The 57,671-nt window shown below is 39.0% G+C and carries 48 protein-coding genes (1 of these 48 only partly in view); 27 read left to right on the forward strand and 21 right to left on the reverse strand.

What is annotated here, in order from left to right:
• From A8B79_RS13760 to A8B79_RS13810, 11 genes are all read left to right on the forward strand, one after another.
• A protein-coding gene (locus A8B79_RS13760) for a 6-bladed beta-propeller (RefSeq protein ID WP_066223768.1) crosses the window boundary here: on the forward strand, positions 1-893 show its 3' portion. 235 nt of this gene lie to the left of the window's left edge; 893 of the gene's 1,128 nt are visible here — the last part of the coding sequence; its start codon lies beyond the left edge, outside the window; the stop codon is at positions 891-893.
• A gap of 121 nt (positions 894-1,014) precedes the next feature.
• Positions 1,015-2,223 (forward strand): acyl-CoA dehydrogenase, encoded by a 1,209-nt coding sequence (locus A8B79_RS13765; protein WP_066223770.1) that lies wholly within the window; start codon positions 1,015-1,017, stop codon positions 2,221-2,223.
• Between the two features lie 225 nt (positions 2,224-2,448).
• The gene (locus A8B79_RS13770; RefSeq protein WP_066223772.1) at positions 2,449-2,985 is read left to right on the forward strand and encodes a peroxiredoxin-like family protein; all 537 of its coding nucleotides are present in this window, start codon (positions 2,449-2,451) and stop codon (positions 2,983-2,985) included.
• Positions 2,986-3,022: 37 nt separating this feature from the next.
• Positions 3,023-3,340, forward strand: a complete 318-nt coding sequence (locus A8B79_RS13775) for an antibiotic biosynthesis monooxygenase family protein (protein ID WP_066223774.1) — start codon at positions 3,023-3,025, stop codon at positions 3,338-3,340.
• A gap of 636 nt (positions 3,341-3,976) precedes the next feature.
• Entirely contained in the window at positions 3,977-4,546 is a 570-nt protein-coding gene (locus A8B79_RS13780; protein ID WP_066223776.1) for a uracil-DNA glycosylase family protein, read from the forward strand.
• A 73-nt stretch (positions 4,547-4,619) separates the two neighbouring features.
• Positions 4,620-5,771, forward strand: a complete 1,152-nt coding sequence (locus tag A8B79_RS13785; RefSeq protein WP_066223778.1) for a cytochrome-c peroxidase — start codon at positions 4,620-4,622, stop codon at positions 5,769-5,771.
• A 106-nt stretch (positions 5,772-5,877) separates the two neighbouring features.
• A complete protein-coding gene (locus tag A8B79_RS13790) occupies positions 5,878-6,384 on the forward strand; it encodes a DinB family protein (RefSeq protein WP_066223780.1) in 507 nt (168 codons plus the stop codon).
• Positions 6,385-6,455: 71 nt separating this feature from the next.
• Complete coding sequence (locus tag A8B79_RS13795) at positions 6,456-7,400, forward strand: alpha/beta hydrolase family protein (protein ID WP_066223781.1); 945 nt, start codon at positions 6,456-6,458, stop codon at positions 7,398-7,400.
• 120 nt (positions 7,401-7,520) lie between these two features.
• Positions 7,521-8,039: a GNAT family N-acetyltransferase gene (locus A8B79_RS13800; RefSeq protein WP_201118620.1), complete on the forward strand. Its 519-nt coding sequence runs from the start codon at positions 7,521-7,523 to the stop codon at positions 8,037-8,039.
• A 28-nt stretch (positions 8,040-8,067) separates the two neighbouring features.
• Positions 8,068-8,967 carry a carbon-nitrogen hydrolase family protein gene (locus A8B79_RS13805; protein ID WP_066223782.1) on the forward strand — a complete coding sequence of 300 codons (900 nt, stop codon included), beginning with the start codon at positions 8,068-8,070 and terminating at the stop codon, positions 8,965-8,967.
• Positions 8,968-8,979: 12 nt separating this feature from the next.
• Positions 8,980-9,906, forward strand: coding sequence for a 2-hydroxyacid dehydrogenase (locus A8B79_RS13810; protein ID WP_066223785.1), 927 nt, complete (start codon positions 8,980-8,982; stop codon positions 9,904-9,906).
• Here the strand turns inward: A8B79_RS13810 and crcB are convergent.
• The 3 genes from crcB to ppc all read right to left on the reverse strand — a co-directional run bounded on the left by crcB (position 9,903) and on the right by ppc (position 14,244).
• Complete coding sequence (crcB, locus tag A8B79_RS13815; protein WP_082894192.1) at positions 9,903-10,295, reverse strand: fluoride efflux transporter CrcB; 393 nt, start codon at positions 10,293-10,295, stop codon at positions 9,903-9,905. The two genes, A8B79_RS13810 and crcB, sit on opposite strands and share 4 nt — an antisense overlap.
• On the reverse strand, positions 10,296-11,372 hold the full coding sequence (locus A8B79_RS13820) for a branched-chain amino acid aminotransferase (protein WP_235603742.1): 1,077 nt from the start codon (positions 11,370-11,372) through the stop codon (positions 10,296-10,298). It abuts the gene before it with no gap.
• Between the two features lie 76 nt (positions 11,373-11,448).
• Positions 11,449-14,244 carry a phosphoenolpyruvate carboxylase gene (gene ppc, locus A8B79_RS13825; protein ID WP_066223789.1) on the reverse strand — a complete coding sequence of 932 codons (2,796 nt, stop codon included), beginning with the start codon at positions 14,242-14,244 and terminating at the stop codon, positions 11,449-11,451.
• An 86-nt stretch (positions 14,245-14,330) separates the two neighbouring features.
• On the opposite strand from ppc, the gene A8B79_RS13830 reads away from it, so the two are divergent.
• Complete coding sequence (locus A8B79_RS13830) at positions 14,331-14,915, forward strand: DNA-3-methyladenine glycosylase I (RefSeq protein WP_066223792.1); 585 nt, start codon at positions 14,331-14,333, stop codon at positions 14,913-14,915.
• 47 nt (positions 14,916-14,962) lie between these two features.
• Here the strand turns inward: A8B79_RS13830 and A8B79_RS13835 are convergent, their stop codons facing one another.
• The gene (locus tag A8B79_RS13835; RefSeq protein ID WP_066223793.1) at positions 14,963-16,384 is read right to left on the reverse strand and encodes an MBL fold metallo-hydrolase; all 1,422 of its coding nucleotides are present in this window, start codon (positions 16,382-16,384) and stop codon (positions 14,963-14,965) included.
• 169 nt (positions 16,385-16,553) lie between these two features.
• Here A8B79_RS13835 and A8B79_RS13840 point away from each other — a divergent pair, with 169 nt between their 5' ends.
• The 3 genes from A8B79_RS13840 to A8B79_RS13850 all read left to right on the forward strand — a co-directional run bounded on the left by A8B79_RS13840 (position 16,554) and on the right by A8B79_RS13850 (position 20,791).
• Entirely contained in the window at positions 16,554-18,062 is a 1,509-nt protein-coding gene (locus tag A8B79_RS13840; RefSeq protein WP_066223795.1) for a M16 family metallopeptidase, read from the forward strand.
• 35 nt (positions 18,063-18,097) lie between these two features.
• Entirely contained in the window at positions 18,098-20,161 is a 2,064-nt protein-coding gene (locus A8B79_RS13845) for a M16 family metallopeptidase (RefSeq protein ID WP_161485176.1), read from the forward strand.
• 99 nt (positions 20,162-20,260) lie between these two features.
• Complete coding sequence (locus tag A8B79_RS13850; RefSeq protein ID WP_066223799.1) at positions 20,261-20,791, forward strand: DinB family protein; 531 nt, start codon at positions 20,261-20,263, stop codon at positions 20,789-20,791.
• 2 nt (positions 20,792-20,793) lie between these two features.
• Here the strand turns inward: A8B79_RS13850 and A8B79_RS13855 are convergent, their stop codons facing one another.
• From A8B79_RS13855 to A8B79_RS13865, 3 genes are all read right to left on the reverse strand, one after another.
• Positions 20,794-21,798: a glycosyltransferase family protein gene (locus A8B79_RS13855; RefSeq protein ID WP_066223801.1), complete on the reverse strand. Its 1,005-nt coding sequence runs from the start codon at positions 21,796-21,798 to the stop codon at positions 20,794-20,796.
• The gene (locus A8B79_RS13860; RefSeq protein WP_066223803.1) at positions 21,795-22,610 is read right to left on the reverse strand and encodes a UDP-2,3-diacylglucosamine diphosphatase; all 816 of its coding nucleotides are present in this window, start codon (positions 22,608-22,610) and stop codon (positions 21,795-21,797) included. The genes A8B79_RS13855 and A8B79_RS13860 overlap by 4 nt, the downstream gene beginning before the upstream one ends.
• Positions 22,611-23,515: 905 nt before the next feature.
• Complete coding sequence (locus A8B79_RS13865; RefSeq protein WP_066223805.1) at positions 23,516-23,722, reverse strand: hypothetical protein; 207 nt, start codon at positions 23,720-23,722, stop codon at positions 23,516-23,518.
• Positions 23,723-23,731: 9 nt separating this feature from the next.
• Here A8B79_RS13865 and A8B79_RS13870 point away from each other — a divergent pair, with 9 nt between their 5' ends.
• Positions 23,732-24,187: an OsmC family protein gene (locus A8B79_RS13870; protein WP_066223807.1), complete on the forward strand. Its 456-nt coding sequence runs from the start codon at positions 23,732-23,734 to the stop codon at positions 24,185-24,187.
• Between the two features lie 5 nt (positions 24,188-24,192).
• Here A8B79_RS13870 and A8B79_RS13875 read toward each other — a convergent pair whose 3' ends face one another.
• Positions 24,193-24,738: a hypothetical protein gene (locus A8B79_RS13875; protein ID WP_066223809.1), complete on the reverse strand. Its 546-nt coding sequence runs from the start codon at positions 24,736-24,738 to the stop codon at positions 24,193-24,195.
• A gap of 77 nt (positions 24,739-24,815) precedes the next feature.
• On the opposite strand from A8B79_RS13875, the gene A8B79_RS13880 reads away from it, so the two are divergent.
• The gene (locus A8B79_RS13880; RefSeq protein WP_066223810.1) at positions 24,816-25,433 is read left to right on the forward strand and encodes an L-threonylcarbamoyladenylate synthase; all 618 of its coding nucleotides are present in this window, start codon (positions 24,816-24,818) and stop codon (positions 25,431-25,433) included.
• Between the two features lie 119 nt (positions 25,434-25,552).
• On the opposite strand, the gene A8B79_RS13885 is transcribed toward A8B79_RS13880, so the two are convergent.
• The 3 genes from A8B79_RS13885 to gcvP form a co-directional block, all read right to left on the reverse strand.
• Positions 25,553-26,512, reverse strand: a complete 960-nt coding sequence (locus A8B79_RS13885) for a TolB family protein (protein WP_066223812.1) — start codon at positions 26,510-26,512, stop codon at positions 25,553-25,555.
• A 176-nt stretch (positions 26,513-26,688) separates the two neighbouring features.
• Complete coding sequence (locus A8B79_RS13890; RefSeq protein WP_066223814.1) at positions 26,689-27,990, reverse strand: M20/M25/M40 family metallo-hydrolase; 1,302 nt, start codon at positions 27,988-27,990, stop codon at positions 26,689-26,691.
• Positions 27,991-28,034: 44 nt separating this feature from the next.
• Positions 28,035-30,932, reverse strand: coding sequence for an aminomethyl-transferring glycine dehydrogenase (gene gcvP, locus A8B79_RS13895; protein ID WP_066223815.1), 2,898 nt, complete (start codon positions 30,930-30,932; stop codon positions 28,035-28,037).
• A 216-nt stretch (positions 30,933-31,148) separates the two neighbouring features.
• On the opposite strand from gcvP, the gene A8B79_RS13900 reads away from it, so the two are divergent.
• From A8B79_RS13900 to A8B79_RS13910, 3 genes are all read left to right on the forward strand, one after another.
• Positions 31,149-33,140, forward strand: a complete 1,992-nt coding sequence (locus A8B79_RS13900; RefSeq protein WP_066223818.1) for a hypothetical protein — start codon at positions 31,149-31,151, stop codon at positions 33,138-33,140.
• A 13-nt stretch (positions 33,141-33,153) separates the two neighbouring features.
• Positions 33,154-35,166 (forward strand): Ig-like domain-containing protein, encoded by a 2,013-nt coding sequence (locus A8B79_RS13905; protein ID WP_066223819.1) that lies wholly within the window; start codon positions 33,154-33,156, stop codon positions 35,164-35,166.
• A 73-nt stretch (positions 35,167-35,239) separates the two neighbouring features.
• On the forward strand, positions 35,240-36,490 hold the full coding sequence (locus A8B79_RS13910) for a YncE family protein (protein WP_153038447.1): 1,251 nt from the start codon (positions 35,240-35,242) through the stop codon (positions 36,488-36,490).
• Positions 36,491-36,556: 66 nt separating this feature from the next.
• Here A8B79_RS13910 and A8B79_RS13915 read toward each other — a convergent pair whose 3' ends face one another.
• Positions 36,557-37,276, reverse strand: a complete 720-nt coding sequence (locus tag A8B79_RS13915; RefSeq protein WP_066223821.1) for a hypothetical protein — start codon at positions 37,274-37,276, stop codon at positions 36,557-36,559.
• 156 nt (positions 37,277-37,432) lie between these two features.
• On the opposite strand from A8B79_RS13915, the gene A8B79_RS13920 reads away from it, so the two are divergent.
• A complete protein-coding gene (locus A8B79_RS13920) occupies positions 37,433-38,257 on the forward strand; it encodes a ZIP family metal transporter (RefSeq protein ID WP_066223823.1) in 825 nt (274 codons plus the stop codon).
• On the opposite strand, the gene arsN2 is transcribed toward A8B79_RS13920, so the two are convergent.
• Genes arsN2 through A8B79_RS13940 form a run of 4 tightly spaced genes read right to left on the reverse strand, consistent with a single transcriptional unit; the run spans position 38,249 to position 41,903 of the window.
• A complete protein-coding gene (gene arsN2, locus A8B79_RS13925) occupies positions 38,249-38,692 on the reverse strand; it encodes an arsenic resistance N-acetyltransferase ArsN2 (protein WP_066223825.1) in 444 nt (147 codons plus the stop codon). The genes A8B79_RS13920 and arsN2 overlap by 9 nt on opposite strands.
• Positions 38,676-40,133 carry a PH domain-containing protein gene (locus A8B79_RS13930; RefSeq protein ID WP_066223826.1) on the reverse strand — a complete coding sequence of 486 codons (1,458 nt, stop codon included), beginning with the start codon at positions 40,131-40,133 and terminating at the stop codon, positions 38,676-38,678. Before A8B79_RS13930 ends, arsN2 begins: the two co-directional genes overlap by 17 nt.
• The gene (locus A8B79_RS13935; protein ID WP_066223828.1) at positions 40,126-40,611 is read right to left on the reverse strand and encodes a PH domain-containing protein; all 486 of its coding nucleotides are present in this window, start codon (positions 40,609-40,611) and stop codon (positions 40,126-40,128) included. The genes A8B79_RS13930 and A8B79_RS13935 overlap by 8 nt, the downstream gene beginning before the upstream one ends.
• Complete coding sequence (locus A8B79_RS13940; RefSeq protein ID WP_066223830.1) at positions 40,611-41,903, reverse strand: MFS transporter; 1,293 nt, start codon at positions 41,901-41,903, stop codon at positions 40,611-40,613. Before A8B79_RS13940 ends, A8B79_RS13935 begins: the two co-directional genes overlap by 1 nt.
• 181 nt (positions 41,904-42,084) lie before the next feature.
• Here A8B79_RS13940 and A8B79_RS13945 point away from each other — a divergent pair, with 181 nt between their 5' ends.
• Complete coding sequence (locus A8B79_RS13945; protein WP_066223832.1) at positions 42,085-43,566, forward strand: sodium/proline symporter; 1,482 nt, start codon at positions 42,085-42,087, stop codon at positions 43,564-43,566.
• 22 nt (positions 43,567-43,588) lie between these two features.
• On the opposite strand, the gene A8B79_RS13950 is transcribed toward A8B79_RS13945, so the two are convergent.
• Both A8B79_RS13950 and A8B79_RS13955 read right to left on the reverse strand, forming a co-directional pair.
• On the reverse strand, positions 43,589-44,284 hold the full coding sequence (locus A8B79_RS13950; protein ID WP_066223835.1) for a response regulator transcription factor: 696 nt from the start codon (positions 44,282-44,284) through the stop codon (positions 43,589-43,591).
• Positions 44,277-46,181, reverse strand: a complete 1,905-nt coding sequence (locus tag A8B79_RS13955) for a sensor histidine kinase (RefSeq protein WP_066223837.1) — start codon at positions 46,179-46,181, stop codon at positions 44,277-44,279. Before A8B79_RS13955 ends, A8B79_RS13950 begins: the two co-directional genes overlap by 8 nt.
• 143 nt (positions 46,182-46,324) lie before the next feature.
• On the opposite strand from A8B79_RS13955, the gene A8B79_RS13960 reads away from it, so the two are divergent.
• From A8B79_RS13960 to A8B79_RS13980, 5 genes are all read left to right on the forward strand, one after another.
• Positions 46,325-47,047: a hypothetical protein gene (locus A8B79_RS13960; RefSeq protein WP_066223839.1), complete on the forward strand. Its 723-nt coding sequence runs from the start codon at positions 46,325-46,327 to the stop codon at positions 47,045-47,047.
• Entirely contained in the window at positions 47,040-48,539 is a 1,500-nt protein-coding gene (locus A8B79_RS13965; protein ID WP_066223841.1) for an NEW3 domain-containing protein, read from the forward strand. Before A8B79_RS13960 ends, A8B79_RS13965 begins: the two co-directional genes overlap by 8 nt.
• Before the next feature lie 120 nt (positions 48,540-48,659).
• Positions 48,660-49,451: an ABC transporter ATP-binding protein gene (locus tag A8B79_RS13970; protein WP_066224097.1), complete on the forward strand. Its 792-nt coding sequence runs from the start codon at positions 48,660-48,662 to the stop codon at positions 49,449-49,451.
• A gap of 65 nt (positions 49,452-49,516) precedes the next feature.
• Positions 49,517-50,932, forward strand: a complete 1,416-nt coding sequence (locus A8B79_RS13975; RefSeq protein ID WP_066223843.1) for an ABC transporter permease — start codon at positions 49,517-49,519, stop codon at positions 50,930-50,932.
• A 24-nt stretch (positions 50,933-50,956) separates the two neighbouring features.
• On the forward strand, positions 50,957-52,423 hold the full coding sequence (locus tag A8B79_RS13980; protein WP_066223844.1) for an ABC transporter permease subunit: 1,467 nt from the start codon (positions 50,957-50,959) through the stop codon (positions 52,421-52,423).
• Positions 52,424-52,451: 28 nt separating this feature from the next.
• Here the strand turns inward: A8B79_RS13980 and A8B79_RS13985 are convergent, their stop codons facing one another.
• The 3 genes from A8B79_RS13985 to ettA all read right to left on the reverse strand — a co-directional run bounded on the left by A8B79_RS13985 (position 52,452) and on the right by ettA (position 57,535).
• Positions 52,452-53,948, reverse strand: coding sequence for an esterase/lipase family protein (locus tag A8B79_RS13985; RefSeq protein ID WP_066223846.1), 1,497 nt, complete (start codon positions 53,946-53,948; stop codon positions 52,452-52,454).
• A gap of 157 nt (positions 53,949-54,105) precedes the next feature.
• Positions 54,106-55,791 carry a hypothetical protein gene (locus tag A8B79_RS13990; RefSeq protein ID WP_066223848.1) on the reverse strand — a complete coding sequence of 562 codons (1,686 nt, stop codon included), beginning with the start codon at positions 55,789-55,791 and terminating at the stop codon, positions 54,106-54,108.
• A gap of 100 nt (positions 55,792-55,891) precedes the next feature.
• Positions 55,892-57,535, reverse strand: coding sequence for an energy-dependent translational throttle protein EttA (gene ettA, locus A8B79_RS13995; RefSeq protein ID WP_066223850.1), 1,644 nt, complete (start codon positions 57,533-57,535; stop codon positions 55,892-55,894).
• Positions 57,536-57,671 lie beyond the last annotated feature (136 nt).

Consider the following 57,671-nt stretch of genomic DNA (forward strand, 5'->3'; position numbering starts at 1 on the left):
ATGTACTTGATGATCGGTTATCAAAACTAATTTCCTTTGACAAAAATGGAAAAGTAAGGTGGGCAACCGGTTCGAAAGGTCGGGGTCCCGGTGATTTTGAAAATGCCTGGAATATGATATGGGATGGAAAACTGACGATTTATATCTCCAATATTGCTCGTTCTCGTATTGATCTTTTTAATTTAAATGGAGAATTCCTGAAAACCTTAAGTGTCAATAATGAAAAATTGAAAGGAGTTAACATTCATGGATTTATGGAAAACAAAATGGTTGTAAGCAGAAGTATATCCGGCTCATTTGCAAAAGAATTCTTTTTCATTAATCCTGATAATCCCGATAGTATTTCATCCTCTTTTATTGTTGATTTAACTGGCGAGCTGAATATTCCACAAGGAATGAGTTGGTTTTCTAATGTTTCCATTTTGGAAGATCAAATGGTTGTAGCAGGTATATCTGAATATTCCTACTCCTTTTATAACATTGACAGCACTAAAACTAAAAAACTAACCAGAGATTTTGACAAAATAATGAGAGCAGGTTTCTTTCAAAATGATAATGGGAGGGCAATTGGAAGTATGGGTGGGTTGAATCCAATTCTAAAAGCAGGAAATGAATTTTATATAGCAACAGCTGCCTGGCCAACTAATATTGATGACCCGGACCAGTATATGAAAGACATGAATTCAGGCAAAAATATCAGAGCAGAATTTCGAAATACAACTGATATTTATGATCAGAATTTTCAACTTTTGTATTCAATTGAGTCAGATGAATTTATAAATCAAGAACTGGGATTAATCTCTCACTCTGATTCAGAGGGATTTGTATATTCAATAAATTTCTCCCCCTACCCTCATGTAAAAAAGTTTAAGCTTTCTAAAGCTGAATATTGAAACCTTTGACAGCCAAATTAAAAAAGACGCTTTCCTGAAGAAATAATTATAAATGTTGAATTATGAGTTTTAAATTATGGCGAAAATAAAGTCATAATTTAAAACTCAGTCTTTACGCTTCATGGCAAAGAACCTATTCAATATCGACGACGCACTTCTTTTTGAATCCGAATTGAACGAAGAAGATCGTTTGATCATGGAAACTGCCCGGGATTACGCTCAAAGTAAATTAGAACCCCGCGCACTCAAAGGAAATACCGAAGAATATTTTGATCGCGAAATCGCCAAAGAAATGGGCGAGATGGGTTTACTCGGTGTTACCATTCCTGAAGAATACGGCGGCTCTGACGCCAGCTACACCGCTTATGGATTAATTGCTCGTGAAGTGGAACGAGTAGATTCCGGTTATCGCTCTTTCATGAGTGTGCAATCTTCTTTGGTGATGTATCCGATCTCTACTTTTGGTACTGAAGACCAGAAACAACGATTTTTACCTAAGCTGGCTTCCGGAGAGATCATTGGTTGCTTTGGTCTTACTGAGCCCGATCATGGCTCAGATCCCGGATCTATGGTTACCACTGCTGTTAAAACAGATGGTGGCTGGATCATGAACGGTGCAAAGATGTGGATCACAAATTCTCCTATTGCTGATGTGGCCGTTGTTTGGGCAAAAGCTAAAGAGAATAAAGATGATGAAGGCGTTATTCGTGGATTCTTAGTTGAAAAAGGAATGGAAGGATTTTCAGCACCACACACCAAATTCAAAATGAGTTTACGCGCTTCTGAAACCGGTGAGTTGGTTTTTGATGATGTGTTCATCCCTGAAGAAAATGTATTCCCGGATATCAAAGGATTGAAAGGTCCGTTCATGTGTCTGAATTCTGCACGCTACGGAATTGCCTGGGGAACCATTGGCGCCGCTGAATTTTGTTACCAACGAGCTCGTCAATATACTTTAGATCGCAAGCAGTTTGGAAAACCATTGGCTGCCAACCAGTTGATCCAAACCAAGCTGGCAAATATGCTCACAGATATAACCAATATGCAGATGTTGGCTTTCCGTTTGGGCAAGCTTAAAGATGAAGGCAGAGATCATCCTTCCATGACATCACTTGCTAAACGAAATAACTGTGGCAGAGCCTTAGAGATTGCACGCATTTCTCGCGATATGCACGGCGGAAACGGAATCGTTGGTGATTACCGAGTGATCCATCATGTAATGAATCTGGAATCCGTGAACACCTATGAAGGTACTTACGATATCCATGGTTTGATTCTGGGAAGAGAGATTACCGGGATTCAGTCATTTACTCCAAAGGGAAATGAATGATAAAAGTTATTAGTTAATCGTGAGCAGTTATTCAACTCTTTGGTAATTAAAGCAATTTTCCTCCTTTCTAAGCTCTGCTTGGGAAGGCCAAATGGGAGCTCCTGCTCCCATTAACAATTTTAGCCATTAGAATTCTTTTGGATTATAGTTTTAAGTCATTCGAAACTATACATGGTTAGGTTTGTTTAAGTAAATAGTTAATGTGAATTAATTTTTTTACTGATTATGAAAACTTTAACCCCAAGAACTCAAACTCCAGATCTAAGTTTCCCACTTACAAATGGTGATACATGGAATCTCAGTGAACAAGATCCCAAATCTTTCACCATGGTTGTTTTCTACAGAGGTTTGCATTGCCCTGTTTGTAAAGGATATACTCAATCTTTAAACAAGCTAGTTGATGATTTTAAGGAACGCGGAGTTGAAACCGTAACTGTGAGCATGGATTCTGAAAAAAGAGCTAGAACTTCTGTTCAAGAATGGGAAGTTGATCAGCTTAAAGTCGGATATGACCTCTCAGAAGAACAAGCAAGTAATTGGGGCTTATATCTTTCAAATGCCATAAATGATAATGAGCCGGAGCTTTTTTCAGAACCGGGATTATTTTTAATACGCCCAGATGGTGAACTCTATTATTCGGCTATTAACTCTATGCCATTTGGTCGCCCTGTTTTTAAAGATATGCTTAGGGCAATAGACTTTATTCAAGAGAACGATTATCCTGCCCGTGGTGAAGTGAATGCAATGGAATTACAAGATTAAGCTTTTGGCTTATTCAAATACCTAAATATATAAGAAGATGATTGCCCGAATCTGGCATGGCTGGACAACTCCCGAAAATGCGGATGCCTATTACAAAGTTCTTACCGAGCAGGTAATTCCTCAGATTGAAGGTTATAAGATGGAAGGCTATCGAAAGATCGAGGTTTTACGGCGAGAGCATTCTGATGAAACTGAATTCATCACCATAATGTACTTCGACTCTTTGGAACACATCAAACAGTTTGTTGGTGAAGATTACGAAGTCGCTCATGTTCCCGAAGTAGCTCAAAAAGTGTTGAAGCGCTGGGATGAACGATCTCAGCACTATGAAGTGACGGATAGTTTTAGGTATTGAGTTGGCTCTAGCATTAATGGTTTTAATGTGAATTGTTCAAAAAAACATATGCCCTTAGTATTTAAGACGGAAAAGAGAACATGATCCGGACGCGTCTGCAAAGCAGGAATAATCCTTTCAGGTGAAGAGTGTACTAACTTTCTAAGAATGAACGAAGACCTTTAGGATTATTCAGCGCAGGATCAGTGAACCCGTCTTAAATACTTCGGCTTGATCTTTTGCTACTTTTGTATCAAGACAAAAGTAGGTATCCTTGTGCTAAGTTAAACCTTTTTATAGGGTTCTGTTGTCTGGCTCTGTGTACTTTTGTACCGCTACTGAGCTTCCTCAGTACAGGCGCCAGTACCAAAAGCTCCCGACAAGAATTATTGGTGCGAACTCCATTACATCGACTAATCATTACAAAAGGTCTTCGGTCATATGATACATATTCACAAATCAGCCTGAATGTAATGATTGCTCCTCCGGAGCCGTCGATTTCATTACGTTCTTGGCTCGCCAATAATTCTAAAGGTCGGTGTAGGTGTAAGGTTTTGCTTACCAAAAATGAAAATCTTTATCCAGTCGGAATAAAAGCCATTTCTTAAGATCCTGAAACACGTTCAGGATGACCTGTTTATTTTTATATATTCTTTCATGCAAAAACTCCTTCAGGAAATACGAGCTTGTTCTGTATGCGAGAAAGATCTCCCTCTTGGTCCGCGTCCAATAGTTGCCGCATCTCCGACCAGTAAAATTGCTGTAATTGGTCAGGCTCCCGGAACAGCTGTTCATGAATCCGGAATTCCATGGGACGATCCCAGTGGCAGAAGACTCAGAGAATGGATGGGAATTACGGATGAAGTCTTTTACGACCCTAAGAATCTGGCGATCATTCCAATGGGATTTTGTTATCCGGGCAAAGGAAAATCAGGTGACCTCCCTCCCCGGCCTGAATGTGCTCCGCTTTGGCACAAACCTCTGTTCGATTCCATCAAAGAAATAAAGCTTACCCTTCTGATCGGACAGTATGCTCAGAAATATTATCTGCAGAATAATATGAAAGGAACACTCACCGAAACCGTTCGTAATTATGATGAATACTTGCCTGAGTTTATGCCTCTGCCCCATCCTTCTCCGCGAAATAATATCTGGTTAAAGAAAAATGAATGGTTTGAAAGGGATCTTGTCCCAAAACTGAAATCCATTATTTCTTCCGCACTTTAGTTTTTTAAGAACTCTTAGGGGTACTCCATATTTAGTGTGTATTACGGGAAACATTCTCTCTAAATACGTTGCTATGAAAAAATATTCCCTGATCATTGTCTCTTCTATTTTTATACTCGCAGCCTGCGAAGAACTTGATTCATCCAAAGAAGAAATCGTTGATACTATCGAACTCAGCGAATATCTGAATCTTCCCGCTTCCGCTTATAATTATTCTGATATTGACGTACCTGATTTTTTCGATTTGCAACCAAATACCGAACAGGATAATACTCCCAATGATAATGGAGTGACTGATTGGGGAGCTACTTTAGGTCGTGTTCTTTTTTATGATAAGATTCTTTCATCCAACAATATGATCTCATGTTCTTCTTGTCATTTGCAGGAATCCGGTTTCTCTGATCCGGATCAATTCAGTGCCGGTTTTGAAGGTGGGCTAACCGGGAGAAATTCAATGGGAATTTCCAATGCCATGTATTATGAAAACGGTCACTTCTTTTGGGACGAACGAGCTGCTACACTGGAAGAGCAAGTTTTGATACCCATTCAGGATGAAGTTGAAATGGGACTCACTTTAACAGAACTCGTTTCTAAAGTAGAACAACAAGCCTACTATCCGGTTTTATTTGAACAGGTTTATGGAGATGATGAAGTTACTCCTGATCGAATTTCTAAGGCCCTTGCTCAATTTGTTCGTTCAATTGTTTCGTATCAATCAAAATACGATGTGGGCAGAGCTCAGGTAAATAATCCGGATCAGGATTTTCCAAACTATTCAGATCTCGAAAATCTGGGTAAAGATATCTTTTTTGGTGGACGTGGGGATTGCGCTCAATGCCATACTTCTGATCTTTTTGTGGGTGATGAAGCCAGAAATAATGGATTAGATGCCGTACTCACTGATCTGGGTCTTGGAGCTGTAACAGGGAATGCAAATGATAACGGGAAATTCAAAGTGGGTTCGTTGCGCAACATCGAACTAACAGCACCATATATGCATGATGGAAGGTTTGAAACCTTGGAAGAAGTTGTTGAACATTACAATTCAGGCATTCAAGCCAACGCGACTTTAGATAACAGACTTGAACAACAAAATTCCAATAATCCCAGAAGATTGAATCTTACAAATCAGGAAAAAGAAGCTTTAGTAGCTTTTATGAAAACATTAACGGATCAGGAACTTATTTCTGATGAAAAATACAGCTCCCCTTTTAAAGAGAACTAGAGAGATAGAAGTTTCCCACAAGCATAGGTGATCATTGGAAAATGGTTGCCTATTTTTTTTGTTGTTATTTACTTAATCTTGCTAACAAAATTTAAAAAAGAAGAGCATGAATTTAGTTGAAGAGTACCAATCAAATACTGAGACTTTCATCAAATTTATTGAAAACATTTCAGATGATATTTTTAATAAAAAACCTGATAAGAATACTTGGTCAGCAGCAGAAAACGTAGAGCATATCATTCGTTCAGAATTTGGGACTTCACGTTTATTTAATGCTTCAACAGAAAAAGATCCTTCAAGAAACACGGAAAGAAATATTCAGAAAATAAGATCTCAGTTCCGGGATCGAACCAAAAAATTGCAGGCTTTTGGGGTTGTTCTCCCAACGAACAGTGATAAGGATAAAAACGAGTTACTTGAGAAATTTAAAACTTCAAGATCTCAGGTTGTTGAACTCATAAAAGTTCAGGATCCGGATGAAATCTGTACCCGCTTCGAACATCCTCTCTTTGGTTTTATGACGAGAAGAGAATGGATTCACTTTAACATAGTTCATACAAACAGACACATTGATCAGATCAAAGAATTGGTTGTGAATTTTAGCAAAATATAGATTTCCAAATTTTTAATTTCCTTTTTATCCGTTATCCTTAGCTATTACGTTGTAGAAATAAAAAATAACTAATGAGATTCTTTTCGGTACTTCTGGCAGTAATTGTCCTTAATCCTATTCATTCTATTGCACAGGATTTACTTCGTACCAATATTACATTTGAAAGTGGTAGATTTACAATTCATGGAGAATTACTTTTACCTCAAAAAGCTGACAGTATTCCTATGATTATCTTTCTGGTTGGCTCCGGGGAAAACTCTTCTCATCGAACTATCTACAAAGATTTTGTAGAACAAAATCTGGAAGCGCTTTTTATAAAAGAAGGTTACGGTATTTTATATTTTGACAAACGAGGAGTTGGTGATTCTGAAGGTAAATGGCACCGGTCTAACATCTATGACCGGGCTGATGACACCAAAGCAGCCATTGATTATCTGAAAACCATCAATAACGTTGATGCTTCCCGTATCGGGGTTATCGGGCACAGTCAAGGCGGATGGGTTGCTCAGGTGGTTGGGTCGCTTTACAGAGACGATGTGAAAGCAATAGCATCGATAGCAGGTCCGGTTTTTGATGCTGAACTTCATCTCACTAATATTTATAACAGCGAATTTTTATGCGAAGGAGAAACCAAAGAAAAAGCCTTTGAAAAAGCCTCAAAAAAAGCTCAATCAGATATTAATTGGGTTTCTGTCTTTCCACTAAAAAAAGCGTGGCGACAGTTGAAGGAAATTGCAGATTTTGATCCTTCAAACGATCTTAAAAGAATAACTGATCCGGCACTATTTGTTTTCCCGTCTAACGACCATATGGTTTATCCGGGTTGGGCTCTTACTACACTAAATGAAACATTTCCTGAAGGTATTCCTGATAACTTCTCCCTCTCTGTTATACCGGGTGCTAATCATGATCTCAAAAATGTAGGGATGTGTTCTTCAAAAGAAGAGGCTAACGAAGCAATGTACTCCGACTATTTTCAGACCACTTTTAAATCCTGGGTTCTGAATCATCTGTAATCTTTGTATTCGGTCTGACTTCAAAGAAACTACCTCATACTCATTCGGAACTGCTTTTCCCTAATCTTATACTGATTATTATAAACTGCTAAGTATATTATATTTAATAAGAGAAGGGTTATGATTAACGTAGAAATAAGAGAAGAAAATGCTTCAGACTATGAAGCAGTAAGAACCGTATTACTTAATGCGTTTGAGAGTTCTGATGAAGCTGATCTGGTTGATAGAATTAGATCCAGTAAATTCTATATCCCTGAACTTTCATTAGTTGCTGTTCACAAGAAAAAGATAGTTGGTCATATTCTGTTTTCTGAAATTGAAATTCGATCAACCAAAAATACTTCTAAGACATTAGCATTAGCACCTGTTTCTGTAATTCAACAACTTCAGGGAAATGGTATTGGTGCAAAACTTATAATGAATGGGCTGGAAAAAGCTACTGATCTGGGATTCGATTCTGTGATCTTGCTTGGCCATTCTGATTATTACCCCCGCTTTGGTTTTGAGCCTGCTTCAACCTGGGAAATAAAGCCTCCTTTTGATGTTCCCCCGGAGAATTTTATGGGAATTGAACTTGTGCCTAAAGGTTTGGATAAAAAGAAGGGAATTGTGCAATATCCATCCGTTTGGCAGCTATAAGTATGTAATCATTTTCATACATTCTGGTATGAAAAACCCAACAGTATCCGTAGTTCAAGCTACACCGGTCCTTTTCGATCTAGAAAATTCTATCAGCAAAGTTGAATATTGGACTGAAAAGGCATCTAAAGAAAATCCAGATCTTGTTTTATTTCCGGAGGCTTTTCTTCCCGGCTATCCAAGAGGATTAACGTTTGGGACCAAAGTCGGAGACCGAAGTGCTTCAGGTAGAGAAACATGGCTCAGGTTTTGGGAAAATTCTTTGTCAGTTCCGGGAGCTTATGTTTCTGATCTATCCGGGATTGCTAAAAAGTATAATACATGGCTTGTTATTGGAGTAGTTGAAAAAGGAGATTCGGGTTCGCTTTATTGCTCTGTATTGTATTTCAATAATGAAGGAACGTTAGTTGGCAAGCACCAAAAACTTAAACCCACTGCTGCAGAACGTATTATTTGGGGTGAAGGTGATGGCTCTGATCTAGAAGTCTACAAAAGTGACTTTGGAAAAATAAGCGGACTTATTTGTTGGGAAAATTATATGCCACTTGCCCGCACATTCCTTTATGAACAAGGAGTGCAAATTTATTTAGCGCCTACCGCTGATCAAAGAGGCAACTGGCAGCATTCTCTTAAACATATAGCAGTTGAGGGAAGATGCTTTGTTTTGGGTTGCAATCAATATGTTAAGAAGAAAGATTATCCCGATCTTCCGGGAGAGGATATTTCTGAATTTGATGAGATCATGTGTAAAGGCGGAAGTGTTATTGTTGATCCCCTAGGAAATACAATTACAGGTCCTTTGTGGGATCAAGAAGGGATCCTGACTGCAGAACTTGACATGAACCTGATCACCAAAGCGAAACTAGATTTTGATGCAGTAGGACATTACGCCCGAAATGATGTATTTAAACTAAACAAACTAAATTAGTCTCAAAACTGAATGTCACTATTACTTATAGCACCAAACAGGGACTTAAAACAGCTCTCAGAAGAACTTCAAAATATCGATCCCAACCTTGAGGTCGATATTTGGCCGAAGGTAAAAAATAAAGACAGAGTTACCTTTGCTGTTGCCTGGAATCATCCTAAAAACGTGCTTGGGAATTATCCGAATCTGAAAGCAGTATCCTCACTAGGAGCCGGAGTCAATCATTTGTTGAATGATGAAAGTTTATCAGAAGAAATCAAATTCGCCCGGTTGATCACACCTTCATTAAAAAGTGAAATGGCTGAGTATGTACTTCAGGCGGTATTGGCTTATCGACAGCATACTACTCGCTACACAGATCAAAAAAGAGAAGCATTTTGGGATAAGCATAAGTTGATTCCTAAAGAAGACTCTGTAATTGGAATTCTGGGCTTGGGAGAAATGGGGCTTTCTATTGCTGACCTTCTCATATTAAATGGATATAAAGTTAACGGATGGTCCAGATCAAAAAAGGACGTTGAAGGCATTACTTCATTTAGTGAGAATGAATTGGGTGATTTTCTAAATTCCTCCAACATTCTTATTTGCGCGCTCCCCCTCACAGATAAGACTCATAGCATCCTGGATCTGGAGCTATTTAAAAAACTAAAAGAACCGGGATATTTAATTAACGTTGGGCGCGGACAGCACTTGATAGAAGAAGATCTTATTTATGCAATCGACACGGGAGTTTTAGCCGGAGCATGGCTGGATGTATTTGAAGAAGAGCCTTTACCGTCTAATCATCTTTTCTGGAACCGACCTAAGATAATGATTACTCCGCACATTGCCGCCGTTACAGCTCCCAAAGAAGCCGCTGAACAAATTATTGAAAATTATAAGAGAAGCTTATCAGGAATGGAAATGGTTAATTCTGTAGAAAAAGAAAAAGGGTATTAAAAGATCATTTTTACCAGAGAGTAACCGAGCCAAACGAAAAGCAGACCGAGTAAAATCTGACCACCAGCGTTTGCCAAGCCAAGTAATACTTCACCTTCTTTAAACAACAGAAATGAGTCGTTGGCAAAAGTAGAAAATGTAGTAAAACCTCCCAATATCCCGACAAATATAAAGAGGCGAAGTTCTTCATTTCCCCAGTTTTTTACAGCAAATAATGCCAGCAAAAAACCGATCAATAAGCACCCTATCATATTTGCAAAGTAAGTGCCGTACGGAAATTCAGAAGCCGGAAATCTGGACTGAACAATTTCAGAAATAATATATCTGGATGAAGCACCTAGAAATCCACCTGCTCCGACCATACATATTTTAAAGAGATCGATCTGCACTTAGACTTTTACAGTATGAATCCAGTTATGTCTGTCTTCGATTCTTCCATATTGGATTCCGGTGATCTCGTCATAAAGACTTTTTGCAAATTCACCGATTGAATCAATACCAAAATCGATCTTTCTCCCTTGATGATGAATCAAACCTACCGGAGATATTACAGCAGCTGTACCTGAGCCAAAAACTTCTTTTAAAGTTCCGTTTTCAGAAGCTTCAAATACTTCATCAATAGTGATTCTTCTCTCTTCAACATTGTAGCCCCATTCTTCTGCCAGAGAAGTAACAGAACGTCTTGTTATCCCGCCTAAAATAGAACCGGTAAGCTTTGGAGTGACCAAAGTGTTTCCGATCAGGAAGTGAATATTCATGGTCCCTACTTCTTCTACATACTTGTGTTCTTTAGCGTCGAGCCAAAGTACCTGAGTATATCCGTCTTCTTTAGCTTTTTTAGCCGGAAGGAAGCTTGCTGCATAATTACCTGCGGTCTTCACATCTCCTGTACCACCTACAACAGCTCTTACATATTCATTCGTAGTTGTTAAGGAAACCGGATTGAAACCCTCTTCATAATATGCACCTACCGGCGAAGTAATTATATAATAGCTGAATTTTGTGGAAGATCTGGCGGCCAAAAGATCATCTGATGCAAATACAAAAGGTCTTATATACAATGCTGATTGGTCCTGTGTAGGTACAAACCTGTGATCTAACTTTATGAGTTCTTCTAAAGCAGTTATAAACGTCTCATAATCCGTTTCAGGGATACCCATTCTTCTGGATGAGTAGTTCATTCTTTCAAAATGATCTTTGGGTCTGTATATGTTTATAGTGTCTTCATCCACATAAAAAGCCTTCATTCCTTCAAAAATAGCCTGACCATAATGAAGAGTGTTCAATGCCGGGCTAATTTGAACGGGCCCATAAGGTCTTATTAAAGGCTGACCCCAGGAACCTTTTTCATACTCCATAACAAACATATGATCAGAAAACTTTTTTCCGAACACGAGATTATCGAAATCGATCTCATGTATCTTGCTGTTTTCGTTAGGTATAATATTTATTTTTTCAGGGGTCATTATATCATTCATAGTTCATACAAAATAAAAGCTTTCTTGTTAAGGTAAAGTAGAATTACTGTAAATTTTTATTTCTTTACCCGGTACTCTGCATTGCTGAAGCTATTCCGTTTATATTCAGAAATATTACTTCGGTCAACTCATTCTTTTCTTGTTCACTTTCAGCATTTCTCCATCTTTTTAATAATTCCACCTGCAAAAAATTGAGTGGATAAGTGAACGGGTTTCTAAACTTGATCGACTTCTGTATAACGGGGTTATGGTCTAAAAAGTTCTGGATTTTTGCAATTTGAGTAATACTTTCTTTTGCACTTTCATACTCTTTTGCAATTTGATCGTGAAACTTTTGCTCATCTTTGTTATAAATTTCAGCAGTTTTTAAATGAGTTCTTGCCAATTCTCGTTGACTATTATCAAGTACTGTTCTGAAAAACACCCAATCATTAAACCATTTTTTGAAAATTTTATCATTTTCATCTGAACCTGCTAACATTGTTTTCAATGCTTCTCCGATCCCAAACCATCCGGGAATGTTATATCGAACCTGTGTCCATGCAAAGCCCCATGGAATTGCTCTTAGGTTATCGAAAACCATTTTCCCTGAACCTCCTCTTGAGACAGGTCTGGAAGCAATCGGCAACTTTCCAATGTGCTCTATAGGCGTGATGGAAGAGTACCAGTCCCAAAACAGATCATCATCAATTAATGATCGGTATTTTTGCATACTCAGCTGAGAGAGTTCTTCCATTAGTTTCTTTTCTGAGGAACCTTCTAAATAGCCTGTTTCTGTTTTTTGTGCTTTAGTAACATGAATCATTGCATGAACAATCTGCTCTAAATGTCGATGTGCAATTTCCGGTAATGAATACCTGAATGATAAAACTTCACCCTGTTCCGTAAATCTGATTTTACCATTGTTACTTACTGCAGGCATGGCCAGAATTGCTTTGTTAGATTGCCCGCCACCTCTTCCAATAGTTCCACCACGACCATGGAACAACCTGAAATCCACATTGAATTTTCTACATACACTTCCAAGATCAAACTGGGCTTTATCCAATGCCCAGTTGGCCATCCAGTAACCACCGTCTTTATTGCTGTCAGAATATCCCAGCATTATTTCCTGAAAGTTACCCCTTGCTTCTATTTGCTTAGCAAATACTTCATCTTCAAACATCTGTGCCATTAATTGGCTACTGGCTTCCAGATCTTCTATAGTCTCAAAAAGCGGTATAATATCCAGATCGGTTTGAATCTTTCCATTAGAATAGCTCCACAATCCTATTTCTTTGGCAAGGATCAATACTTCCAGCATATCACTAACTCCATGAGTCATGCTTATGATGTACCCTCCGAAAGAGTCTATATCTAAAAGCAACATATCCTTAATCTCTTCAAATACAGAAAGTACTTTTTCTGCCACTTCAGAGCGCTCGCTCTTAAAAGTGCTCAAAGGTCTGGGATTCTTTAGTTCTTTAGACAGCAGCTCAATTTTTTCTTCCTCTGTCAGTGAAGAGTAAGTTTTATGTACACCGGCTTTAGAAAAAAGCTCTTCTACAGTTTCTTCATGGAGTTTACTATGCTGGCGAACATCCAGTGCATTCAGGTGGAAGCCGAAAGTCAATGCACGGTCAATCAGATTCCTTAACTTTCCCTGTTCTGCGAGCTCCTCTAAGTCAGATTCGATCAAGCTGTTTTTTATCAGCATCAGATCGTTTATAAAGCCTTTTGCATTATAGTCTTCAGCAACTTTCAGTACCTGAGGTTTTTCAGCATTAAGAACTTCGATCTGTTTTTGAACCTTTTGCATCATGTGTGTCACTTTCCTGCGGTAGGGTTCTCTTTGATATCTTCTTTCATATACATCAGGAAGTGGATTTACCATCTCCTCTTCTTTGAGAGAAGCTTTCAGTTCTTCAGAAATTGAAATTTCCTTGTAAGAAATACTCAGATACCTTCTCAAAAGGTTAAGTTCTTCCATGTATTTTGTAAGTACGGTGCGCCGTTGCTCTAAAATAGTTTCCCAAGTCACTGAAGAAGTAACATTTGGGTTCCCATCTCTGTCGCTGCCGATCCACGAACGATATTTCAAAATATTAGGAAGGTCAGTGCTTTTACCGTAATAAGTTTCTAAAGCTATGCGGATGTCATTATACACGGTTGGAATGGCATCCCAAATGGTCGTCGTGAAGTAATACATTCCATTTTCTACCTCATCCTCTACCGACATTCTTTCTGCCCGTACTTCATCCGTTAATTGAAGCAAACGGAGTTGATTTCCAATATCCTTCTTTAGCAGTTTGGTTTCATCAGCAGTAAGAACATCATGCCCTAACTTGTTGATCATGGAAGTTATCTGATGCTGCTTGGTTAAAATACTTCTTCTCTGAGCCTCTGTAGGATGAGCGGTTATGGTCGGCTGAATATCAATTTGCTCTAATACGTCAATAACTTCATCAAAAGAATATCCATCTTTTTTCAAAGAGTATATAGCCTCGGCAATGCTTTCATTTCTCGGATGTTCTTCTGTTTCTTCAAATTCACGCTCTCTGTTTATTCTGCTTATCTCATGTTGCTCCAGAGAATTCACCAAATGAAAGAACGTTGTATACATCCTTAAAACTTCCTTAGTATCACCCAAACTAAGATTTGAAGCATAGTTCTCAATCTCATCTTGAGCTTTAGAGTCATTATCTTCTAATGCTGATTTTGCCAATACCGGTAATTTCCCGAGATTTTTCACAAATTCTTCTCCGAATTGATCTAAAGCCAATTCTTCCAGAAATGCTGTAAGCATATTAATTTGTCTTGCCAGGTTTTCGTTGATCCCGCTTTCTTCAGCCAGTTTCTGTACAGTATCTTTCCAGTGCATTAAATTCCGTTTGATTTTTGTGAGTGAGTTTGAGTACTCTAAAATAACTAATAATTCTTGAAGCTTTTAGGTTCAAATAAAATTATATGAATAATAAAAAAAGATGTGAGTGGGCAACGGGACAATTCAAGGAATATGTAACCTATCATGATGAGGAATGGGGTGTTCCTGTCCATGATGACCGAACACATTTTGAGTTTTTGATACTGGAAGGAGCTCAGGCCGGCCTAAGTTGGGCAACGGTTCTCAAAAAAAGAGAAGGGTACCGAAAATCCTTTGCAGGTTTTGATCCTGAAAAAGTAGCTTTGTTTGATGAAGAGAAAATTCAGGAATTGCTTCAATTTGAAGGAATTATCAGAAATAAACTAAAAGTAAGAAGTGCGGTAACCAACGCTCAAAAATTCCTTGAGGTTCAGAAAGAGTTCGGCAGCTTCGATAATTACATCTGGCAATTTGTTGACGGAAAACCCATCGTTAATAATTGGAAAAATATGAGTGAAGTCCCGGCTACTTCTCCGGAATCAGACGCCTTAAGTAAAGACTTAAAAAAGCGTGGATTTAAATTTGTGGGCAGCACGATTATGTACGCTCATATGCAAGCTTGCGGATTGGTGAATGATCATACTGTAGATTGTTTTTGCAGAAAGAGAGAATTTGGAATAAGTAAATAGGGGAATTAGGAATAGCTTTTAGACGCTTATTCCTAATTCAATCATTCTTAATTCTTAATTCCTTTCCCCTCAAGCCACGGATCAACTGCATCATTGATATACTGAACTACAAATCCTTCTTTCTCCAATAGCGCAGAAGCTGCTGCTGCTCTGGCTCCTGATTTACAATGCACTAAAACGGGTTTATCAGTCGGAATCTCTTCTAAACGATCCACTAGCCTTGTATGGGAAATGTTTAAAGCTTGTGGATGGTGTCCTTCATCAAATTCTGATTTCTTTCTGACGTCCAACAAATTATACTCATCTGAAGGCATTAACTCATCTACTTTTTCAAAATTGATAGTTTCAGTAGAAAATAATGTACCGCTCTGATTTTTAAATTCTTCAAGATGTTCCGGTGTTGCATATCCTTTTATGTTATCCAAACCTATTCTTATTAAGTCAGTAACAGCTTCATCGATTTTATTTTCATCAATGATCAAATAAATATCTTCGTCATCAGAGACATACGATCCGACTATAGTATTAAATGTTTTGTTGAAAGGTGCGTACAAAGCACCCTGAATATGACCATTCATAAAAGCCATCCTGTCCGGTCTTGTATCCACAATAACAGCGCTGGATGTACGTGTTGCCCCGATCATACTTTGGATGCTTTTCTTTTCCGGAACAGGAACCTCTCCTAAGATCTTTGGCCCTTTCTTGTTATCTCTTTTCATTCTTGCGAAATATAACGGAGGTTCAGGCTGCCCATCCAAAATGTAATCCACAAAATCCTTTTCTGAGATTGCTGCTTTTATGGAACCATTGAATCTCTGTTCATAACCAACAGTAGATTCAGGAACAGCACCTAATGCTTTACCACAAGCGCTTCCTGCTCCATGTCCCGGCCAAAGCTGTAAATATTCCGGCATCGTTTTAAACTTTTCAATCGACTTGTACAGCGTCTTAGCAGATTCATCCATCGCCCCCACTTCTCCTGCTGCAGTCTCAAGCAAATCGGGTCTGCCCACGTCACCTACAAACACAAAGTCTCCGGAAAGCAATCCCATGGGCTCATCAGTAGTAGCGCCATCTGTAACCAAAAAGCTGATGTGCTCCGGAGTATGACCGGGACTGTAAACCGTGGTAAATTTTATATTTCCGATACTGAATTCATCGCCATCTTTTAATAATTGATGATCGTATTTACTGTCAATTACCCACTCATATTTCCAGTCCTTATCACCTTCATCAGATACCAGGATCTTAACTCCGCTTTCTGCAAATTCTCTGAGACCTGATAAATAGTCCGCATGAATATGAGTTTCAGTAGCGGCAACAATTTTAAGCTTATTTTTTGATGCTATTTTTTGATAGCGATCAATATCTCTCATTGGATCTACTATAATGGCTTCGCTCGATTTCTGGCAACCGATCAAATAGGCGTATTGGGCTAGTTTTTCTTCAAAAATTTGTTGGAAGAACATGAGTTAGGATAAAAGTTCAAATTTCAGACAAAATAACAAGAAAACAGGTAACTAAAGAAATGTAATTCCCGTATTGATTTTGCTAACAAAATTTTTTGATTTTGAATTAAAATCATTCATTTTAAAGGGTCTCTATCTTACAATCTAAATTATTATTAAATATATCGTAATGCGTTTATATAAATCAATTCGAGTGCTTCTTTGTACGGTTCTTCTCTCCGGGATGATCGGTTATCAGGCAAGTGCTCAAAACCTCGCAGAGTTTGAGAAAAAAGTTACTGAGTTTACACTTGATAACGGACTTCATTTTATTATCATCGAGCGCCACGAAGCGCCGGTTGCTAGTTTTTATACTCATGTTAATGTTGGTGGTGCTGATGAACCGGTTGGGAATACCGGAATAGCTCACATTTTTGAGCACATGGCATTCAAAGGCACCAAATACATTGGTACCACTGACTGGGATGAAGAGAAAAAAGTAATTGCCGAAATGGATGAAACTTATAAAGCCTGGTTGCAGGAAAAGTTTAGTTCTAATCCGGATGAAAATATACTATCTGAAAAATGGGCAAAGTTTGAGGAATTGCAAGAAAAAGCAAAAACCTTTGTTGTAAATAATGAATTCTCAGAGATCATACAGAATAATGGTGGTACCGGATTAAATGCCTCTACAGGTTCTGACCTTACAAATTATTATTACAGCCTTCCCTCCAATAAAGCAGAACTTTGGTTTAATTTAGAAGCGGATCGCTTCAAAAATCCTACCTACAGAGAGTTTTATGTGGAAAAAGAAGTAGTTCGTGAAGAACGCAGAATGAGAACGGAGTCTAATCCAACAGGTCGTTTGGTAGAAGAATTTTTAGCAGTAGCTTACACCGCTCATCCGTATGGACGCCCTGTAGTTGGCTGGAACTCCGATATTACAGCAACCACTATTGAAGATGCCCGTGATTTTTATGAAGATTACTATGTGCCAAGTAATATTACTATCGCGATAGCCGGTGATGTAGACCCGAAAAGAATGAAAAAACTGGCTGAAGAATATTTCGGTGATTTCAGAGGTAAGGGAAGAGTTGCTCCATCTGTAACTACTATTGAACCTACTCAAAGAGGCGAGCGACGGTTTACTATAGAAGGCAATTCACAGCCAGTCTTAATAATTGGATACCACACCGTTTCTGATACTCATGAAGATTTTGAAGCTCTTAATTTATTGGGAAATATCATCTCGACAGGACGAACTTCTGTACTTTATAAAAAGATGGTAGAAGAAGAAAAACTAGCTCTTTTAATTGGAGCATCTAATGGATTTCCTGGAACAAGATTTGAATCTTTGTTCCTAACTTTTGCATTTCCTAATCAAGGTGTAGAACTGGATACTTTAGAGCAAAGAATTTACGATGAAATTGAGATCGTGAAGAATGGCTCTATCACACAGGAAGAATTGGACAGAGCCAGAACTAACATCAGAGCAGGGATTATTCGAGGTTTAGCTAATAACACAGGTTTAGCTCTCAACTTTGCTTCTACCCATATGACTAAAGGAGACTGGAGAGATGTGTTTTTGCAACTGGAAAGATACAACGATGTAACATTGGACGACTTACAACGAGTTGCTAATAAATACCTTATCAAACAAACCCGCACAGTCGGAGCAACTGTTAAAGCAGATTCCTAATTACATCAAAAGAGTTTAAACCAATGAATATTATTATGAAACGTACACTTTTATTTACTTTACTTATGATGTTCGCTGTAACCGCAGCGGCTCAAAAGCGATATGATGAGATCAAATATCCTAAGCTTAATGAATTCAAAAAAGCTGATGTTGAAGAGTTCCAGCTAGACAATGGAATCAAATTCTACTTAGTTGAAGACAAAGAACTTCCTTTGATCAGAGTCACAGCAACTATAAGAACAGGAAGTTTGCAGGATCCTTCCGGAAAAGAAGGTCTTGCCAGTATCACAGGAGAATTGATTCGTGAAGGCGGATCGGAAAATTACCCCGCAGATAAACTAAATGTCTTGTTAGAAGACAAAGCCGCTTTCATGAGCACTTTTATAGGTCAAGGATCGGGAAGTGCTTCTATGAACATTCTGAAAGAAGACTTTGATGAATTGTTACCGGTTTTTGTTGATCTGGTTAGTAATCCACTTTTTCCGGAAGACAAAATAGAGCTTTCTAAAACTCAACGTAAAAGCGGAATATCACGAAGAAATGATGATCAGGGAAGTATCGCTAACAGAGAGTACAGCAAATTGATCTATGGCGAAAACTCACCGCTAACGCGACAAATAGAATATGCTACTCTTGATGCGATTTCAAGGGAAGATATCGTAGCTTTCCATAAAGAAGCCTTTGTTGGCAATAACATGACCTTTGGTGTTATTGGTGATTTTGACACCAAAGAGATGAAAAGGAAACTTGAAAAAGCTTTCGGAAGTTTACCTGCAGGAACTGAAAACAATCTTATCTACCCTGAAGTAAATTACAGCTATCCATCAACCGTTAATTTCATTAACAAATCTGATGTTAACCAGAGCTATGTACTGGTAGGACATATTGGTGGATTGAGAGAGAATCCGGACTATGCAAAACTTCAGATGATGAATCAGATTCTTGGTGGTGGGTTTGCAGGACGTTTATTCCAAACCGTTAGAACCGATCTTGGTCTTGCTTACGCTGTTGGTGGTGGATATGGAAGTAATATCAATTATCCCGGAACTTTTTCTCTGTTTGTAATGACAAAAAGTTCAACTACTGCTCAGGCAATTGATGCGCTGATTGCTGAAGTAGAAAAAATGCAAACAAATCCCGTTACCAAAAAAGAACTGGATGATGCCAGAGATCGCTTCCTGAATTCTTTAGTATTCAGATATGACAGCAAACAAAAAATTCTGAATGAAAGAATCAGTAATGAATACAACGGTCTTTCAAAAGATGCTTTTGATAAATATGTGGAAGAGCTTAAAAAAGTAACCGTCTCTGATATTCAGGATGTAGCAAAAGACTATTTAAATCCTGATAAAGTTCAGATCCTTGTTGTTGGTAATGCAGAAGAAGTTGGTGATCAGTTACAGAAATACGGAAACGTGAATGAAATTGATATAACTATCCCCACACCAAAATCAGATAAAGCGGAAGCCTCCGGTGATGCTGCAAAAGGGAAAGAATGGCTCGGAAAAATGGCTGACGCTGTTATAGCTCCGGGAACTGATTTAGAAACCATCACAACCGTAAGCACTATAAATCAGGCAACACCGGGTGGTACCATGTCTATCAAGAACACTGCAACCATATCATACTCTGATTATAGTATTGACGCTACTCTCGAAACTCCACAGGGAACTATGCAAATGATGGTGGAAAATGGAGCCGGTAAAATGATAATGATGGGACAGGAACAAGCTCTGCCATCCGCTATGACAAAGCCTATGGTAGACGAAGTTAAAAACAGTTACATAAATATAGCATTAAAGGCAGATAACCTGTCAGCTGAGTATTTGGGAATGGAAGAGATGGATGGTGAAAACTATGTATCTCTTAAAGTTGAATCTGCAAGTAGCATTACTTACTTACTTGATCCTGCAACTGCACTTCCGGCATATTCAAAAGTAACAGCTTTCAATCCTCAAATGGGTCAGGAAGTAGAGACTATAACATCTTATTCTGATTGGAAAGTCACCAATGGAGTAGCTTACTCTTTTGCACAAGAAACGAAGTCTAATGGTCAGGTTACTTCAAGCTCAAAAGTTGAGTCTTTAGAAACTAATTGATCTATTAACATTCTAAGCCCGGTTCTGTAAAAAAGGATCGGGGTTTTTTTGTGCTTTATAGTTCAAACTATATATTGTCCTGCAAATAATTATCTAACTATGAAAAACTGGGATAACGAATATCCAAAGTCATCGGAATACGCTCACTTTTATTCTTCCTATGTCAATAATGTACCTAAGGAGAACGTGATCTCACTATTGAACTCCCAAATGCATGAGTTTTATACTATTGCAAATGCCATTCGGGGAGACAAAGCATTAACCCCTTATGCCGATGGAAAATGGACGTTAAAACAAATGATCGGTCATATGATAGAAACAGAACGTGTATTCGCCTACCGTGCGTTGTCTATCAGCAGAGGTGATAAAACTCCGCTTCCGGGAATGGACCAAGACGATTGGATGAAAGACTCTAACTATAACTCCAGATCTGTTGCAAACCTTTGTAACGAATATTTAGCTGTTCGGACGTCAACTATCCATCTATTTCAAAATATGACTAAAGAAATGATCGGTAGAACAGGTTTAGCCAGTGAAGTTGAATTTAGCGTGAGAGCTTTGGCATTTATCATTGCAGGGCATGAATTACACCATCTTGAAATTATCCGCGAAAACTATCTGAAGGAATAAGATCATACTGAAACAGCTTCTCTCATTCCAAATTCAGCAATTTTATGTACTAACTTCTTTTCATCACATATCTCATTAAGCTGAATTACCTTCCCGTTTCTGATCCAATCTCTCAGTTGATCTGTGAAATCCGGCTTGATACTATAAATGGCTCGGGCTCCTAATTCTTCCAATGCAGCAGCATTACAAATTTGTTCATATTGATTCCTGATAGGTATCACTAATAGTTTTTTCCCGAGATACATAGCTTCTGAGGGACCTTCAAAACCAGCCGAACAAAGAAGTCCCAATGAGCTTTCAAAACTTTTTAAAAAACTATCATTCCCTACCGGATTAACCTTTGTGTTGTACTTTTCATACGCCACATCACAAGTTGAAGAAAAGATCTCCCATCTGATTTCCGGAATTTGCTTGAATATTGTGACCAATGTTTCGTGATCAAAAGCAGGGAGATAAACGGTAATATGGCCCCCAACTGTTGGATTTAATTCTTTAATAAGCGGCCTGAGAATCGGTGGCTCTATAAAATCATCATATCTTTTGTAATGAGTTCCAATGGCTCCATCACACGGAGCAAAGTGTTTGATGATGCCTTCTGCAACTTTTGACTTTTTTGGGGGACGCGGAGTTTTTTCAGAGAGAAACGCTGCCTGATGACTTAAACCAAGACATTGTACATCTGCCTTTTGGGCTGCCCATGCGGTGACCGGTTCAAAATCTGAGATCACGAAATCGTATTCCTGAACCGGGATTTCCTGTAAGTCTTTAACAAAACGAACAGGCTTGATTGCCCGGGCTGTTTCCAAAATATCGATAGCTCCTTTACTATCATAAGAAAGGCTGATTCCTCTTTTTTTAAAAGCAATTTTTCCATCCAACTCCAGATTAAAATTGTAGCCACTTATCAATACGTCTACATCGGCTATTTCTCTCAATAATGGAATAATTACTTTCGCTCTGCTTATATGACCATGTCCCGTTCCTTGTACTCCGTAAAGAATTCTCATCCGTGCATACTTATGTTTTCATTTACATTGCTCTGGAACATTTGATTTACTCTTGGAGGATCTTTCATCAAGATATCTTCTTCATATCTGTAGAGACTCCATTCATTTCCGTCATACTCAAGTGCAGTAAGATTTTCGATCCAGTCACCGGAATTCAGGTAGATTACCGTTCCTTTTTCATTCTCGAATCCTCTGATCTTAGGCTGATGAATATGCCCGCAAACCACGTAATCATAGCCTTCATCAATAGCCAGTTCCATAGCCGTTACTTCAAAATCATCTATAAAGCTGACTGCTGTTTTAACGCTGTCTTTGATCTTTTTTGATAGTGATAATTTCCCATATCCCATTTTTTCTGAAACGTTGTTGATCCACCGATTCAGAAGTATCAGCAATTCGTAACCGTGACCTCCAAGCTTAGCGATCCATTTAGAATGCTTCATGGTCACATCAAAAATATCACCGTGAAAAAACCAAACTTTCTCTCCATTCAGTTCTAACACTAGTTTATCTCTGATAAAAAGCGGGCCAAGTTGCAGACTTGATACTTTTCGAAGAGTCTCATCATGATTTCCCGTCAAATAATAGATATCCACACCATTTGTCATCATTGTTATCAATGTGCGGATAACGTGCATGTGCGCTTCCGGCCAGTAATACTTCCGAAAATTCCACATATCAACAATATCTCCATTCAGAATTACTCGTTTTGGATCTATGGAATTAAGATATTGTGTAAGTTCTACGGCATGGCAACCAATGGTTCCCAGATGTACATCTGAAATAACAACCGTATCTAATTTTCTCTTCATAAATGCAGATGATTTTTGTCTAAAGAAACCAGATTGGTGTTATCTCTGTATTGATTACTTGTAATCATTCGGTAATCAGCTTGTTATGAAATTATTACTGATGGGTTTACTCTACTTTTTTTAAGAGTGAAGAAGTCAACTCGTGGCCTGTCTGCCCACAAAGGCAGGCTTCACAGGAATGACCGTAATTGAGTTTTTTTATCAAGATCGGGTGCTAACAACATAGCCCGAAATTAACCGCCGGGCGTGAACGCCTTCTAGCATAAATTTCTTTGCATGATTTTAACCAGCAGATCCTTCAGGCTCTGCGAATTACGATTTACCTGCCTTCATTCGCTGCGGGATAAATCCCTCGCTGGTCTACCTGAGTAAATCTGATTCATATTGAAAGTTCCCAATCAAGTTCACCAGAGAGGACTTTAGTCCGAACGGTTATAAGGATTCTTAACCCGAACTTTGCAGATTCTGAAATTACATTAAAGAGTATAGTCATCTCGCGGCGTATGCCCGAGATCTGGATCTTTTTTAGGATCACATTCTTTGATAAAGATCCGGATTCCTTCTTCCGCAGGAATGACCTTAAAAAAGAAAAGACCTCCTCTGTCTCCTCCTGCAACAGGAGGAGGACTCGTTGATAATATTTAGCAATCAATTCGGGAATTCCCCTCCTTATCCAAGGAGGGGCGAACTACTCAGAAACCAAAGAATTTGTTTATGAATTGGGGAGGTCCGTTACTTCCTCAAGAACAAGTTAAAGTCATCTCGCGGCGTATGCCCGAGATCTGGATCTTTTTTAGGATCACATTCTTTGATAAAGATCCGGATTCTTGCCTACGCATGAATGACCATAAAGCGGGGTGATGGAGGTTGTGTCAGCGTTGATCGGTGTGTCGGATATAACATCCTCACAAAGATCCTGATCTGCCAACTGGCGGACAGGATGATCCTATTTCTTTATTTATGCTCGATACTGAGTTCTCAGAGTCTTTTAAAAATACAGGAACAAAAGTGTAGATACTTTTCTTCAGACTAAAGCCCTCTAAAAGAAAATCTCCAACTCTTTTGAATCTTGAAGCTTTATTTTGCTTATTGAGACTAAATTCTAAACTCATACCATTAATATGTCAGATCCAGAAGAAAAGAAGATCGTTCATGTTCATTTACCTGCTGATGAACCTTTTAAAACAACACTAACTGCCGGAAAGCATGAGATCATTTCTGATGAGCCGCCAAGTGTCGAAGGCGGACAAGATCAGGGTCCCGATCCTTATGACCTTTTGCTTATGAGTTTGGGTACTTGTACTGCAATGACCATGAAGATGTATGCCCGCGGGAAAAAATGGCCGGTTGAGGATATTTATATCGAAATGCGACATAACAAACGTCATGCAGATGATTGCGCCGATTGCGAAAATTCTTCTTCAAAAATAGATACTATTGAAAAAGAACTCATCATTAAAGGTGATTTATCCCAAGAACAGCTGGATAAATTGTTAGAAATCTCAAAAAAGTGTCCGGTTCACAGAACACTGATGAGTGAGATGAGTATTAATACAACGGTTGCCGATAAAAATTAACGGAACTACCATGGAGCCGGAGGAGTTTCGCTTTCAGTGGTCAGATCAAATTGTATACTAAAATAACGATCAGTTCCCAGTCTTCTCAGGTTATAAGTAAAGGTCTTTCCGTCTTCGATCTCTATCCACCACACATTGCTTGCAGCAGCGGGAATTAATTCAGCAGTGAAATTATCAGCCGGAAAGGTTTGAACATTTGCTAAACCGTGATTGGATGCCGTTCCGCCATATTGAGTGATCTCATCTTCGCTTCCGTCTTCATGACGGTGATCATGCTTCAACTTAATTCTGTCATTTTCCAAAGTTAACACCCATGTTCTGGAACGATCTTCGCCAGCAAAAAATGGAATCCGTATTTCATTTTCTTCGCAAGAACGAACATGCATCACTAATCTTAGTTTTCTGAATGCATCATCTTCCGGAGCCTCCAATACCTTACCTTCATAAGCTCTTCCACAGATCTTCTCTATAGAACTCCAAAAATCCTGAGACGGCTGTGCTGATAAAGTGGAACAAAAAATCACTGCAATTAAAAGGAATGCGTATCTCATATTTTTGTTTAGTTTGTATTGAGATTGGTTCGAATTTCAATCATAATATAGCAACAAAAAACTAACCGGAGTCATCAATGTCTGAGCTGATAAAATTATATGAAGATCATGTGGATAGAAAAAAACTCAAACATATTGTTGAGATCCTGAGAAACGGCGGATTGGTTATTTATCCAACTGATACCGTTTACGGATTGGGCTGTGACATAACCAATAAGTCAGCGTTGGAAAAGCTTGCCCGTATTAAAGGAGTTCGATTAGACAAAGCCAACTTCTCTTTTATTTGCGAAGACCTGAGTAATTTGTCAGATCATGTCGCACAAATTGAAACGCAGACTTTTAAGATATTGAAGCGAAATCTTCCCGGACCATATACCTTTATACTTCCCGGAAGTAACAGTTTACCCGGCGTATTCAGAAAAAAGAAAACGGTTGGGATTCGGGTTCCCGATAATGCTATCGCTCTGGCGATGGTTAAAGAATTAGGAAATCCGATCGTATCAACTTCCATAAAAGATGATGACGAACTGTTGGAATACACAACAGACCCAAGTTTGATGTTCGATGAATGGAAGCATCAGGTTGATGTGGTTATTGATGGAGGATTTGGTGGAAATGAAGCTTCTACCATTATCGATCTTACGGGAAGAGAACCGATATTGATCCGGGAAGGAAAAGGTGGTGTATTAGTTTAGGCTTTAAACCACAAAGTTCACAGAGGTTTTGAGGTGCTTGCTTACCGAACGGTTAATTATCTTACAGGAGAATTAAACTCGGTGGTGGGGGCTTTTTTATGCGTTCTGCATAAAATTCTTTAATAATTCTGTATCCAATCAAATCCTAAAAGATTTTCAATCTCAAAACTTTCAGAAAGTTTTTCTTCTTTAAAATCATAGAACCTTATCTTTTGGACTGGAAAATCTATCATCAAAAGCATCAGAGTTTGACCGTCTTTTGACCATTTAATAGGTCGTAAGTCTGATATATTTATTTCAATGTCCAAAACTTTTTTTTCAAGAGTATCTCCAGATAGAGGTTCAACTGAGTACCACTCATAGGGTTCAACTTTTGATCGAATGAGATACGTCTTAGTATTAGGATCCCAGATTCCAGTACCTATTTTTCCACTAGTCGTGATCCTTATCAAATTAGTTCCATCCTCATTGACTTGGTAAAGGTCATTATCCAACTCTCTATTCTCAGAATTATAATATGGGCGATTAGACAAAAAAAAGAGATCTTCATTAGCCCAAGACGCGCCAATGTCACTTGCTGGGTTTTCAGTTATTTGTGCAACAGAACTATTTTTAAATTTATACACATATACTTCATGGTTTCTACCACCAAGTTCACAATTTGAACACCAGCTATATGTAATTTTAGAGTCATCCGGGCTCCATTTGGGGTTTGTACCTGAAATAACAAGGTCTGAATCTGGGAGTTCTTTTAAAGGTCTAATATTTGTTCCATCTGCGTTCATTAGATATAAAGAAGATCCTAAAGAAGTACTTCTCAAAGTAGTGGTAAAAGCAATTTGAGAACCATCGTTACTCCAAGAAGGATAGAAAGCTTCGTCATTCTTGAATTTTGTAAGTTGTTTTCTCTTGGTCCCATTAGTAAGACTAGTATAAATTTGATAATGTCCATTTTTATCCGGAGCAGAATACACAAGTTTCCCTGGTATTTCGGGTGTGGAATCTTCACTAGAGAACAAACTACAGGATATGGAAGTTGCTATAACAAGTAACACAGACCATTTAATATCTCTCCACATAAATTATTAACTCTTTTTTTTGAACTTAGAGCTAATGTAGGTAACCGGAAGAAATATTACATGTTTAATTTTGCCAGTGTAAAAGTAATTCATCTACAAAGAATTGAACCAAAAAAATTTAGAACTCAGTACTAAATTTTTGAAAGTTGAATGTTCTTCGGTTCAATGTTGGATGTTCAATTCTCCCAATTCTGCAATCTAAGAAGCAAGATCGCTGCTCTTTGAGTCTGCGTTTTAAACTTCGGAACATACCCGACTTCATTAACCGTATGATCGTCTGCACCGCTCATTCCAACTGCGTCGATCGCCATATCCACAAAATCAGCAGTGAAAGAAACATCGGCAGCTCCGGCTTTAAGTGGATTTACAGCCACTACTTTTCCCTGACCCAGATCTTCACTAACATCAGAATAAATGGAGAGCAACTCTCTGTTACCATCGGTTGGTGCCATGGGCGGGTAACCGGGATAAAATGTAAGTGTGGCTTTAGTTTGAGGTCTGTTTTGAGAAACAATATCCTGCATCTTGGCTTTTACGCGCTCTACCTGTTCTGGTGAAAGTCCTCGCAGATCTCCGGATATTATTACTTCTTTTGATACTACATTATCTTTTCCGAATGCAGTTCCAGATTTATTTACGGCATCATGTTCAAGCGTTGTGCCTCCGATCATCATCCCCGGATTGAACGTCAAGAACTCCTCTGATCTTAATTCTTCATAAAAAGCATTCAAAATTCGGGAAGCTTCAAAGATAGCTCCGGCTCCAACATCTTCTCTGAATATCTGAGACGAGTGCGCCGGATTTCCTTCTGTTTTCAATTCCCATTTTATGGAACCTCTTCTGGAAATATTTGCTGTAGCCGGATTTCCATCTCCGTTTTCAAAACCGATAGCAATATCTGCCCATTTAGCAGCATCGATCAATGCTTTTTTGGAAAGCTCTAGTGGCGATCCGCTGTATTCCTCGTCACCGGTCATAACCACCCAAATGTTCATATCCTTCAAATGGTTATTCTCTTTCAAAGCTCTTAAGGCTTGAAGCATAATCACATCTCCTCCTTTCATGTCTGCAATGCCGGGAGCTTTCATGGTATTTTCATCAACCATGGTCATTTCCTGAAATGGAGAATCTTTTTCGAAAACGGTATCCAAATGTCCGATCAAGAGAATTTTTGGAGCATTTTCACTGCCGAAGTGCTTGGCGATCAAATGTCCGGAGCGATTAAATTCAGATCCGTCTTCCCAACTTGTTTCAAAACCAAGATCATCGAATTCTTTGTGAAGCACATCCCCTACCTGCTTCACTCCTTCAAAATTCATTGTACCACTATTAATGGCTATGATCTCTTTCAGAAGCTCTAATCCATCTTCATTATTGTAATCAACCCGATCTACCAGTTTACTTTCAACTGCAGAGAGTTGAGCGAAAGCACTAATTTGTAGAGCTACAAAAATAAATAATAGGATTAGTTTCTTCATTAGAATTCTAAAAATTGAATGTTGAATGTTCGATATTTGAAATTCTATTCTCCTTCTATTTCTTCGATCGCGTAAGCATCAATAGGAATACAAGAACACATTAAGTTTCGGTCGCCGTAAGCATCGTCCACTCTGGAAACACTTGGCCAGAATTTATTTTCGCGTAGATGTTCTAACGGGAATACTCCTTTTTCACGATCATAATCACGATCCCAATCTGAATCCATCACTACTCTCATTGTATGCGGAGCATGTTTCAGTACATTGCTTTCTTTATCAGCTTTGCCTTCTTCGATCTCACGGATTTCATTTCTGATCTCGATCATAGCGTCACAAAAACGATCCAGCTCTTCCTTGCTTTCACTTTCTGTTGGCTCGATCATCAGTGTTCCCGCAACCGGGAAACTCATTGTTGGTGCATGAAAACCAAAGTCCATCAGTCGCTTTGCAAGATCAACTGCTTCAATTCCGGCACTTTGCTTAAATGGACGCAAATCAATTATAAACTCATGAGCCGAACGACCGGTTTTCCCCGTGTAAAGAATCGGATAATGATCGTCCAGAATATCTTTGATGTAATTCGCATTCAGAATGGCCATTCTGGTAGCTTCCGTCAATCCAGACTCTCCCATCATTGCTATATATGCGTAAGAGATCGTCAAAATGCTGGCACTTCCGTAAGGCGCTGCAGAAACTGCTGAAATTCCGCTTTCTCCACCTGTTTTGATTACAGCATGACTGGATAAAAACGGTGCCAAATGTTCTGCAACACCGATCGGTCCCATTCCTGGTCCACCACCACCATGAGGAATACAGAATGTCTTGTGAAGATTCAGGTGACAAACATCCGCTCCGATAAAACCGGGACTTGTCAAACCAACCTGAGCATTCATGTTTGCTCCATCCATGTAAACCTGCCCACCATGTTCATGGATCAGATCGCAAATATCTTTGATTCGATGTTCAAAAACCCCGTGCGTAGATGGATAAGTAACCATAAGAGCCGCAAGTCGGTCACTGTATTTTATCGTCTTTGCTTCCAGATCATCCATGGAAATATTCCCGTGCTTATCTGTGTCGACCACAATTACATCCATGCCAGCCATTACTGCACTTGCAGGATTCGTACCGTGAGCAGAATTCGGAATTAGTGCTACATTTCTGTGATCATCTCCCTTGCTTTGGTGATAAGCTCTTATCGTCATCAAGCCTGCATATTCGCCTTGTGCACCGGAATTTGGCTGCATAGAAACTTTATGAAAACCTGTCAACGAACTCAACCATTCATCTAATTCATTGAAAAGTTGAGTATATCCTTCTGCTTGTTCAACCGGAGCAAACGGATGCATTTGACCAAACTCAGGCCATGTAACCGGTATCATTTCTGCTGTTGCATTCAACTTCATTGTACAAGAACCAAGTGAGATCATTGAATGAACCAGTGAAAGATCCTTATTCTCCAATCGCTTCATATAACGAAGCATTTCATGCTCGGTATGATACAGATTGAATACAGGGTGGTCCAGATACTCTGAAGTTCTTGCTAATTCTTCCGGCAATTTTACTTCCGCTTTTTCGGCATGTGCTTCCACGTCAAAGTTTGAAGTTCTGCCCTCCGCTTTTGCAAACACAGAAAGTACTTCCTGAACATCTTCCAACTCTTTGGCTTCGTCAAAGGAAATTCCAATTCTGTTGTCACCTAAATATCTGAAGTTGATCTCGTTCTCTTCTGCGATCTTACGAACTTTCTTTTCAGAAGCTTTAACAGTGATGGTATCAAAAAACATATCCGTTTCTACAGAAACACCCATCGCTTCTAACCCGGATTTGGTAAGCTTTGTCAAGCCATGAATTTTTGATGCGATCTTTTTCAAGCCTTTCGGTCCGTGATACACTCCGTACATTCCCGCCATCACTGCCAGTAAAACCTGTGCGGTACAAATATTTGAAGTCGCTTTTTCCCTGCGGATATGTTGCTCACGGGTTTGAAGCGCCATTCTGTAAGCCGGCTTACCTTCAGCATCCTGAGTTACACCAATTATCCTGCCCGGAATCTGTCTTTTAAAATCTTCTTTAGTTGCGAAATAGGCCGCATGCGGTCCGCCGTATCCCATTGGAACTCCAAATCTCTGTGTAGTTCCTACAACAACATCTGCACCCATTTCACCGGGAGGTGTTAGCAAAGTTAAACTCATCAGATCGGCTGCAACTACAGCATGTACTGCATTTTCGTGAGCTGCTGCTATCAAACTTGTGTAATCAATTACTGATCCATCTGTAGCTGGATATTGCAGAAGCAGTGCAAACAACTTCGGATCAGTTACATCTACTTCATTATGATCTCCAACTACAACTTCAATGCCGATTGGCTCAGCTCTGGTTTGGAGTACATCAATTGTTTGAGGATGGCAACGGTCACTCACAAAAATTACATTAGCTTCCTTTCGCTTAGCTCCTTTTCTCTGTCCTAGCAACATGCTCATCGCCTCCGCTGCAGCAGTTCCTTCGTCCAGTAATGAAGCATTAGCTAATTCCATACCTGTAAGATCGCTTACCAATGTCTGGAAATTTATCAGAGCTTCCAGCCTTCCTTGAGCTATCTCTGCCTGATACGGAGTGTAAGCGGTGTACCATGCCGGGTTTTCTAAAATATTTCTCTTAATTACATTCGGGACATGAGTATCGTAATAACCCATACCGATGTAAGATTTGAATATTTTATTTTTTGAGGCCAGTTTTTTAAAACCAGCTAAAAAATCAACTTCGCTCTGTGCCTTAGGTAAGTTAAGTTTTTCCTGTAAGCGAATATTTTCCGGAATGGTTTCGTCTATCAGCTGATCAATTGATTCAGCCTTTATAGTTTTAAGCATTTCGGTAATTGCTTCAGGATCATTCCCGTTGTGGCGATGTGCAAATGTTTCTTTTTCAAAGCTGATATTCATTAAACTAGCTTCCTAAATATTTATGAATTGAATTTTGTTTGAAGTCAATTATGATGCTTCAAGATTGTAAACAAGGTATTAGCCAAAAAGGCTCCCAAAATTACGAAAAATTGATTATAAATAAGCGTAAAAAGCTGTTTCTCTAATTCTATTTCTCCCTTTTTTTTGATTTATTACAGCACTCTATTTAAAACAACATTAATGAACTTTCTACCAATGAAATTTTCTCGGATAACCGGTCTAATAGTAGTATTACTGATCGGTATTTTAACGAATAATATTTTAGCTCAGGAGACAGAAAATGAGCTCAAAATTATCACTGACCCCGAAGTTATAACATTAGACGTGGGACAGGAACTTCAACTTAAAGCAATGCTTGTAAATGCTGAAGGAGAAGTTCAGCCAGACACCATGATCTACTTTTCAAGAGCCAGGCGCTCTCTGTCTGTAACTAGAAGTGGGTTGATGAAAGCTCTGGAACCCGGCTCATATTCAGTTATTGTATATAAAACAGCTCAGGGCGACCACCCTGTAATGCGAAAAAATGTTACGGTTACAGTAAACTATCCTAAGTTAGACCGCATAGTTTTTAATGATGTACCCGGTAAATTATATGCTGGAACTTCATTTCAATTGGAAAGCAAGATCTATGATGTTTTAGATTTTAAAAGAGAAGATCTGGAAGTTTCTGATTATAAATCTTCGAATACAAAAGTACTCGATATCAATCAGTTTGGAAGAATTAACGCCAAGTCTACAGGAAAGGCTAAAATTACAGCTTCCATTGAAGGAGTTACTAAGACTCATGAAATCGAAGTTGTCAGTAATCCTGTAACTTCAATTGAAATTTCTGTAAATGAAGATGTTGCCAGAACCGGAGATGTTTTAACACTTAAAGCAATAGCTAAAGATAAAAAGGGAAATGTGGTTTCTGACGCGCCCGTTGTTTATTCATTTACTGCAAGACCCGACGATTCCAGAGGAGAAGCAGCTCCTGCTCAAATTGAGCAAAACGGAAAATTTGTAGCCAATAAATCCGGGCTTTATACCATTTCTGCAAGAAATTCCGGTTCTGTGGCTGAGACTACTGTTAAAATTAATCCCAGAAATGTTCAGCGAGAAGTAGAGGTACTGGGTAATGCTAAAGTAACGGATGTTCCGACTTCCGACCTTTGGGTTTGGGAAGGCGTTGATGGCAGAGATTATGCAGCTACAGGTACACACGTTGGTCGTGGTGAAGCTTTCTTCTGGGATGTAACTGATCCTGAGAACATGGTCGCTATCGATACTATCACTGTTGATGCACGTGTTGTGAACGATGTTAAAGTTTCTGAAGATGGGAAAATTGCAGTTATCTCCCGGGAAGGTGCTTCCGACAGAAAAAATGGATTGGTTATTTTAGATGTAACCGACCCAAGCAATGTAGAAATTCTTTCTCGTTTCGATGACGGTTTAACCGGTGGTGTTCACAATGTGTTTATCTATGAAAACCATATTTACGCGATCAACAATGGCCGCAGGTATGATATCATAAACATTGAAGATCCGAAAAACCCATACCGCGTAAGTCAGTTTGAGCTGGACACGCCGGGACATTCCGTACATGATGTATGGATCGAAGATGGAATTGCTTACTCATCAAACTGGAGTGATGGAGTTGTAGCAGTTGATGTGGGAAGTAAACTTGGTGGAGACATGGAAAGTATTGGTGGTTCTCCGGAGAATCCGAAAATGTTGGGAAGTTTTACATATCCGAGCGGTTGGAATCATGCAGCCTTTCCTTTTAAGAGCAAATCGTCTGATAATTTTTATATCGCTGCCGGTGATGAAGCTTTCCCGGGAGGGATTCCTGCAGGATGGATCCACTTCTTTAAGCTGAACAACTGGGAAGAAGCTGAAGAAGTAGCTCGTTATGAAGTACCAGAAGCAGGAACTCACAATATCTGGATCAAAGATGACGTAATGTATGTTGCCTACTATCAAGGCGGACTAAGAATCGTTGATGTTTCCGGTGAACTAATGGGTAACTTATACGATCAAGGCAGAGAAATAGCGAGATTTAAACCAAGTGTTAATGAAGGAATTGGCCCGAACCAACCAATGTCATGGGGGCCACAGCCATATAAAGATATGATATTTGTATCTGACATGAATTCAGGGCTATGGGCAATAAAACTAAAACCTGTTCAGGGAACAGCAAGTAACTAATTACAAAACAACTATGAAAAAAATAAACTCGATAACAAAACTAGTAGGAATCGCCGTTCTTACTGTCGTTTTACTGGCAGTGAACTCAAAAGCGCAGGATAAAAAGATCGTTTTTGAGAAGGAGACGCTTTCTTTAACATTAAATGAAGAAACAAAGATTTCAGCAAAAGTAGTGGACGCTGAAGGCAATACCACTCAGGATTCTTTGGTATTTTTCAGCCGAAACCGCCGATCTTTGATCGTTACTCCGGATGGTAATGTTAAAGCAATTCAATCAGGTAAGTTTTCAATCATTGCACGTACACTCACTGCAGACAGAGCAGACAGAATTAGCGCAACGCTTGCTGTGGATGTAGCTTACCCCCCGGTTAAAGCTGTTACATTTTTGAATGCTCCTGAAAACTTCTATAACACAACCACTATTTCTTTAGAAACTAAAGTTGTGGATGAAGCAGGTGTAACCAGAGATAATGTGGATGTGAAACTATCCAGCTCTAATCCTGATGTTGCAAGCATTGATGCATTCGGAAACCTTAAAGCTCATAAAAAAGGAAGCTTCACAATTACAGCAAAAGCTGAAAACAAATCGGCTACCTGGAAATTCAAAGTTTCAGAAAACCCAATTGCCTCTATGGATATCAGTCATAATTATGATGGAAAAACCATCCGTACTGGTGATGTAGTTACTTTTGAAGCAATAGCTAAAACGAATAAAGGAGATGCTGTTGAGGGCGCTCCTATCAAATACACTTATATCGCAGAGCCTGATGATAATTTAGGACAAGGTGCTTCTGCTCAGATTGCACAAAGCGGAAAGTTTGTTGCCAGCGATCCCGGATTGTTTACAATCGTGGCTACTTCAGGAGACAGATCAACAACCACAACTGTTAAAGCAGTACCAAGAAATGTTCAACGACCTTTGACCTTAGTTGGTAAAGGAATTGTTTCTCATACCAGAACATCAGATCTGTGGGTTTGGGAAGGCGTTGACGGCAGAGATTACGCATTGACAGGAACCTGGGGTGGAAATGGTGAAGCAATTTTTTGGGATGTAACTGACCCAAGCAAGATCACACCAATTGATACAGTAGTTGTTGATGCTCGTACTGTGAACGATGTAAAAGTTTCTGAAGACGGAAAAGTAGCCGTAATTACTCGTGAAGGTGCTTCAGATCGTAAAAATGGAATCATTATTCTGGATGTAACTAATCCTCGTGATGTTAAAATTCATTCAGAATATACTCAGGATCTAACCGGCGGTGTTCACAACACTTTCATTTATGATAATCATGTGTACGCAGTGAACAATGGTCGTAAGTACGACATCATCAATATTGATGATCCAAAGAATCCTAAAACGGTTGGAGTTTTTGAACTGGATACACCAAGTCATTCCATTCACGATGTTTGGATACAGGATGGAATTGCATATTCTTCAAACTGGAGTGACGGAATTGTTGCCGTTGATATCGGAAGTAATGCAAGCGCTGACCTTCCGGGAGCAGGTGGTTCACCTGAAAACCCTGTACAGCTAGGAAGCTATGCTTATCCAAGTGGATGGAATCATGCCGCTTTCCCATTCAAAAGCGAATCAACCGGAGATTTCTATGTACTCGGTGGTGATGAAGCATTTCCTTATGGCCTAAATACCGAAGGGGCAAACAGAGCAGCCGGATGGATACATTTTGTGAAGTTCGATGATTGGAATTCTCCTGCTGAAGTTGCTCGTTATCAGGTTCCTGAAGCCGGAACTCATAACTATTGGGTTGAAGGCGATATTCTTTACGTTGCTATGTACAATGGCGGATTAAGAGTTGTTGACATCTCCGGTGAGTTGATGGGCGACCTTTATGATCAGGGACGTGAAATCGCATCTTTCTATCCTTCTGACAGTGAAGCATATATTCCGAATGCAACATTTACTTGGGGACCTCAGCCATACAAAGGCTACATTTTCCTTTCCGATTGGAATTCAGGAATCTGGGCTTTAAAACTTGGCGAAAGTACTTCTCAGGGAACAAATTAACATAAAAAGAAGGAGCTTAACCGGCTCCTTCTATATTTACGTTTGAACACATTAAATAAGTATTATTCCTCTTATGAAGAATCATAAGCTCTTTTCATTTTTACTATCAGCAATACTATTTTTTCTTTTAGTACCATCTACTACATTTTCTCAAGACTATTATGTGTACGTAGCGGCAGAATCAGAAGATGAAGTACATTTAATTCATCTTGATGGAAAAACTAATAAAGCAAAAATAGCAAAAACCATACAAGTTGGTCGTTATCCTACAGAAACTGATGGCCCGCATGGAATAAATATTTCTCTGGATGGTGAGTATTGGTTTTTATCTATCGCTCACGGAAATCCTTACGGAATGCTGGCAAAATATAAAACAGGTACCGATGAATTGGTAGCAACTACTGATTTAGGAATGTTTCCGGCTAGCATGGAAATATCTAAATCAACCGGACTTTTATATGTAGTCAATTTCAATCTTCACGGTGATATGGTTCCAAGTACCGTTTCTGTTGTTGATCCTGACTATATGGAAGTTATTACGGATATAAAGACAGGAATAATGCCACATGGCTCCAGAATTACAGACGATGGCACTAAACAGTATCATGTTTCTATGATGACTGACGAACTCTATGAGATCAACACTGCCGGATTGAATGTAAACCGCACACTTAGTCTCAAGAAGAACGCCATGAAAATGGACGGTATGAAAGATCATTCTGATGATTCCGAAGAGCATAAAGAAAATCATGAGAAACACATGAAAGACGGAACTCATGAAGAACATTCTAAGAAAGAGAATGAAATGAAGGAAGACCATTCTGGTCATGATATGGATGGAATGAAAAAGAATGATGGCATGAAAATGATGCATGCAAAACCGGAAGTAAAACCAACTTGGGCAGATCCGCATCCTACAAAACCATTCGTTTATGTAGCGGGTAATGGTTCCGATGAGATCATCGAAATTGATACTGAAAAATGGGCGGTGACTCGTCGTTTTAAATCAGGTAAAGCTCCATATAATCTGGAAGTAAGTCATGACGGAAAAATTCTGGTAGCCAGCTATAAAGGTGAAGGAGCTACCGGTATCTTTGACTTGGAATCAGGAAAGGAGATCGCTAAGGTCAAAAACAGCCGAAAAGTAACTCATGGAGTTGCCATTTCATCTGATAACAGATACGCATTTTTATCAGTAGAAGGAATCGGCGGTGAACCGGGATCTGTAGATATTATTGATCTTAAAACTAATAAGAGAATAGCTGTGGTAGAAACCGGTAAACAAGCCGGTGGAATAGTTTTCTGGAAACAGGTCGCACCTTAGAAGAGATTACTCAAATAAATAAACAGGCTCCTTTAATAACTAAAGGAGCCTGTTTATGTTCGCTTACTAGTAGTTTATAAGTAAAGAGATCAAATGAGTAGCTTTTTGTCCTCTCTTCTTGAGCTCAGAGATCGTTTCCTCATCTAGTATTTTTATACTGTAACCTAACTTCTCAGCTATTATAATAATCACAGGATCCAGCTCTCCATCTTCAGTATTTAATTTTACATAAGCCGAGCCTGTTCTCAGGTCAATCCTATTTATAGCCTTCTTTAATAGTTCTGCACTTTTTGCTATCTCGTCCAACTCATAGTTGACATTTTGCTCTAGTCTGGGTTGAGTATAGGTTCTCTTGGTTACGCTTACCGTTGAAATCTCATTCTTTAATTTGTCATGTTGTAACCATTCTATTTTATAATCCATTTTGTCTATAAAATAGCGAAGATGTTCAGAGTAGTTCCCCTTGATATGGAACTTTACAGCATTATTAAGAACATTTGAAACTTCTTCTATATCTACATCAAACCATATTATATCTTCAGGAAGAGCAAATGAATCTTCGGAGTCTCTTTTGTTTTTCTTTTTTACAAGATCATACCCTTCTTTCTCTATTCCCTTGATATTCAGATCACCCAGGTCTACAAATAATTTTACAGCATCATCTTTTTGAGAAAAAAAGTCTTTGATAGAATTTGAAATTTTTAACTCGATCTGATCAACGTTAAAAACAATCCTAACTTTACCTTCCTTAATTGGTAGTTGATACGCTTCATTATTTTGATCCATGTGACTAACCCAAGCCCCTTTTTACTTGTTTACCTATTTATTGATAAAAAGGTAAGTGAAATACAATTGCCCAAACTATAAAATATTCTTATTTAATGGATTATAATATTTAGTCTTGTCTAAAAATTTATTAAGTTTAGAAAAAAATATAGACATATGATTCCAGAATTTTTCTACGAACTGAACCCAATAGTACAAGCACTTTTAGGTGGTTTATTCACATGGACCTTAACTGCACTTGGGGCTTCTCTTGTTTTCTTTACCAAAAAAATAAATTATCCACTTTTAGACAGTATGATGGGCTTTGCAGCAGGAGTAATGATTGCGGCTAGTGTTTGGTCTTTAATCATTCCTTCTATAGATATGGCTGAAGCACAAGGTTCCATTCCCTGGTTACCTGCTGTTATTGGATTTTTAGGAGGTGGTTTATTTTTAAGAGTTGCTGATCAGTATTTGCCGCATTTACATCTCGGTTTTGACCGATCTGAAGCTGAAGGTGTACCAACTAAATGGAGGCGCTCAACTTTACTAGTTCTTGCCATTACGCTTCATAACATTCCGGAAGGATTAGCTGTTGGAGTCCTTTTTGGTGCTGCCGCTTCAGGAGTGGATATTACAGGCACAGCAACTGTAGCAGGAGCTATTGCTTTGGCTATAGGGATTGGAATTCAAAATTTCCCGGAAGGCATGGCTGTATCTTTACCTTTAAGAAGAGACGGTGCTAAAGTAGGAAAGAGTTTTTGGTATGGACAGCTTTCAGGAGTAGTTGAGCCGGTTTCTGCTGTGATTGGTGCCGCTGCTGTTATTTTTATTACTCCAATTCTCCCTTACGCTCTTGCTTTTGCTGCCGGTGCAATGATATATGTTGTAGTTGAGGAACTCATTCCTGAAAGTCAACATCACGGAAATACAGATTTAGCTACGCTGGGAACTCTGGTAGGATTTTGCGTTATGATGGTTCTTGATGTTTCATTAGGCTAGATCAATTTTCATAACTACAGCGGAATCGGAACAGATTTCGCTGTATTGTTTTGTCTCTTTAACAGCTTTTGGAGCATTTTCCTTTACAATTTTATAAAAACCTGCTTTTATAAAAAACTTCTCTGCATCAGTAGTTAACAAATAAACTTCTGAATACGATTTCTTTATTGACTCAGTAAGCACTGCTTTGGTAAGTTCAAAACCAACCCCTTCCCCCCTGTAGTTTTGATCCACAGCGAGAGACCGCAATAATCCTGACTGACTGATCTTTTCCAGACCAACACAACCCACCAAATCTTCATCATAAAAAGCTCCTAGAAAAACAGAAGTATTTGGATTTAAGTCTGAGGTTGGAAGTTCACAATTCTCCAACAGCTCTATGATTTCCGAGCAGCTTACTTCCCTTATTCTCAAATTCTTAATCTGTTGAGGCATAATCAGTTTCCCCATTTAAAAGCCATTTCCTGATTCTGCTCACGTCAGTGCTTTCAAGGTCATCGATACTAAACGCAATACCCTTTGCTCCTGAAGCGGCTGTAACAGACAGACTGGATATTTTCTTTCTCTCCTGAAACGGATTTATAGTTTCTTCAATTACCTGAACTCTTTTTCTTCTGATAAAGGCCGTTTTTCTGTTGAAGTTTCTGAATTGCATTGTGATCATTTTAGAATCAAAATATAATCCCGCATCTTTATATCTCAGCCAACCTAAAATTGTAGCCGGAATAATTAAAAGCGTCAGCAACCATCCGAAATCCCAGAAATACCAGGCTATAGGAATTGCCATCAAAAGCAGATAATTAGGTCTTCTCAGATATCTTAAAAAAGATCTTGAAGGTGGTTTAACATCTAATTCAGGAATATGGAAATCCGATAAAAACCGATCGAAGAACTCGTGCATTTTTGAGTGTGATATAAACGGAACTAAAACTATAGAGCGTTCTTTTACATTCTGCTCAAAACCTGCACTTTCAACATATAACATTCCACAACCTAATGGTTGCCTTAAAACCCCTTCAACAAACCGAACAGCCTGTATTCTGTCAAATGGAATGGTTATATGTTTTCTCTCAATAAGACCAGAACGGATCAAAAGTTCTTTCTCTGTCTTTTTAACACTGAAATCTGAATAATTGAAGATCACTCCCAGAAAGGAAAAAGTCCATGATATCAAGAGGATCACAATAACTACCGTAGCAACTAAGGTAAAGTTGTTCAAACCGGGCAACAGTCCTTGTATATACTCAATAGTTTCATCAGTTATCACAGCATCAAGTTGACCGGAAAGCGCTCCAAGAATGGAGGCAATTAAACCAAAATTTCCTGAAGTGAATGCCGCCATTACTAATTCTTTGGACGATATCTTCCATTCATCAAGAAACTCCTCTTCAGTATTTATTCCTTCATCTTCGAGTAACTCATCCCCTTCTATTTTTACCCGATCATTGTTACGAAGTTCTCTTTTAAGCTCTTCTGCCTCTTCAAAGGTCATCGCATTTATCGTGGCGCTTTCAGTTCCTCCACCAGCGGTTTTTACTTCTACTTTAACCAACCCAAAAACTCTCTGAACCAATCCTTCAGTCACATCAATAACCTGAATCCGTTCTTTCGCCATATAGACTTTTTTACGAACGAAAATTCCTTTTTTTATCTGGAGTTCACCTTCTGAAATCCGGTATTGAAAACGGTACCAACCTGCTATTCCCGAAAAAAATGTTAATGCCATTGTTCCCAGCAGTACATAAATAAAGTAATCTCCCCCGGCCTGACGTGTACCTACAAAAATCAGGATCAGAAATGTGACAAAATTTTGCCGTACTGCAGTAAAAAGACGATCAACTGCTGCTGCCCAATGTTGCCTTCTGAATTCAGACATCTTCTTTAACCTGACGAACTAACTGAGAAATTTTATTACGCACCTCGGTTGCAGTTTCATCATCAAGCGCCGGAATTTCGTGTGTAGTAGCCGCGGTTGATATTTTCACTGATGACAATCCGTACTTACGATAAATAGGTCCCTGATTTGTGTCGACATGCTGAACTCTGTTAATGGGAACTACCGTTCTTTTTTTGAAGACAAAACCTCTCAACAAATCAATTGCTTCATCATTGACCTCATAACGCCACCTTTGCCAACGCAGATTTGGAACCAACAAACCAATAAACAGATACAAAACCAGTGAAGGTATCACCGAGAAAATCGAAAAAATAAGATCAAATTTATTTATTCCGATGGAGATTGAGATATAAGCAATTGCAGGAGCAAACCACAGGATTCCAAAGATCAATGCGGAAAACCGCCATGCTTTAATCGCTTTCTTATCAATTCTGGATTCCGGAATATGATTGATCATTATATCTGCTCTGGATTTACTTCGATTCCCGGAGCTTCATGCTCCTTTACTGTAAACATAAGCAGTAAACCGATCAATAGCAGGACAAGAATAGCCGCCATTCCAAATCGCTGACTTCCAAACTGCACAGTTAATAGTCCTACTAAAAAAGGACCTATAAATGAGGTCACTTTACCCGATAGAGCTAATAATCCAAACATTTGATTGGTTAGATCAGGAGGAGATAATCTGGCCATGAAAGATCTTGATGCTGCCTGAATGGGCCCTACAAAAATCCCCAGCACTAAACCCCAAACAATAAACCATGTGACATCTTTCACAACGATAAGTGCAACTAATGGTATCAGTAAGCCCAGAATCGAAGCATTGATAGTAAATTTACTTCCGGACTTATCATCCAGCCATGCAAAACCGAAAGCGCCTAATCCGGCAGTGACATTTAACCCAATTCCAAACATCAGGATTTGTTCTTCGTCCATATCGAAAGTTCCTGCGGCATAAACACCTCCCATAGCAAATATGGTAACTACAGCATCATTATAAAACATCCTGGCGAACAAGAATTTTACAATATTCTTAAACTTTTTCACTTCCTTAATCGAAATAATTAATTGAGCGAAACCAAAGCGAACGGACTCTACGATCTTTTTATTTAATGATGGATTATCAGGCGTTCTAAAAAATAGTGGTAAACTAAAAAGGGCATACCAGATTGCTGTTAATATAAATGTAGCCCTTACAGGTTCTGCAGCTTCGACATCCAGACCGAGCCAAAGTCCGTCTGTTTGAATAAAAGCCACCAAAGCCACCAGCAAACAAGCCAATCCTCCGGCATAACCCATTCCCCAGCCCCAACCACTCCATCGACCCAATTTATCAGCCGGAACTAAGTCAGGAAGCATTGCGCTATAAAATATAAATGCAAATTCGGCTCCGATTGTTGCCATAAATCCCATTCCAAGAGCAAACCATAATGAGTCTACTCCGGGTTCAGCATACCAAAGCAATCCACAAGCGATTACACACAAAACAGTAAAAGCTGCGATCCATGGTTTTCGTCTTCCCGCCTGATCTGCTATTGCACCGAAAACCGGAGCCCCAATGGCTATTACAAGACCCGCTATACTGATCATGTTTCCCCATTGAGCAGTACCGATCTCTACATTTTCAGCAATGGCTTTGGTAAAATAGGCAGCAAAAATAAAGGTCTGTATAATTACGAAGTACGAGCTGTTCGCCCAATCATACAGCGCCCATGCAAAAAGTCCTTTCCCCTTTGGTTTTTCAATCATGCATTTAATTCCCCATAACTAATGAATTCCTGTAATACAGGATTGCTGAATATCGGTTTAGAAATCAGAAAAGCAAAATAGGATTTTGTACAAATTTGTAGTTTAGCTTTTATTCTATTATTTACTTCAATATTCAATCCACTTCTTGCTACGGATATTTCATAGCAACTAATTTTTTCGGATGGTCACTAAGTACATAATTCTGGGATTATATGGCCTTATTCTTGTATTGATAGGAGTTTTCGCTTCCAGAAAAGTTAAAACGCTAAGCGACTATTATGTTGGTGGAAAGAATATCGGGTTTTGGGCAGTAGCATTTTCAGCAAGAGCAACGGGTGAGTCGGGCTGGCTTCTGTTAGGATTGACCGGAATGGGAGCGGTTGCCGGCGTTTCTGCATATTGGGTTGTACTCGGGGAAGTTTTAGGAGTAGCCATTTCCTGGTTTTTCATGGCAAAACCATTTAAAAGATTAACTGATCAGTACAATTCAATAACCGTTCCTGATTTTCTTGAAAGCAGATTCAAACCAACATCAAATCTATTGAGGAGCATTGCGGCAACCGCTCTTTCTGTTTTTGTAATTATCTATGTAAGTGCTCAAATAGATACTACCGGAAAAGCATTCGAATCATTGCTTGATATGAACTACTTCATCGGTGCGTTGATTGGGTTCGTCATTGTAGTATCCTACATATTTATCGGTGGTTTTTTAGCTTCCGTCTGGTCTGATTTTTTCCAAGGTATCATGATGTTTTTCGGGCTAATTTTGCTGCCCGTTATTGCCTGGTTTATGATCGATAGCGGGGGCGAGTTCATTAGCGGTTTGAAGGCGATCGATCCCGGACTTCTAAGTATTTGGGGAACCAGCAGCGACCCATGGATCAATGTATTTACCATTTTAGGTTTTGCTATGATCGGACTTGGATTTTTAGGCTCTCCTCAGATCTACGTTCGGTTTATTTCAGTAAAAAATGAGTTGGAGATCAACAAAGGCCGATGGGTAGCCATTGGTTTTACATTGCTGACTGATGCTGCTGCGGTAACCATTGGACTCTTAGGAAGATATTTATTCACCGAAGCGGGACAAGATCCGGAAGCTATTTTAGGAACCGGAGCTGAAGATGTACTCATTGTTTTGGTAGAATATTTATTACCCCTCACCTTAGTTGGTGTTTACATCGCAATTGTATTATCTGCGATTATGTCTACTATTGATTCGCTTCTTGTTGTTGCTTCCAGTGCTATAACAAGAGATTTCTATCAAAAGATCTTTAACCCCGAATTAGCTGACGACAAATTATCCAGATTGTCAAAGATTGTGACATTAGTTATGGCTTTAATAGCACTGGGACTCTCTTTTTCCGTAGCTGTACTATCACCTGACAGAACCATTTTTTGGTTCGTAATTTTTGGATGGTCGGGAATTGCTGCTACTTTTTGTCCGGTAATTATCCTCTCTCTTTTCTGGAAAGCTTATTCTGAAAAAGGTGCTATTGCTTCCATGGTTACCGGATTTGCCTGCGTGCCGTTCTTTAAGTTTGTTGTGCAAGACATTGACAGCATTGGGATTTATTTCGAAAAACTGGATGTACTAGCTCCTTCTTTTCTTTTATCAATGATATCGGGATATGTTTTTACTAAGTTATATCCTGCAAAGGAATAGAATTTTTCGACACAAAGAAAAATTATCCGACAAACTTATATCCAAAGCCATGAACCGTAAGAATATGCTTTGGATAGCGGCTGTCATCTTCCAGCTTTTGTCTAAGCCATGCAATATGCACATCAACAGTTCTTGTAGAAGGGACCGCATCGTAGCCCCAAACCTCGTTCAATAATTGATCTCTCGAAAGAATTACTCCTTCGTTTTCTACCATAAATTTCAATAATTGAAATTCTTTAGATGAGAGGCTGATTGTTTCCCCTTCTTTCTTTACTTCTATACTTTGGAAATTGATCTCTATATCACCAAAACCAACAACTCCTGAATCCGAGTTTTTCTTTTCTGAAGTTTTCTTTCGTAACTGGACTTCAATTCTTGCCAGAAGCTCCATCATCTCAAAAGGTTTTTGCATGTAATCATTAGCGCCAAGCTTTAGTCCCACCACTTTATCAACCACTTGCCCTTTTGCAGTGAGCATAATAATCGGGGTTTCAACTCCCTGCTGACGCAGATCTCTGCATATATCCAATCCCCCTTTTTTTGGCAACATCAGATCCAGGATAATGAGATTTTGAGCTGACTTGAGAGCTTTTTCATATCCAACCTCTCCATCTTCAGCAACCTCAATTTCATATCGTTCTTCTTCTAACCGATCCCGAATAGTCATTACTAATCCGGGTTCGTCTTCAACCAGTAAAATTTTTGATATATTATTCATGACCTTTCACCGGTAACATAAGAATAAAAGTAGAGCCTTCTCCTTCTTTGCTTTTCAACCTGATTTCTCCTTTATGAGCATCAGCAACTTTCTTCACCAAACTCAGTCCAATTCCATTTCCTTTTACTTGGTTATCAACCGGTTTCTTACCTCTGAAAAAAGGCTTGAACACATTCTTTTGCTCCTCCAAAGGAATCCCCATGCCGTAATCCTGAACTATAAATGTTATTAAACCCTTTTCTGCAATTTCAGCTACAGCAAATCGGATTTTCTTACTCTCTCCACAAAACTTAATCGCATTACTCAGTAGATTTGAAATACTCAGATGTAAAGCGTCTCTGTCTGCACAAATAATAGATTTTGAAGCTGTAAATGAATACTCCAATTGGACACCTTCATCCTCCAAAACAGATCTATATTCGCTTAATATTTCATTCATCAGTTCTTCAACTTCAAATTCAGTAAAGCTATAGACTTTTTTACCTGCCTGAATTCCTGAAAATTCCATGATTTGATCAACCATATCGCTGAGCCTGCGACCTTCTTTCAACATCAACCGAGCATATTCTTTTTTACGCTCCTCTGATTGGACAACTCCTTCATTTAGGTTTTCTGCTGCGGAGCGTATAACGGTCAACGGTGTCCTGAGTTCATGAGAAACTCCGGCAACAAACAGCATTTGTTTTTCCGCGAGATCTTGTGAACGCTTTGAGTACAAAACAATCATTCCTACACAAAACCCTAGTATCAAAAGTATTCCAAAACTTATCGCAAGATTACGATTCTTAGCTTTAGTGACAAAAGTATCCAGAGACCCTTCCTTAAAGCTTAACCAAAACTGCCATCCCGCTATGCTTAAATCTGCCTCAAAAGAAGTGTTGATGGTAGTGTCTTTCTGAATTGTGAATACAGAATCACTTGCCCTTGTGTTAAATCTCACTTGAGAAGATTCTGCCATCATCTTGTAAGATTTTCTAGGACTTCCTCCGGTAATATTTATGCTTTGGATCTTTGAAGAAAGAGAATCTATACTTTTAAACAGACCTTCATTTGTGTTTAAGTTTGCCTGCGATTGGATTACAAATACGCTGGAAAAGTCAATGCTTCTCAGATCTTTTTTAAAGTCAGCTTCTTTAACACTTTCGTTTCCATTTGTTGAGAAATATACTTCCGTAGAGTCTGCTCTATTTTCTTTGATAATACTGATATGATATTGATCGGAGAAAGAATCAGAAAAATAGGTTCTGGCAATATCCGGAATCAGATTGTTCTTAATAACTGAATCATCTAATTGAAGTAATACAATATCATCACTTTGATCAATATTAAGATTTACTTTCAGATTTCGTCCCAGGCTTTCATTTTCAAGAGTAACTAGGTCCAGTAATTGTATCGGAACTCCTATAAAAGTAGGAGTTCCAAAATCCGGAGTGTTTAGTAAATTGAAACTACTGGTTCTGTGTTTGCCAATATCACTCTTTTTTGAAAGCCATTTATTTACTTCTCCTGAGCTTGATACTTCAATTAAACGCACCGGATCTATCTGAAATAGTTTAACAGTCGGGGTATCCGTGTGTGTATTTTGCACGAAATATACAGAGTCGATGAGTTGCGGATACTCTGTATTTGACAGCCAGTTTAAATAGGAACGCCCGATCATGGCATCTATATCTGAGTCAGTATTAGTTACCTGAATTTTAAACGCCTGATTTAAAGCACTAAAATCTTTATTAAGGTCTGATACAAAGTTTTCTGTTGAAGCTTCTAGGTTTTCTTCTAATCGTTTCTTTTCAGCATCACTCACACTCCCCAACCAATGATATTGCAACACCGCCAACGTAATGAGTGCCGCTATCATGATTCCCAGAAAACTATATATCGTCCATTTATTCTGCATATCAGAAATTAGGGGCTTTTGATGTCATTCGAAAAGATTTAACTCCGATTTAACATCCTTAACAAACATTTTGCGAGTGCTTAACAACTCATAGTGTTCAGTTTCGAATATTCCTCCCAACAAATCAAATAATGAAACTATCTATGAAAATAAAATCACTGATACCACTAATTACGATCATCATTACGCTGGGAGTTATCACTGCCAAAGCTCAGGAAACAAGAACCATGACTTTCGATGCTGCCACTTCTCTAATGCTTCAGGAATTTCAAGCCATGTTAGTAGAGGAAGATGGAGAAATTAAAGTTAGTGTCAGAATGGGTAACTCTGATGAACCCGGCGATAAACTTGAACAGGGAGATTTTGTGATAATGATGAATGGTAAAAGAACAAAAACTATTGCTGAGCTTCGGGAATTGTACGAGTCGTTGGCTAAAGATGAAGAAATAAAGATTGGAGTTCGTAGAGGGGAACAACGATTCATTTTAAGGAAAAAGAAAGGAGATGCTCCTGAGGGTGGACCCAGAATGGTTATGAGAATGGATATGGAAGGTGATGGAGAAAGACCTACTATAATTCCTGAATTGGGTCTTTTACTTTCTGATAACAATGATAATGTAACAATTCAGCGTGTCTTAGAACCATTGCTGCCTGAAGAATTTAAAGAGTTCGATCTATCAGGATTCAGCATTTCTTCTATCAATAATGAAAAACCTACTGATGCCGAAAATGCTAAGCTTTTGATCGATGCAGTTGAAAACGGATCTGATCTAGCCCTCGTTTTTTCCAAACCTGATGACGAGATCAGCATAACCATCAAAAAGCCAAAATCTAAGGGAAACTTCAATTTCAGTACTGATGGATAAATTCTTCTACATCTTATTGATAGCATTGGGAATTAGCTTGTTGATTCCGGAAAGTGTCACAGCTCAAACTCCTTTCCCGAATGCCCGGGATGATAGTTATCCTCTTTTGGGATTGAAGCGGGCAAAAAGTTCGTATGAACGTGCACTTAGTGAAATGAACCGAACTGAAGAGCTATTCAAAAAAGACCTGATTTCCAGAGAAGCTTTTGAACACGCAAAAAATTCGTTTCTGGATGCTGAAGTCAATTATCAGCAATCACTATTGGTACTGCTTTTTGAGCAACAGTTTGTAAGTATTGTTAATGCTGTAAAATCTCAGGAAGAAAACGGAAAGAAAAAAGTTAGAGTAACACTGGCTAATACTTCCGGGGCAACAGCAGAGTTTTCGCAAATTGTTGATATGGAAGATGAGTTGTTTCGATCTCTTCAACCTGATGTGATTCACAATGTGTATGTATCGCTTGGTAATGATGACGGAGCCATTATTAGCAGCCCTTATGAGATCAAACTTTCTGAACTGCGTTCCGGTAGTCCTACTACAGTTGAGTTTGAATTACTACAAGATGTAGACGAAGCTACAGTTAATATCATCTACGGAAACGGTTCATCCAGAAATCCGAAAGTATTTCTTCAAAAAGATGCGTCTGCTAATAAAGTACTGATACAGTCAGAGCGTTTTTCGCAGGAAATTGAACTTGGCAGCGACGCTACTTTCGGGCTTGGACTGGAATTATTCAGTGGTACAGATGATACCTATAAGCTTGAAGTTGTAAACCTTCCACAATCTGTAGCTCGCTATTTCAGCGAAGTTGGAGCACAAGGCAGAATCAGCCAGATCAAATTCACGGAAAGTAATAACACACGGCAAACCAACCTGAACATCTCGTTACCTGATCGTCCAACTGAAAACGTGATCATGGATCAACCCATAGACTTCTTTGTTATGGCGGTACCTCAGGATGAAGTTACTGAAGTGAATGATCGCAGAGGAGAAATCTGGAATGAAGAAGAAGTTAAAGCCTTGGATGTTGGCTATGTGAAACTGGAAATGATCCCTAAAGGAGTCGGAAAATTAGTGATAAAAGCACCACAGCTTTTTAATACTGCTGAAGAAGGACAACCTGTCAATTTCACTTTTACTGTAGTAAATGAAGGTTCCAGACGATTGGATAACATCGAATTTGAAATGGATGCTCCGTTTCAATGGGAAAAAGCGGTAGATCCCGTTATCATTTCAGAACTGGGTATACGGGAAGAGAAAACGGTAACACTCACACTCACTCCACCTAGTGATGTAAGCGTGGGCAAATATGAAACCAGGTTAAGATCAACGTCATTATCTGACAACCAACCTGTTAATGCCGAAGACAAAACATTCACCGTTCAAATAAATGCAGAAGCAAGCATTCTGGGCACTTCACTGATTCTCTTTCTCATCATTGGGTTAGTAGGTGGATTGGTGTTTTTTGGAATTAAGTTATCGAGGAAGTGATGAGAAACAAAGTTGAAATAAAAATCTAAATCAAAATTGCCTTCAGCTAACAGCATTCAGCTTTTGCAAGTCATTAACAAAAGCTGAATGCCGAATGCTGACAGCTCAAATCACAACACTATGGAAACTGCAAACGAAACAATCAAACAAGCTCCTTTACTGGAAGCCCGAAATCTTACCAAGGTCTATGAAGATGGCGTAAAAGCTTTGGATAATCTGAATATCAAGGTAATGCCGGGCGAAATTTATGCCATGCTGGGCGGGAACGGTGCCGGAAAAACAACTACCATCAATATTTTTCTGGATTTTATCCAGCCAACAAGTGGAAATGCGTTCATAAATGGGATTGATTCAAATTCAGATCCTTTGGAAGCAAAAAAGAACGTGGCTTTCGTTTCTGAAAACGTTCAACTCTATCCGAATTTTACTGCCTTGCAGAATATTGATTTCTTTGTTCGATTGGGTGGCAAGAGTAACTATAAAAGATCAGATTACGAAAATGCATTAACAAGAGTAGGTCTTCAAAGCGAAGCGTTTGATAAAAAACTGAGAGATTTCTCAAAAGGAATGCGCCAAAAATGCGGAATTGCTATCGCCATTCTGAAAAATGCACCTGCAATTTTATTGGATGAGCCTACATCAGGATTAGATCCAAAAGCCGGAAAAGAGTTCACAAAACTGATCGGTGAATTGAGAGATGAAGGAAAAGCAATTCTTATGAGTACGCACGACATCTTCAGAGCTAAAGAGATTTCTGATCATGTTGGGATTTTGAATAACGGGGAATTGGTTGCTCAACGAACGAACGCGGAGCTTAAAGGCGTAAATCTCGAACAACTATATGTTGAGTACATGGCCGGGTATATGGAAGAAACGAATCAAAACCTTGTATTAACGAATGATCTGAACTAAAAATATTAATCGTTATTTGTTGATGGCAGTTTATCCAATGAACAAATAACAAATCCCAAATAACAATGTTCAAACTAATATTTATAAAAGAACTCAAGGAAATTCTGCAGAGTAGTCGATTTACGATCAGTTTTGCAGTGTGTTCACTGTTGATCATTCTGTCTTTCTTTATGGGAGCGCAGAACTATCTATCAGGAAAAGCTCAGTATGAAGCAGCCAAACAAGAAAATTATAATCAGATCGCAGCTAATACTGAATGGATGAGTGTTAATCACAGTATCATGCTTCCACCCCAACCACTAATGGCTTTGGTTACCGGAATTTCGAATGATATTGGAAGAGATATTGAAGTGCGGGGCCGTGGAGAACTTTCTGCCCAAAACACACGATTCAATGACGAACCTATTTTTGCGATTTTCAGATTTATGGATCTTGAATTCATTTTTGGGGTGATCCTTTCACTGTTTGCGATCATTTTTGCTTATGATGCCATCAATGGTGAGAAGGTAAGTGGCACGCTAAAACTCTGTTTCTCCAATTCCGTTTCCAGAGCCTCCTTTATTGCAGGGAAACTGGCAGGGTCTTTTGTGGGGCTTTCCATTGCTCTCATTATTCCGCTCTTAATCGGATGTGCTTTGCTCCCGGTGCTCGGAGTAAATCTTTCGAGTGATGAATGGTTGAGATTGGGTATAATTCTGATTTCAGGACTTGCATATTTTGGGTTATTTCTGGCTTTGACCATTGGTATTTCCGCTATGACCAATAAACCATCAAATTCCTTTTTGATCGGTTTGGTAGTATGGATCTTTGCGGTGTTGATCACTCCAAGAGCTTCCGTTTTGATTTCAGGAAGAATGGTTGAAGTACCAAATGTTGACGAAATTACATCAGAGAAAAACAGATATCGATTTCAGTTATTTGCCGATGATCGCCCTAAGATGGCGGATTTCTCTGTTCCTGAAGGAACGGAACCTCACCTTGTAATGCAGGAGTTCTCAAAATTTATGAATGAGCTTTCTGAAGAACGTGCCAGAAAAACGGAAATATTTGAAGAGAAAATCAATGAGCAGTACATCAATAAAAAGAGGCAGCAAGAGCGTTTGGCGTTATCGCTATCAAGAATTTCTCCTACCTCGGTATTCAGCTTGGCAACAACTGAACTTGCAGGTACTTCTTTAGGACTTCAAAACAGATACATGGACTCTGCTCAGGACTATCAGCAAGTGTATAATGATTTTATGACTGAAAAAACCGGAAGCGGTGGAATGACAGGATTCAGGATGATTATACGATCAAGTGATGATTCCGGCGAAGAACCTGAAACTATTGATGCATCGGAACTACCGGAGTTTGAATTCCAAAAAGCAACTTTATCATCAGCGGCAAATAGGAGTTTAATCGATCTGGGACTGCTGATTCTTTTCAACGTCGTTTTCTTTGGAGGAGCTTTCTTCGCCTTCCTAAAATACGACCTACGTTAATTAAAACGATTCAAGGATTTTATCATGATTAAACTATTGATCGAAAAAGAACTAAAAAATATTCTTCTGAGCCCGAAATTTGCAGCTACTTTTCTGGTTTGTTCAATCTTAATTTTAACCAGTGTCTATATTGGGGTTCAGGAATATCATACAGCGGTTGCCCAATATGAGGCAAACCAGCAAATCGCTACTCAAGATATAGCACAAGCCACAAATTGGGGAAGCGTTCGAAACCAAGTACACAGAAAACCTAATCCCATGCAGGTTTTTGTATCCGGCTTACATTTTGATGTGGGACGCGTTTCCAGAATTTCAGGATCTCAGGATGTGAAACTCATTCGCAGTCCATATTCTGATGAGACACTTTTCGCATTATTCAGATTCATTGATCTTACATTTATTGTACAGGTTGTATTATCACTATTTGCCATTTTATTTACATACGATGCTATTAATGGTGAAAGAGAAAACGGAACACTGAAACTGGCTTTTGCTAATTCTGTTTCCAGAGCAAGCTACCTGATCTCCAAATTTGCAGGTGTTTGGATTGGGCTTATTGTCCCACTATTAATTCCAATTCTGATCGCTTTACTTGTTACAACGCTGATGGGAGTTCCAATTTCCGGCGGTGATTGGGCAAGCATTTCCGGTTTTATAGGGCTGTCCATTTTGTATGTTACCTTCTTTATTGGGATTGGATTATTAGTTTCCTCCATCACCAGAAAATCATCGTTATCATTTCTGCTTCTTTTAGTGATTTGGATCGGTGGAGTTCTGATCTTGCCAAGAATGAGTGTAATGGCTTCCGGTCAAATAGTGGAGGTAGAATCCATTGCCCAATTAGAAGCAAAACAAGAAGCCTACCAAAAAGCGCGGTGGGATGAATATTCTTCAACTATTTCTAAAACTTGGCGAGAAAGATCGCAGGAAATGGAAGGAATGGATGAAGCAGAACGCCAGGCTTATCGTGATGAAAGAGAGTGGGACTGGTTGGAAGAAGACGATGCCGCACGAAAGCAAGTTCAATTAGATATCACCGATAATAACAGAAAATTGATCGAAGAAACGATGAACCAGAAGAAGCTTCAGGAAAGGGTAGCATTCAGTTTGGCAAGGATCTCTCCTGCTTCTTCCTTTCGTTTAGCTGCAATGAATATTGCAGGAACCGATATCGATATGAAATCCAGATATGAAGAAAGTATGAGAGGTTATCGAGACGACTTCACAGCCTATACTCAAAAAAAGCAAGCAGAGTCGGGAACTCGAAACGGTTTCAACATTAATATAGATTCTGATTCGGGTGTAAAAATTGATTTTGGAAGAGATGATCAAACACTGGATACCAGCGAAATGCCTCAATATTCAGCACCTGTATTGACAGCCGGATCAACTCTCTCTAAAAGTGTCTTGGACTTTGGGCTTTTGGGGATCTTTATCATCCTTACTTTCGCAGGAACATTCGTTTCTTTTTTAAGATACGATATGAGGTAAATAAATTTAACGGAATGAGAGACTGCTTTTATGATTGCAGTTTGTCATTCCAATTTTCAATATTAATCCTCAGTTTACCTTTAAACCCTTTTTTTGAAGTTAACGGAACAAACATCCCTTTTTCACCTGTCTGGAATTCTTTTCCTCTTTTTTCTCCCCATTCTTCGTCAGTTAAAATATATCTTAGATTCCATCCGGTTTTACTCGATGTAGCTCTTACTGCCAGCTTTTGTCTGTAAATATTTTCTTCCGGAATCCTTTTATCAAAAAACAGTGCTTTTTCAATTCTATATTCCGTTGTCCGAACGGCAACATCTGCCGAAAATACCATTGTCTTACTTTTAGCCAAGGTGATTTTTTTTGTATCTAAAAAGACAGAAAATATTATCGGTGAGCGGGGTTTCTCCAAATTTAATTCCGCTGGCTTAAATAATTCATCGAATGTACGTAGTATAGCGGAATTAGTGCCTACACTCCTTTCCGATAGCTTGTACGTAAAAGCTCCTCTTGGCATTACAACAGATTCGAAATAATATGACACTCTGATCTCTTTTTTCGCTTCATATGCCTTTTTAACAGTTGGCGGTAATGGTAAGTTATCGACTTCAATTGTACCGGTAACTAAATTACTTCCAAATAGAAACCTTACTAAATTCTGATATCCTTCTTCTGAATTAACCAATCCATAATGTCCACTGTGGCTATGATATGTAAAAGCTCTTGGGGCATTCTTTACAGTGGCGTTCTTTATCTTTACTAATCCATCACTCATCGGTCCAACTGCATATCGCGCAGCGCTATAATCGCGATGATTTGTACCTACAAGACAAAAGAATTTCTTAGGATCGAATTTACCTTCCAATGAATTGACTTGACTCGAATTCCTGTCTAAATCTAAATACTTGGCAATATGCTTTCGATTAAAATTATTAATATCCCAAATACCTAAAAAAGAAGGGACGTTAATTCCTCTTAGTTCTATTCCATTATGAGGTGTTCCATAAGTAAACACTTTATCAACCAGTTTCTTCACTTCAGGAGTTGATATGCCATCATTTTGCAAAAAACAACGAGCAATGAGTCCCCCCATTGAATGAGCAACTAAATAGACTTTGAAATTTTTCTTTGCCTCTTCATTATCACCACAGACCTGATTTCTAACCTTTATGATCAATTCCTCCAATCCTTTTGCAGCTTCCGGAATGGATGCTGTTTGCCCTGTCCCTAGATCAGGATCAGCTTGCTCGTAATAGCGATAGATAATTATACTCTTATTAGGTATTGATCCTTCTTTATCTCTTCCGTTTATATAATAGTCTGTGTACCCATAATCTTTCATTAGCCTGATCAAAGGAGACTCAAAAATGTGCTTTGTGACCGAGCCATCCCATTCCTGCCTTATTTTTGTAGACCCAAGATTAAATCCCATATATGGTGTTGCTACGGTATCTTTTATTTCTTGTGATCTCATTGCATAACCGCGAATGTAAATAATAGGATGATAGGGATGAATTGAGTTTTTCATAACAATGCTCCATAATTTTTGTTATTTATCCATAAAAGCAAGATTAGTATAAGTATAGAACAAAAATTATTTCAAAATTCCTAAATACAAAAAAGCCCCACATTCCTGCAGGGCTTTTTAAGTGTTTAGTGTATCAACTAATTACTAACTATGTAAGTTAGTTTTCGAGTGCTGTCTTCCAGACAGTTTGATAGCCAAATTCATTTTGCTTTTCCGACAATTCTTTGATGGATTGTTTGATCAGCTTAACGATCACATCTTTTTGACCAATACGGTTTAATGCGTTTAAGTCAGAAAATTCTGATTCACTGAATGAAACCCCGGGACCTTGAATATTCCCGTTAAACCATACATTTGAAGTTCCATCATAACCCTGAGTTTGACCGGATACTCTATAGCTCACATTAGGAATAAGTACAATAGTATTGTTTTCTCCTCCAGCAACCTGATAGTTAATTACCACATCCATGAAAGCATCCATATTCATATCCCGCATTAAACGAGCTGACGTTCCGTTATCTGCAATAAGAGCGGTAGTTCTGTCTCCTAAAACTTCACCCAGTGAATTAGGAACGAGTCGCTTAGTGTTTCTCAGGTTTTTAGCAATGTACTCTTTGGAGTTTTCATCTTCAGGAGTATAAAACTCATCATAGATTGAATTAGATGTAATTTGATCCACATCCACAACCGAAGCGCCGTAATCATTTCTCAGCATCGAAGTAAGATCAGAGTAAATGTTTTCCAAAAACTGATCCCAGTATTGATCATCCAATTCGGGAAATTGAAAGGTGGTTGTAGTTGTCGTGATCTCACGATAACCGGTAGCATAATTATCTCTCTCTGATGTTTCCACTTCCTGCTTATACAACGTACCTGAAACACTTAATGATGAAATTCCAATTCGTTGAATATCAGAATCCAAAGGACGAGCATACCATGCATTCGATGAATTTGCTGTATATTTGAATTTTCCTGAGCCTTCTTCGGAATCTCCTTTTACCTGAACCCATGCGCGACCTTCAGCATCGCCCGTGACATTAACAGGAACCGTATCAAAAGATCTCATATCACTTCTGAAATAATCAAATGGTTGTCCTGAAACGCCTCTGTCTGATTCCAAGATCATGACTTGCAAATGATTGACTCCTTTAACCCAATTGGTTACATCCTTACCGGTTGGGCCACCACCTGCAATGTGTTTATGTTTAAAAGCGTCAGCGGGAACAGTAATTTTGTTGTTTATTACAGCTGATTGGAAATACGCAAAACCTTTGGCTCCCACTGCGCTGGTTATCAAAGAAACAATTACTCGTTTACCTTCCGCATTCGAGTCGTAATCCAATTCTATTTCCAAATCTGAATTCAGGTCTACTGTTGGGGATGTACTATTGCCATTTACACTTTTGATTCTTACTGATGGTAACGAAGATATCTCAAACTCCGTAGATTCACCATTAACGCTGGTCAATGTAACTGTTTTTGTAGATGTGTCTTCCGCATCAAATCTGGCGTAATAAGCGCCGCCTCCATAACTCTTGGCTTCCACACCATTTACAGTAACTGTTCCGTCCAGAGCAATAACTCCAATTGCTCCGCCCGGCTTAACCAGTTGAACTCCAACCAGATTTTCACCTTCTTCCCAATCTTCGGTACCCAATGTTGTAATTCCTACATCTGCGGCATATACATTGGTTTGATACATTCCAATTGCTGCAATGTTATTGAAATCCGCCTCTTTTTTGGTCATGAATTTCAACGCCACTTTTCCTATCTGTTGCTGAACTGTGGCACATGAAAGCACCATCGTAGCCAATCCTAAAACCAGTATTCTTTTTGAAAACATTTTGCACTCCTTTTATTATTTCACTCGATCGTGAGTTGATGGAGTCAAAATGCTCAGAATGTTCTCGCTAATAAATCACCCGAATGGGGTATTTTGAAAATTACCTCGTCAACTTCTTGTAATGAATTCGTTGAGGCTGATCTTCGGAAATGCCTAAGCGTTCTTTGCGATGAGCTTCATACTCTTCATAATTCCCTTCATACCAATAAGTTTGGCTGTTACCTTCAAAGGCCAAAATATGAGTAGCAACTCTATCCAAGAACCACCTATCATGAGAAATAACGACTGCACAACCGGCGAATTCAAGTAAAGCTTCTTCTAGCGCACGAAGTGTATTTACATCCAAATCATTTGTAGGCTCATCAAGCAGAAGTACATTTGCGCCTTCTTTCAGCATTTTTGCTAAATGAACACGATTTCTCTCCCCACCCGAAATTTGGCTTGTTTTCTTTTGCTGATCACTTCCGCTGAAATTGAATCTGGCAACATATGCTCTGGAGTTGACCTCTCTGTTTCCAAGCTTCAAAATTTCGTGCCCACCTGAAATTTCTTCCCAGATTGTTTTACTTGGATCTAACGGACGCTTTTGATCTACATAGCCAAGCTCCACCGTTTCACCAATTTCCAGTTTTCCTGAATCGGGTTGTTCTTCCCCGATGATCATTTTGAACAACGTCGTTTTACCGGCACCATTCGGACCGACCACTCCGACAATCCCACCCGGAGGTAATTGAAATTCCATGTCTTCAACAAGCAGCTTATCTCCGTATCCTTTCGCAACACCTTCGGCAACAATTACTTTAGTTCCAAGACGAGGTCCGGCAGGAATAACGATCTGCATATCATCATTTCGCTTTTCCTGATCTTTTGCCAATAACTCTTCGTAAGAACTGATACGAGCTTTGCTTTTTGCTCTTCTCCCCTTCGGATTTTGACGAATCCACTCCAATTCCTGTTGTAATGTTTTCTGTCTGTTGGATTCCTGCTTTTCTTCCTGACGAAGTCGTTCAGATTTCTGCTCCAACCAAGAAGTATAATTTCCTTTAAACGGAATTCCTTCTCCACGATCTAATTCCAGAATCCATCCTGCAACATTATCCAAGAAATAACGATCATGCGTTACAGCAATTACCGTTCCTTCATAGCGAGCTAAATGTTGCTCTAACCAACCTACTGATTCTGCATCTAAATGATTGGTAGGCTCATCCAATAATAGAACATCGGGTTTCTTCAATAACAATCTACAAAGCGCCACGCGACGTGCTTCACCACCGGATAGTACTTTCACGGAAGTATCGCCGGGAGGGCAACGAAGTGCATCCATAGCTTGATTGAGTTTTGCATCCAGATCCCAGGCATCAATTTGATCGATCTTTTCCTGAAGTTTTGCTTGCTTCGCGATAAGTGCGTCAAAATCTGCATCAGGATCTCCAAAAGCAGCATTCACCGCCTCGTATTCATTGATGAGATCAACCGTTTCCTGAACACCTTCTTCAACAATCTCTTTGACTGTCTTTTCCGGATCCAGTTTTGGCTCTTGTTCCAGATACCCAAACGTAATCCCTTTTTGAGAACTGATCTCTCCCTGATAGTCCTGATCTACACCTGCGATCAATCGTAATAAAGTAGATTTTCCTGCACCGTTTAATCCCAGAACACCGATCTTAGCGCCGTAGAAAAATGAAAGGTAGATATCCTTTAAAACGGTTTTATTTGGTTTGTGGACTTTGCTTACGCCCACCATCGAAAAAATTATCTTTTGATCGCTCACTGTACTTGTAGTTTGTTATGTATTAAAGTCACCCAAAACGTATTGAAGCGTCCTCAGAATGACTTTGAGAAAGAACCCAAAGGTACGGAGAGTTAAGGAGTTTTGAAGG

Source organism: Balneola sp. EhC07 (assembly GCF_001650905.1).
Lineage (GTDB): Bacteria > Bacteroidota > Rhodothermia > Balneolales > Balneolaceae > Balneola.

What these genes read in the sequence shown, in the direction of transcription:
- A8B79_RS13805 (WP_066223782.1), top strand. Translation starts at nt 8,068, where the DNA reads ATGAAAAACCCAACAGTATCCGTAGTTCAAGCTACACCGGTCCTTTTC.
- A8B79_RS13955 (WP_066223837.1), bottom strand. Translation starts at nt 46,181, where the DNA reads ATGCAGAATAAATGGACGATATATAGTTTTCTGGGAATCATGATAGCG.
- arsN2 (WP_066223825.1), bottom strand. Translation starts at nt 38,692, where the DNA reads ATGCCTCAACAGATTAAGAATTTGAGAATAAGGGAAGTAAGCTGCTCG.
- A8B79_RS13765 (WP_066223770.1), top strand. Translation starts at nt 1,015, where the DNA reads ATGGCAAAGAACCTATTCAATATCGACGACGCACTTCTTTTTGAATCC.
- A8B79_RS13875 (WP_066223809.1), bottom strand. Translation starts at nt 24,738, where the DNA reads ATGAGATACGCATTCCTTTTAATTGCAGTGATTTTTTGTTCCACTTTA.
- A8B79_RS13920 (WP_066223823.1), top strand. Translation starts at nt 37,433, where the DNA reads ATGATTCCAGAATTTTTCTACGAACTGAACCCAATAGTACAAGCACTT.
- A8B79_RS13950 (WP_066223835.1), bottom strand. Translation starts at nt 44,284, where the DNA reads ATGAATAATATATCAAAAATTTTACTGGTTGAAGACGAACCCGGATTA.
- A8B79_RS13775 (WP_066223774.1), top strand. Translation starts at nt 3,023, where the DNA reads ATGATTGCCCGAATCTGGCATGGCTGGACAACTCCCGAAAATGCGGAT.
- A8B79_RS13915 (WP_066223821.1), bottom strand. Translation starts at nt 37,276, where the DNA reads ATGGATCAAAATAATGAAGCGTATCAACTACCAATTAAGGAAGGTAAA.
- A8B79_RS13780 (WP_066223776.1), top strand. Translation starts at nt 3,977, where the DNA reads ATGCAAAAACTCCTTCAGGAAATACGAGCTTGTTCTGTATGCGAGAAA.
- A8B79_RS13845 (WP_161485176.1), top strand. Translation starts at nt 18,098, where the DNA reads ATGAAACGTACACTTTTATTTACTTTACTTATGATGTTCGCTGTAACC.
- A8B79_RS13970 (WP_066224097.1), top strand. Translation starts at nt 48,660, where the DNA reads ATGGAAACTGCAAACGAAACAATCAAACAAGCTCCTTTACTGGAAGCC.
- A8B79_RS13830 (WP_066223792.1), top strand. Translation starts at nt 14,331, where the DNA reads ATGAATAATAAAAAAAGATGTGAGTGGGCAACGGGACAATTCAAGGAA.
- A8B79_RS13835 (WP_066223793.1), bottom strand. Translation starts at nt 16,384, where the DNA reads ATGTTCTTCCAACAAATTTTTGAAGAAAAACTAGCCCAATACGCCTAT.
- gcvP (WP_066223815.1), bottom strand. Translation starts at nt 30,932, where the DNA reads ATGAATATCAGCTTTGAAAAAGAAACATTTGCACATCGCCACAACGGG.
- A8B79_RS13975 (WP_066223843.1), top strand. Translation starts at nt 49,517, where the DNA reads ATGTTCAAACTAATATTTATAAAAGAACTCAAGGAAATTCTGCAGAGT.
- A8B79_RS13900 (WP_066223818.1), top strand. Translation starts at nt 31,149, where the DNA reads ATGAAATTTTCTCGGATAACCGGTCTAATAGTAGTATTACTGATCGGT.
- A8B79_RS13840 (WP_066223795.1), top strand. Translation starts at nt 16,554, where the DNA reads ATGCGTTTATATAAATCAATTCGAGTGCTTCTTTGTACGGTTCTTCTC.
- A8B79_RS13855 (WP_066223801.1), bottom strand. Translation starts at nt 21,798, where the DNA reads ATGAGAATTCTTTACGGAGTACAAGGAACGGGACATGGTCATATAAGC.
- A8B79_RS13990 (WP_066223848.1), bottom strand. Translation starts at nt 55,791, where the DNA reads ATGTTTTCAAAAAGAATACTGGTTTTAGGATTGGCTACGATGGTGCTT.
- A8B79_RS13985 (WP_066223846.1), bottom strand. Translation starts at nt 53,948, where the DNA reads ATGAAAAACTCAATTCATCCCTATCATCCTATTATTTACATTCGCGGT.
- A8B79_RS13960 (WP_066223839.1), top strand. Translation starts at nt 46,325, where the DNA reads ATGAAAATAAAATCACTGATACCACTAATTACGATCATCATTACGCTG.
- A8B79_RS13795 (WP_066223781.1), top strand. Translation starts at nt 6,456, where the DNA reads ATGAGATTCTTTTCGGTACTTCTGGCAGTAATTGTCCTTAATCCTATT.
- A8B79_RS13945 (WP_066223832.1), top strand. Translation starts at nt 42,085, where the DNA reads ATGGTCACTAAGTACATAATTCTGGGATTATATGGCCTTATTCTTGTA.
- ppc (WP_066223789.1), bottom strand. Translation starts at nt 14,244, where the DNA reads ATGCACTGGAAAGATACTGTACAGAAACTGGCTGAAGAAAGCGGGATC.
- A8B79_RS13940 (WP_066223830.1), bottom strand. Translation starts at nt 41,903, where the DNA reads ATGATTGAAAAACCAAAGGGGAAAGGACTTTTTGCATGGGCGCTGTAT.
- A8B79_RS13910 (WP_153038447.1), top strand. Translation starts at nt 35,240, where the DNA reads ATGAAGAATCATAAGCTCTTTTCATTTTTACTATCAGCAATACTATTT.
- ettA (WP_066223850.1), bottom strand. Translation starts at nt 57,535, where the DNA reads ATGGTGGGCGTAAGCAAAGTCCACAAACCAAATAAAACCGTTTTAAAG.
- A8B79_RS13810 (WP_066223785.1), top strand. Translation starts at nt 8,980, where the DNA reads ATGTCACTATTACTTATAGCACCAAACAGGGACTTAAAACAGCTCTCA.
- A8B79_RS13770 (WP_066223772.1), top strand. Translation starts at nt 2,449, where the DNA reads ATGAAAACTTTAACCCCAAGAACTCAAACTCCAGATCTAAGTTTCCCA.
- A8B79_RS13850 (WP_066223799.1), top strand. Translation starts at nt 20,261, where the DNA reads ATGAAAAACTGGGATAACGAATATCCAAAGTCATCGGAATACGCTCAC.
- A8B79_RS13800 (WP_201118620.1), top strand. Translation starts at nt 7,521, where the DNA reads ATGATTAACGTAGAAATAAGAGAAGAAAATGCTTCAGACTATGAAGCA.
- A8B79_RS13890 (WP_066223814.1), bottom strand. Translation starts at nt 27,990, where the DNA reads ATGAAGAAACTAATCCTATTATTTATTTTTGTAGCTCTACAAATTAGT.
- A8B79_RS13870 (WP_066223807.1), top strand. Translation starts at nt 23,732, where the DNA reads ATGTCAGATCCAGAAGAAAAGAAGATCGTTCATGTTCATTTACCTGCT.
- A8B79_RS13905 (WP_066223819.1), top strand. Translation starts at nt 33,154, where the DNA reads ATGAAAAAAATAAACTCGATAACAAAACTAGTAGGAATCGCCGTTCTT.
- A8B79_RS13930 (WP_066223826.1), bottom strand. Translation starts at nt 40,133, where the DNA reads ATGTCTGAATTCAGAAGGCAACATTGGGCAGCAGCAGTTGATCGTCTT.
- A8B79_RS13965 (WP_066223841.1), top strand. Translation starts at nt 47,040, where the DNA reads ATGGATAAATTCTTCTACATCTTATTGATAGCATTGGGAATTAGCTTG.
- A8B79_RS13865 (WP_066223805.1), bottom strand. Translation starts at nt 23,722, where the DNA reads ATGAGTTTAGAATTTAGTCTCAATAAGCAAAATAAAGCTTCAAGATTC.
- A8B79_RS13820 (WP_235603742.1), bottom strand. Translation starts at nt 11,372, where the DNA reads ATGACCCCTGAAAAAATAAATATTATACCTAACGAAAACAGCAAGATA.
- A8B79_RS13980 (WP_066223844.1), top strand. Translation starts at nt 50,957, where the DNA reads ATGATTAAACTATTGATCGAAAAAGAACTAAAAAATATTCTTCTGAGC.
- A8B79_RS13935 (WP_066223828.1), bottom strand. Translation starts at nt 40,611, where the DNA reads ATGATCAATCATATTCCGGAATCCAGAATTGATAAGAAAGCGATTAAA.
- A8B79_RS13860 (WP_066223803.1), bottom strand. Translation starts at nt 22,610, where the DNA reads ATGAAGAGAAAATTAGATACGGTTGTTATTTCAGATGTACATCTGGGA.
- A8B79_RS13885 (WP_066223812.1), bottom strand. Translation starts at nt 26,512, where the DNA reads ATGTGGAGAGATATTAAATGGTCTGTGTTACTTGTTATAGCAACTTCC.
- A8B79_RS13785 (WP_066223778.1), top strand. Translation starts at nt 4,620, where the DNA reads ATGAAAAAATATTCCCTGATCATTGTCTCTTCTATTTTTATACTCGCA.
- A8B79_RS13880 (WP_066223810.1), top strand. Translation starts at nt 24,816, where the DNA reads ATGTCTGAGCTGATAAAATTATATGAAGATCATGTGGATAGAAAAAAA.
- A8B79_RS13790 (WP_066223780.1), top strand. Translation starts at nt 5,878, where the DNA reads ATGAATTTAGTTGAAGAGTACCAATCAAATACTGAGACTTTCATCAAA.